This is a genomic window from Kribbella sp. NPDC002412 (assembly GCF_053592935.1).
Map to the genome: position 1 here is coordinate 1 of NZ_JBSFBL010000013.1, position 56,534 is coordinate 56,534.

General features: G+C 69.5%; 50 protein-coding genes (1 of these 50 running past the window's edge). 14 read left to right on the forward strand and 36 right to left on the reverse strand.

Features of this window, described 5'->3' with window-relative positions:
* Positions 1-74: 74 nt before the first annotated feature.
* Together groL and groES are read right to left on the reverse strand one after the other, a co-directional pair.
* Positions 75-1,694: a chaperonin GroEL gene (gene groL / locus ACWCOV_RS12985; RefSeq protein ID WP_449829445.1), complete on the reverse strand. Its 1,620-nt coding sequence runs from the start codon at positions 1,692-1,694 to the stop codon at positions 75-77.
* A gap of 126 nt (positions 1,695-1,820) precedes the next feature.
* The gene (gene groES, locus ACWCOV_RS12990) at positions 1,821-2,117 is read right to left on the reverse strand and encodes a co-chaperone GroES (RefSeq protein WP_130384566.1); all 297 of its coding nucleotides are present in this window, start codon (positions 2,115-2,117) and stop codon (positions 1,821-1,823) included.
* A 325-nt stretch (positions 2,118-2,442) separates the two neighbouring features.
* Between groES and ACWCOV_RS12995 the strand changes: the two genes are divergently transcribed.
* The 3 genes from ACWCOV_RS12995 to ACWCOV_RS13005 are packed head-to-tail and all read left to right on the forward strand — an operon-like array spanning position 2,443 to position 5,000.
* Entirely contained in the window at positions 2,443-3,036 is a 594-nt protein-coding gene (locus tag ACWCOV_RS12995) for a peptidoglycan-binding domain-containing protein (RefSeq protein WP_449829446.1), read from the forward strand.
* 9 nt (positions 3,037-3,045) lie between these two features.
* Positions 3,046-4,215, forward strand: coding sequence for a class I SAM-dependent methyltransferase (locus ACWCOV_RS13000; RefSeq protein WP_449829447.1), 1,170 nt, complete (start codon positions 3,046-3,048; stop codon positions 4,213-4,215).
* A gap of 29 nt (positions 4,216-4,244) precedes the next feature.
* The gene (locus ACWCOV_RS13005; protein ID WP_449829448.1) at positions 4,245-5,000 is read left to right on the forward strand and encodes an alpha/beta hydrolase; all 756 of its coding nucleotides are present in this window, start codon (positions 4,245-4,247) and stop codon (positions 4,998-5,000) included.
* 225 nt (positions 5,001-5,225) lie between these two features.
* Here ACWCOV_RS13005 and ACWCOV_RS13010 read toward each other — a convergent pair whose 3' ends face one another.
* The 10 genes from ACWCOV_RS13010 to ACWCOV_RS13055 form a co-directional block, all read right to left on the reverse strand.
* On the reverse strand, positions 5,226-6,005 hold the full coding sequence (locus ACWCOV_RS13010) for an alpha/beta hydrolase (RefSeq protein ID WP_449829449.1): 780 nt from the start codon (positions 6,003-6,005) through the stop codon (positions 5,226-5,228).
* Positions 6,002-6,451 (reverse strand): GNAT family N-acetyltransferase, encoded by a 450-nt coding sequence (locus ACWCOV_RS13015; protein ID WP_449829450.1) that lies wholly within the window; start codon positions 6,449-6,451, stop codon positions 6,002-6,004. The genes ACWCOV_RS13010 and ACWCOV_RS13015 overlap by 4 nt, the downstream gene beginning before the upstream one ends.
* The gene (gene tsaD / locus ACWCOV_RS13020; RefSeq protein ID WP_449829451.1) at positions 6,448-7,500 is read right to left on the reverse strand and encodes a tRNA (adenosine(37)-N6)-threonylcarbamoyltransferase complex transferase subunit TsaD; all 1,053 of its coding nucleotides are present in this window, start codon (positions 7,498-7,500) and stop codon (positions 6,448-6,450) included. The genes ACWCOV_RS13015 and tsaD overlap by 4 nt, the downstream gene beginning before the upstream one ends.
* Positions 7,497-7,949, reverse strand: coding sequence for a GNAT family N-acetyltransferase (locus ACWCOV_RS13025; protein WP_449829452.1), 453 nt, complete (start codon positions 7,947-7,949; stop codon positions 7,497-7,499). The genes tsaD and ACWCOV_RS13025 overlap by 4 nt, the downstream gene beginning before the upstream one ends.
* Positions 7,946-8,614, reverse strand: a complete 669-nt coding sequence (tsaB, locus tag ACWCOV_RS13030; RefSeq protein WP_449829453.1) for a tRNA (adenosine(37)-N6)-threonylcarbamoyltransferase complex dimerization subunit type 1 TsaB — start codon at positions 8,612-8,614, stop codon at positions 7,946-7,948. Before tsaB ends, ACWCOV_RS13025 begins: the two co-directional genes overlap by 4 nt.
* Positions 8,614-9,540 (reverse strand): tRNA (adenosine(37)-N6)-threonylcarbamoyltransferase complex ATPase subunit type 1 TsaE, encoded by a 927-nt coding sequence (gene tsaE / locus ACWCOV_RS13035; protein ID WP_449829454.1) that lies wholly within the window; start codon positions 9,538-9,540, stop codon positions 8,614-8,616. Before tsaE ends, tsaB begins: the two co-directional genes overlap by 1 nt.
* Positions 9,537-10,655 (reverse strand): alpha/beta fold hydrolase, encoded by a 1,119-nt coding sequence (locus tag ACWCOV_RS13040; protein ID WP_449829455.1) that lies wholly within the window; start codon positions 10,653-10,655, stop codon positions 9,537-9,539. Before ACWCOV_RS13040 ends, tsaE begins: the two co-directional genes overlap by 4 nt.
* 6 nt (positions 10,656-10,661) lie before the next feature.
* Positions 10,662-11,834, reverse strand: a complete 1,173-nt coding sequence (gene alr, locus ACWCOV_RS13045) for an alanine racemase (RefSeq protein ID WP_449829456.1) — start codon at positions 11,832-11,834, stop codon at positions 10,662-10,664.
* 15 nt (positions 11,835-11,849) lie between these two features.
* Positions 11,850-12,491 (reverse strand): HAD family hydrolase, encoded by a 642-nt coding sequence (locus ACWCOV_RS13050; protein ID WP_449829457.1) that lies wholly within the window; start codon positions 12,489-12,491, stop codon positions 11,850-11,852.
* 75 nt (positions 12,492-12,566) lie between these two features.
* Complete coding sequence (locus ACWCOV_RS13055) at positions 12,567-13,784, reverse strand: GH12 family glycosyl hydrolase domain-containing protein (RefSeq protein WP_449829458.1); 1,218 nt, start codon at positions 13,782-13,784, stop codon at positions 12,567-12,569.
* Positions 13,785-14,088: 304 nt separating this feature from the next.
* On the opposite strand from ACWCOV_RS13055, the gene ACWCOV_RS13060 reads away from it, so the two are divergent.
* Positions 14,089-14,871 (forward strand): META domain-containing protein, encoded by a 783-nt coding sequence (locus tag ACWCOV_RS13060; protein WP_449829459.1) that lies wholly within the window; start codon positions 14,089-14,091, stop codon positions 14,869-14,871.
* A gap of 35 nt (positions 14,872-14,906) precedes the next feature.
* Here the strand turns inward: ACWCOV_RS13060 and ACWCOV_RS13065 are convergent, their stop codons facing one another.
* The 5 genes from ACWCOV_RS13065 to ACWCOV_RS13085 all read right to left on the reverse strand — a co-directional run bounded on the left by ACWCOV_RS13065 (position 14,907) and on the right by ACWCOV_RS13085 (position 21,696).
* Positions 14,907-17,840 (reverse strand): sugar-binding protein, encoded by a 2,934-nt coding sequence (locus tag ACWCOV_RS13065; protein ID WP_449829460.1) that lies wholly within the window; start codon positions 17,838-17,840, stop codon positions 14,907-14,909.
* A gap of 104 nt (positions 17,841-17,944) precedes the next feature.
* Entirely contained in the window at positions 17,945-18,658 is a 714-nt protein-coding gene (locus ACWCOV_RS13070; RefSeq protein ID WP_449829577.1) for a GAP family protein, read from the reverse strand.
* Between the two features lie 245 nt (positions 18,659-18,903).
* The gene (locus ACWCOV_RS13075; protein ID WP_449829461.1) at positions 18,904-20,301 is read right to left on the reverse strand and encodes an NAD(P)H-hydrate dehydratase; all 1,398 of its coding nucleotides are present in this window, start codon (positions 20,299-20,301) and stop codon (positions 18,904-18,906) included.
* Positions 20,301-20,651, reverse strand: coding sequence for a holo-ACP synthase (locus ACWCOV_RS13080; protein ID WP_449829462.1), 351 nt, complete (start codon positions 20,649-20,651; stop codon positions 20,301-20,303). The genes ACWCOV_RS13075 and ACWCOV_RS13080 overlap by 1 nt, the downstream gene beginning before the upstream one ends.
* A gap of 49 nt (positions 20,652-20,700) precedes the next feature.
* The gene (locus ACWCOV_RS13085) at positions 20,701-21,696 is read right to left on the reverse strand and encodes a LacI family DNA-binding transcriptional regulator (protein WP_449829463.1); all 996 of its coding nucleotides are present in this window, start codon (positions 21,694-21,696) and stop codon (positions 20,701-20,703) included.
* A 110-nt stretch (positions 21,697-21,806) separates the two neighbouring features.
* On the opposite strand from ACWCOV_RS13085, the gene ACWCOV_RS13090 reads away from it, so the two are divergent.
* Positions 21,807-24,095, forward strand: coding sequence for a beta-xylosidase/alpha-l-arabinosidase (locus ACWCOV_RS13090; RefSeq protein WP_449829464.1), 2,289 nt, complete (start codon positions 21,807-21,809; stop codon positions 24,093-24,095).
* On the opposite strand, the gene ACWCOV_RS13095 is transcribed toward ACWCOV_RS13090, so the two are convergent.
* Positions 24,086-26,026 (reverse strand): alpha-glucuronidase, encoded by a 1,941-nt coding sequence (locus ACWCOV_RS13095; RefSeq protein WP_449829465.1) that lies wholly within the window; start codon positions 26,024-26,026, stop codon positions 24,086-24,088. The genes ACWCOV_RS13090 and ACWCOV_RS13095 overlap by 10 nt on opposite strands.
* A 267-nt stretch (positions 26,027-26,293) precedes the next feature.
* On the opposite strand from ACWCOV_RS13095, the gene coaA reads away from it, so the two are divergent.
* Positions 26,294-27,247, forward strand: a complete 954-nt coding sequence (gene coaA / locus ACWCOV_RS13100) for a type I pantothenate kinase (RefSeq protein ID WP_449829466.1) — start codon at positions 26,294-26,296, stop codon at positions 27,245-27,247.
* On the opposite strand, the gene ACWCOV_RS13105 is transcribed toward coaA, so the two are convergent.
* On the reverse strand, positions 27,223-28,392 hold the full coding sequence (locus tag ACWCOV_RS13105; RefSeq protein WP_449829467.1) for an MFS transporter: 1,170 nt from the start codon (positions 28,390-28,392) through the stop codon (positions 27,223-27,225). The genes coaA and ACWCOV_RS13105 overlap by 25 nt on opposite strands.
* Positions 28,393-28,422: 30 nt before the next feature.
* Positions 28,423-28,716, reverse strand: a complete 294-nt coding sequence (locus ACWCOV_RS13110; protein ID WP_449829582.1) for a hypothetical protein — start codon at positions 28,714-28,716, stop codon at positions 28,423-28,425.
* Between the two features lie 9 nt (positions 28,717-28,725).
* Here ACWCOV_RS13110 and ACWCOV_RS13115 point away from each other — a divergent pair, with 9 nt between their 5' ends.
* The gene (locus ACWCOV_RS13115) at positions 28,726-29,112 is read left to right on the forward strand and encodes a 4'-phosphopantetheinyl transferase superfamily protein (protein WP_449829578.1); all 387 of its coding nucleotides are present in this window, start codon (positions 28,726-28,728) and stop codon (positions 29,110-29,112) included.
* Between the two features lie 225 nt (positions 29,113-29,337).
* Here the strand turns inward: ACWCOV_RS13115 and murQ are convergent, their stop codons facing one another.
* The 7 genes from murQ to ACWCOV_RS13150 all read right to left on the reverse strand — a co-directional run bounded on the left by murQ (position 29,338) and on the right by ACWCOV_RS13150 (position 40,223).
* The gene (gene murQ, locus ACWCOV_RS13120) at positions 29,338-30,231 is read right to left on the reverse strand and encodes an N-acetylmuramic acid 6-phosphate etherase (RefSeq protein WP_449829468.1); all 894 of its coding nucleotides are present in this window, start codon (positions 30,229-30,231) and stop codon (positions 29,338-29,340) included.
* A 70-nt stretch (positions 30,232-30,301) separates the two neighbouring features.
* Complete coding sequence (locus tag ACWCOV_RS13125; protein ID WP_449829469.1) at positions 30,302-31,189, reverse strand: MurR/RpiR family transcriptional regulator; 888 nt, start codon at positions 31,187-31,189, stop codon at positions 30,302-30,304.
* Positions 31,190-31,224: 35 nt separating this feature from the next.
* The gene (locus ACWCOV_RS13130; protein ID WP_449829470.1) at positions 31,225-32,949 is read right to left on the reverse strand and encodes a serine hydrolase; all 1,725 of its coding nucleotides are present in this window, start codon (positions 32,947-32,949) and stop codon (positions 31,225-31,227) included.
* Entirely contained in the window at positions 32,946-34,229 is a 1,284-nt protein-coding gene (locus ACWCOV_RS13135) for an exo-beta-N-acetylmuramidase NamZ family protein (RefSeq protein ID WP_449829471.1), read from the reverse strand. Before ACWCOV_RS13135 ends, ACWCOV_RS13130 begins: the two co-directional genes overlap by 4 nt.
* Positions 34,230-34,253: 24 nt before the next feature.
* Entirely contained in the window at positions 34,254-36,797 is a 2,544-nt protein-coding gene (locus ACWCOV_RS13140) for a glycoside hydrolase family 3 N-terminal domain-containing protein (protein ID WP_449829579.1), read from the reverse strand.
* Between the two features lie 2 nt (positions 36,798-36,799).
* A complete protein-coding gene (locus ACWCOV_RS13145; protein WP_449829472.1) occupies positions 36,800-38,602 on the reverse strand; it encodes a glycoside hydrolase family 3 protein in 1,803 nt (600 codons plus the stop codon).
* Between the two features lie 157 nt (positions 38,603-38,759).
* Positions 38,760-40,223 carry a ketol-acid reductoisomerase gene (locus tag ACWCOV_RS13150; RefSeq protein WP_449829473.1) on the reverse strand — a complete coding sequence of 488 codons (1,464 nt, stop codon included), beginning with the start codon at positions 40,221-40,223 and terminating at the stop codon, positions 38,760-38,762.
* A 75-nt stretch (positions 40,224-40,298) separates the two neighbouring features.
* On the opposite strand from ACWCOV_RS13150, the gene ilvY reads away from it, so the two are divergent.
* The gene (gene ilvY / locus ACWCOV_RS13155; protein ID WP_449829474.1) at positions 40,299-41,120 is read left to right on the forward strand and encodes an HTH-type transcriptional activator IlvY; all 822 of its coding nucleotides are present in this window, start codon (positions 40,299-40,301) and stop codon (positions 41,118-41,120) included.
* 41 nt (positions 41,121-41,161) lie between these two features.
* On the opposite strand, the gene ACWCOV_RS13160 is transcribed toward ilvY, so the two are convergent.
* The 5 genes from ACWCOV_RS13160 to ACWCOV_RS13180 are packed head-to-tail and all read right to left on the reverse strand — an operon-like array spanning position 41,162 to position 46,090.
* Complete coding sequence (locus ACWCOV_RS13160) at positions 41,162-42,253, reverse strand: Gfo/Idh/MocA family protein (RefSeq protein WP_449829475.1); 1,092 nt, start codon at positions 42,251-42,253, stop codon at positions 41,162-41,164.
* A complete protein-coding gene (locus ACWCOV_RS13165; RefSeq protein ID WP_449829476.1) occupies positions 42,246-43,037 on the reverse strand; it encodes a ThuA domain-containing protein in 792 nt (263 codons plus the stop codon). The genes ACWCOV_RS13160 and ACWCOV_RS13165 overlap by 8 nt, the downstream gene beginning before the upstream one ends.
* 25 nt (positions 43,038-43,062) lie before the next feature.
* Positions 43,063-43,878 carry a carbohydrate ABC transporter permease gene (locus ACWCOV_RS13170; RefSeq protein WP_449829477.1) on the reverse strand — a complete coding sequence of 272 codons (816 nt, stop codon included), beginning with the start codon at positions 43,876-43,878 and terminating at the stop codon, positions 43,063-43,065.
* A gap of 14 nt (positions 43,879-43,892) precedes the next feature.
* Entirely contained in the window at positions 43,893-44,852 is a 960-nt protein-coding gene (locus ACWCOV_RS13175; RefSeq protein WP_449829478.1) for a carbohydrate ABC transporter permease, read from the reverse strand.
* Between the two features lie 5 nt (positions 44,853-44,857).
* Positions 44,858-46,090: a sugar ABC transporter substrate-binding protein gene (locus tag ACWCOV_RS13180; protein WP_449829479.1), complete on the reverse strand. Its 1,233-nt coding sequence runs from the start codon at positions 46,088-46,090 to the stop codon at positions 44,858-44,860.
* Positions 46,091-46,275: 185 nt separating this feature from the next.
* Here ACWCOV_RS13180 and ACWCOV_RS13185 point away from each other — a divergent pair, with 185 nt between their 5' ends.
* Positions 46,276-47,289, forward strand: coding sequence for a LacI family DNA-binding transcriptional regulator (locus tag ACWCOV_RS13185; protein ID WP_449829480.1), 1,014 nt, complete (start codon positions 46,276-46,278; stop codon positions 47,287-47,289).
* A gap of 197 nt (positions 47,290-47,486) precedes the next feature.
* Here ACWCOV_RS13185 and glmM read toward each other — a convergent pair whose 3' ends face one another.
* Genes glmM through rplM form a run of 3 tightly spaced genes read right to left on the reverse strand, consistent with a single transcriptional unit; the run spans position 47,487 to position 49,841 of the window.
* Complete coding sequence (gene glmM, locus ACWCOV_RS13190; RefSeq protein ID WP_449829481.1) at positions 47,487-48,833, reverse strand: phosphoglucosamine mutase; 1,347 nt, start codon at positions 48,831-48,833, stop codon at positions 47,487-47,489.
* Between the two features lie 7 nt (positions 48,834-48,840).
* Positions 48,841-49,362, reverse strand: coding sequence for a 30S ribosomal protein S9 (gene rpsI / locus ACWCOV_RS13195; RefSeq protein ID WP_449829482.1), 522 nt, complete (start codon positions 49,360-49,362; stop codon positions 48,841-48,843).
* Between the two features lie 35 nt (positions 49,363-49,397).
* Complete coding sequence (rplM, locus tag ACWCOV_RS13200; RefSeq protein WP_360535734.1) at positions 49,398-49,841, reverse strand: 50S ribosomal protein L13; 444 nt, start codon at positions 49,839-49,841, stop codon at positions 49,398-49,400.
* Between the two features lie 274 nt (positions 49,842-50,115).
* Between rplM and ACWCOV_RS13205 the strand changes: the two genes are divergently transcribed.
* Together ACWCOV_RS13205 and ACWCOV_RS13210 are read left to right on the forward strand one after the other, a co-directional pair.
* Positions 50,116-51,402, forward strand: a complete 1,287-nt coding sequence (locus ACWCOV_RS13205; protein WP_449829483.1) for a citrate synthase — start codon at positions 50,116-50,118, stop codon at positions 51,400-51,402.
* Between the two features lie 313 nt (positions 51,403-51,715).
* A complete protein-coding gene (locus ACWCOV_RS13210; RefSeq protein ID WP_449829484.1) occupies positions 51,716-52,540 on the forward strand; it encodes an SDR family NAD(P)-dependent oxidoreductase in 825 nt (274 codons plus the stop codon).
* Here ACWCOV_RS13210 and ACWCOV_RS13215 read toward each other — a convergent pair.
* Positions 52,530-53,099, reverse strand: a complete 570-nt coding sequence (locus ACWCOV_RS13215) for a dihydrofolate reductase family protein (protein ID WP_449829485.1) — start codon at positions 53,097-53,099, stop codon at positions 52,530-52,532. The genes ACWCOV_RS13210 and ACWCOV_RS13215 overlap by 11 nt on opposite strands.
* A 414-nt stretch (positions 53,100-53,513) precedes the next feature.
* Here ACWCOV_RS13215 and ACWCOV_RS13220 point away from each other — a divergent pair, with 414 nt between their 5' ends.
* The 3 genes in view from ACWCOV_RS13220 to ACWCOV_RS13230 are tightly spaced (at most 37 nt apart) and all read left to right on the forward strand, a layout consistent with a single transcriptional unit that may run on beyond the window.
* Positions 53,514-54,515: a LacI family DNA-binding transcriptional regulator gene (locus ACWCOV_RS13220; RefSeq protein ID WP_449829486.1), complete on the forward strand. Its 1,002-nt coding sequence runs from the start codon at positions 53,514-53,516 to the stop codon at positions 54,513-54,515.
* 37 nt (positions 54,516-54,552) lie between these two features.
* Positions 54,553-55,809, forward strand: coding sequence for an ABC transporter substrate-binding protein (locus tag ACWCOV_RS13225; RefSeq protein ID WP_449829487.1), 1,257 nt, complete (start codon positions 54,553-54,555; stop codon positions 55,807-55,809).
* Positions 55,806-56,534: the 5' portion of a carbohydrate ABC transporter permease gene (locus tag ACWCOV_RS13230; RefSeq protein ID WP_449829488.1), read on the forward strand. The gene runs 123 nt beyond the window's last position; only the first 729 of its 852 coding nucleotides appear in the window; its start codon is at positions 55,806-55,808; the stop codon falls past the right edge of the window. The genes ACWCOV_RS13225 and ACWCOV_RS13230 overlap by 4 nt, the downstream gene beginning before the upstream one ends.

The window sequence follows — 56,534 nt, forward strand, 5'->3', positions numbered from 1 at the left end:
CCCGCTCCGCCGCCGCGCGACTGGCCTCGCTCGCCCCGACCCGGCTCTTCGCCAGGCTGTTGTTCGACCTGAGGTCAGTGACCGTGGCCGTGGCCGTGGCCCGCCGCGGCGGGCTCCTCTTCCTCGGGCTTGTCGACCACCAGGGTCTCGGTGGTCAGCAGCAGCGCGGCGATCGAGCCGGCGTTGGCGAGCGCGGACCGGGTCACCTTGACCGGGTCCAGCACGCCCTGGGCCAGCAGGTCGCCGTACTCACCGGTGGCGGCGTTGAAGCCGCTGCCGGACTCGAGCTCGGCCACCTTCGACGTCACCACGTAGCCCTCGTAACCGCCGTTCTCGGCGATCCAGCGCAGCGGCTCGACGATCGCCTTGCGGACGATCCGGACACCGGTGGCCTCGTCACCTTCGAGGTCCAGGCTGTTGTCCAGCACGGCAGCCGCGTGCACGAGAGCGGAGCCGCCACCGGCGACGATGCCCTCCTCGATCGCGGCCCGGGTCGCGGACACCGCGTCCTCGATCCGGTGCTTCTTCTCCTTCAGCTCGACCTCGGTGGCCGCGCCGACCTTGATCACGCAGACGCCACCGGCCAGCTTGGCCAGCCGCTCCTGCAGCTTCTCGCGGTCCCAGTCGGAGTCGGTGCGCTCGATCTCGGCCTTGATCTGGTTGACCCGGGCCTCGATCGCGTCGGCCGCGCCGGCGCCCTCGACGACGGTGGTGTTGTCCTTGGTGACGACGATCCGGCGAGCGGTGCCGAGCACCTCCAGCCCGACCTGGTCCAGCTTGAGGCCGACCTCGGGGGCGACCACCTGCGCGCCGGTCAGCGCGGCCAGGTCCTCCAGCATCGCCTTGCGGCGGTCACCGAAGCCCGGCGCCTTGACGGACACCGAGGTGAAGTTGCCGCGGATCTTGTTGACCACCAGGGTGGACAGCGCCTCGGCCTCGACGTCCTCGGCGATGATCAGCAGCGCCTTGCCGGACTGCACGACCTTCTCCAGCAGCGGCAGCAGGTCCGCGATCGCGGAGATCTTGCCCTGGTGGATCAGGATGTACGGGTCCTCCAGCACCGCTTCGCCGGCCTCGGCGTCGGTGATGAAGTACGGCGAGATGTAGCCCTTGTCGAACTGCATGCCCTCGGTGAACTCGAGCTCGGTGCCGAAGGTGTTCGACTCCTCGACGGTGATCACACCGTCCTTGCCGACCTTGTCGAAGGCGTCCGCGATCAGGGCGCCGATCTCGGCGTCCCGGGCGGAGATGGTGGCGACGTGCGCCATGTCGCCCTTGTCGTCCACCGCGCGGGCGGTGTCGACCAGCTTGGCGGAGATGGCCTCGACGGCCGCCTCGATACCGCGCTTCAGGCCCATCGGGTTGGCGCCGGCGGCGACCGCCCGCAGGCCCTCGTGCACCAGCGCCTGCGCCAGCACCGTCGCGGTGGTGGTGCCGTCACCGGCGATGTCGTTGGTCTTGGTGGCGACCTCCTTGGTCAGCTGCGCGCCAAGGTTCTCGAACGGGTCGTCCAGCTCGACCTCACGGGCGACGGTGACACCGTCGTTGGTGATGGTCGGAGCGCCCCACTTCTTGTCCAGCACGACGTAGCGGCCCTTCGGCCCCAGCGTCACCTTCACCGTGTTCGCGAGCTTGTCGACGCCGCGCTCCAGGGCGCGCCGCGCGTTCTCGTCGAACTCGAGGATCTTCGGCATGAAAAATCCAGTCCCTCTCTGAAATTCGCTCTTCGTGACAAGTACGAGCTCGCTGGCCCCAGACCGACTCCGCCCCGGCGCCGGTACGGCACCAGGGCGGTGTCAGTCAGGAACAGCGAGCAGTCGTCACTTGCTGACGACTGCGAGGATGTCGCGGGCGCCCAGGATCAGGTAGTCCTGGCCGTCGTACTTGACCTCGGTGCCGCCGTACTTGGAGTAGATGACCTTGTCGCCGACGGCGACGTCCAGCGGGACGCGGTTGCCGTTGTCGTCGATCCGGCCCGGACCGACGGCGAGGATCTCGCCCTCCTGCGGCTTCTCCTTGGCGGTGTCCGGGATCACCAGACCGGACTTCGTGGTCTGCTCGGCTTCGAGCGGCGCGACGAGGACGCGGTCCTCGAGCGGCTTGATCGTGACCGACACTTGCTGACCTCCACGGTCGATTCGCTTGTCTGTGGTTCTGCGATGGTCGCGCTCCCCTGCCGTCGCGGGGGTCAAGGGCCGGACCGCTGGCACCCTCCACCGGAGAGTGCCAACTCCGAATCTAGGCCGCCTTTAGCACTCGGTCAACTCGAGTGCCAGAATCTCGCCGACGGCGAACCCGGCCCGCCTTTCACAAGGTCAGCCGCAGCGTGATCAAGTCGCTGCGGAATGTGGTCAAGTGCTGGGCCAACCCGGGGTCGCCGTGGGACCGTTCTGTCTGTACGGCGTCCCGGCCGCTCCGGGACCGGGTGCCCGAGGAGAGACCATGGCCCTCAGCTTTCCCTCTCTGCCCAAACTGTCCGGCCGCACTGTCGCGGTCCTGGCCGCGGCCGGAGCGCTCGCGGTCGGCGCCGTCGCCGCAGGCGCCTCGAAGGACCAACCCACCGCAGCGCCCGGTGCGGACGCGCCGGCCGTCGCGCCACCCGAGCAGGCCCCGGCCGCGGACACTGCCAGCACTAGAGCCGCCGCTGCAGCCGCTGCACTGCCGCAGTGCCGGTCAGCCATGCTCGTGCCGGTCAACCGGACCTGGGGCATCCCGATGCCGTCCGTGTACGGCGCCTCCAGCACCTACTGCAACCTCATGTACGGCGACGACCCACACCGCGGCTCCACAGTGTTCGGCGACCCGGACACCGCGATCCGCGTCCTCCAGCGCAACCTGAACTTCTGCTACGGCACCAAGCTCGCCATCGACGGCGTCTACGGCACCAACACCCGCGCAGTGGTCCGGATGGTCCAGCGCAGGCACAAGCTCGTCGCGGACGGCATCTACGGCCCGAAGACCCGCTCGGCCATGAACTGGCGCCTCTACTCCATGTCCACCCGAAGCTGGAGCAGGAGCTGCTCGAGCCCCCTTTAAAGTGACGGGGTGACAGTCACTGGCTTGCTGGACGGCGCCGGCGCTGAGCTGCTTGCCGAGGCGTGCACGAGCTTCCAGCCAGGCCGAGAGCTCCAGCTCGTCGAGAAGCTTCGCCGGCAGTACGACGCCACGCTGGTGAGCGCTGCGGTCACACAGGCCTCGTTACGTCACCGGGCCGCCGCCAAGTTCGGTCCAGACGCGGCCCGGATGTACTTCACGCCAGATGGCCTGGAGCAGGCGACCCGCAGCACTGTCGGCTCGCACAGGGCGCAGCGCATCGCAGGGACACTGCCAGGCAGCAGCGTGGTCGACCTGGGCTGCGGCATCGGCGGCGACCTCATCAGTGCCGCACGCGCCGGCCTGCGGGTCACCGGAGTCGAGCGTGACCCCGCCACCGCTGACGCCGCCCGCGCCAACCTGGCTGCACTCGGGCTGCCGGGCGAGGTGGTCGTCGGAGACGCCGAGTCCTTCGACCTCACGCCGTACGACGTGGTGTTCGCGGACCCGGCGCGGCGGGCGGACGGGCGGCGCGTGTTCGACCACAACGCCTACTCGCCACCGTGGTCCTTCGTCACCGAGCTCCTGAACCGCACGGCGTGCGTGAAGGTCGCGCCGGGCATCCCGCACGACGCCGTACCGGAGGGCGTGGAGGCCGAGTGGATCAGTGACGCCGGTGAGGTGAAGGAGGCAGCACTGTGGTCCGGTCGCCTGTACGCCGGCACTGCGCGCCGGGCGACGCTGCTGCCTACCGGCGCGACCGTCACCGATGCGCCCGAAGCTGGTAGCGGTCCAGCGGGCCAGTACATCTACGAGCCGGACGGCGCTGTGGTGCGCGCCGGCCTGGTGACTGCAGTCGCCGCCGCTGTCGACGGCTGGTTGCTGGATTCGCGGATCGCCTATGTCACGGCTGACAAGCTCGTGCCGACTCCGCTCGCGTCGGCGTACGAGGTGCTGGAAGAGCTGCCGTACAAGGAGAAGGCCCTGCGCTCGTGGGTCCGTAGCCATGACGTCGGCACCCTCGAGATCAAGAAGCGCGGCGTCGACCTCGACCCCGCCCAGCTGCGGAAGAAGCTGGCGCCGAAGGGAACCGCGACCGCGACGCTGATCATCACGCGCATCGGCCGCGACGCGATTGCCTACTCCTGCCGTCGAGTCGCACCCAGCGCGTCGGCCGGTTGACCTGTATAACTGCCGTCTGGGAGGTGGCCATGCTGAACGTCGGTCGGTCCGCGGTCCTCTTCGTCATCCTCGCGTTCGGACTGGCCGGATGCGGGTCCGATCCAGCCGTACCGCCACCGAGCTCGCCGACGACTTCCGCCCCGATCGGGATGATGGCCGCATGCCCGTCCCAGGACGCGAAAGCGTTCACCGCGCCGGTTGCCGGCGGCACCACGGTCAGCGGCGTGCAGTTGGGTGACGCCGGTCGGGCCGTCGTGCTGTCCTACGAGTGGGGCGGATCGCCGTGCGACTGGTCCGGAGTCGCGACCGAGCTCGTCGCCCGCGGCTACCGGGTCGCGCTGTGGGAGTACGGCACCCTCACCGGCTTGGATCGGGTCAAGGAGCTGCAGGCCGTTGTGGACCAGGTCCGGGCCGCCGGCGCGACCGAGGTCGTGCTGGCCGGCGGCTCGATCGGCGGCTGCATCTCCATGATCGGCGGCTCCATGATCACCCCAGCGGTCTCCGGTGTCGCGGTGTTGAGCTGCGCTTCCTGGTACGACGTGGAGCATCGGTTGCCGACCACGCCGCTGGCCGCAAAGCTCCAGGTGCCGTCGCTGTACCTGGCCAGCGACGGCGACAGCCTGCCGGTCGCCGAGGTGCACAAGGACTTCGCCGCCGTCCCTGCCAAGGACAAGAAGCTGGTCGTGGTCAAGGGCTCCACCGCGCACGGCGTCGAGCTACTGGACGAGACCGAGACGGCCGCGAAACCGGCGCTGTTCGCCTTCCTGGACCGGATCACCCGATAGCGCCACGAACTTGCGTCGTGAGTACAGTCGAACATATGATCGATCTTACGTGCGGGCCTTCGGGAGGCTTCCGGTGGGCGAGGTGCTGCGTCTGCTGCTGCAGCCTCCCGGAGGCCCGCCACTAAGCCGTCACGTCGGGGAAGTGATCCGTTCACCTGGGTGGGGCAGGGTCAGGGGCAGAACCGGCCTGCCGCTGGCCGTTCACCTGGGGAGTAAGCGGCGCACTCACCCCAGGTCTCTGCCCGCTGCCGTGCCCTTCCCCGCACTGCAGCGCGCGACGATCGGCAGCCGGAGACGCGCCGCCGCGATCGACCACACCGCGGCCGGCAGTGGAGTCTTCCGACCGTGCTGTGCAAGCAACTCGTCGCCGGTAGCAGCTGGCTGTGCATCGTCGACCGTCGAAATACCAAGGGCCATGGCGGTGAAGTCGGCGACCAGGGTGTTCCAGTCGGCTGGACGACGCAGCATGGCGTGGGTTTCCCCGGCGACCGCGCAGACCCGCACCGGTGTCCCGGCGGCGCGCAGACGGTTGGCGTAGGCGGCCGTTGCCCGCGGGTCGGTGATCCTGTCCTCGGTGCCATGGGCGAGGGTGACCGGCGGCCGAAGCGCGGTGAGCGGCTCACCGGGCGGCAGCCAGGGAGCCAGCGCCAGAACCCCCGCGACGCGCGGGTGATCGCCGACCGCGAGCACCGCACGCCCACCCATCGAGTGCCCGATCAGCACCACCCGGCGAACTACCGGCGGCAGCTCGTCGAGCACAGCACGAAGGTCAGCGACGGGATCGGCGGCAGCGCCGTTCCACCCGCGATACCGGTAGCGCATCAACCCGACCGCGGCGTCGGGTGCGGCTGCCCGCGCGGACCAGGCGAACGGCCACATCCGGAGGATCGGCGGCCGCCAGGTGTGCGGGACCGCCTGCGAATTCTCCATCCCACCGTGCGCCAGCAACACCAGATCCGTCGCCTCCGCCGGATGCCGGACCAGGTCCACCCCCGGACGGGTCATCGGCGACCGTAGAGGTCCGCGGCGTCCCGGCGAACGACCATCGTGCCGCCCGGATCGGCGAGCTCAGCGAAGCCGTGCCGGCGGTAGAGCTCGTGGGCGTCCCGGGTCGACAACATGAATCGCCGCAGCCCCTTCAGCTCCGGGTGGTCCATGAGGGTGGCGACGACGAACTTGCCCAGCCCGTGACCCCGGAACTCCGGGACCACGAAAACGTCCGCGATCCACGCGAACGTCGCCCGGTCGGTCACCGCCCGCGCGAACGCCACCATCGCGCCGTCGGCCGCATAGACGCCGACGTTCAACGACCCCGCGATCGAGCGCTCCACGACCTCCCGCGGGATGCCCTGCGCCCAGTACGACGTACTGAGAAAGCCGTGCACCACGTCGACGTCGATGCGCTCGACCGCGTCATCGGCCTCGAAGCCGTCCGGCCCGGTCCACCTCACTTGTTCAGCACCTCGGTGATCGGCATCGACGAGTCGGCCGGCAACCCGAGCGGGGACGCCGCCTTCCCGGCCCGGACCAGCTCTGAGCCGAGCGCTGCCACCATCGCGCCGTTGTCGGTGCACAACCCCGGCCGCGGCACGCGTACGGCGATACCGGCTTCGGCGCAGCGTTCTTCGGCCATCGCCCGCAGCCGGGAGTTCGCCGCGACCCCGCCACCGATCAGCAGGTGCTCGAAACCACGGTCCTTGCACGCGTCGATCGCCTTCCGGGTGAGCACGTCGCACACCGCCTCCTGGAAGGCCGCGGCGACGTGGTTCACCGGCACGTCCTCGCCGTCCCGGCGCCGGGCCTCGACCCACCGGGCCACGGCCGTCTTCAGGCCGGAGAAGGAGAAGTCGAACCGGTGCCGCTCCAGATCCCGCTGCGACGTGAGTCCGCGCGGGAACGTGACGTACAGCCGGTCACCACCGTCACGGGCCGCTTTGTCGATATATGGACCGCCCGGGAACGGCAGCCCCAGCACCCGCGCGACCTTGTCGAAGGCCTCCCCCGCGGCGTCGTCGATGGTGCTGCCCATCGGCACCACGCCCTCGGTGATGTCCTCGACCGCGAGCAGCGACGAGTGCCCGCCGGACACCAGCATCGCGACACAGCCCTTCGGCAGGTCGCCGTGCTCCAACGTGTCGACGGCGACGTGCGCCGCGAGGTGGTTCACGCCGTACAAGGGCTTGTCGAGCGACAGCGCGAGGCCCTTGGCCGCGGCGACACCGACCAGCAGCGCGCCGGCCAGGCCGGGCCCGCTGGTGACGGCGACCGCGTCGACGTCGGTCGGCTTGATCCCGGCGGTCTCGCAGGCGCGCCGGATCGTCGGGACCATCGCCTCCAGGTGCGCGCGGCTGGCGACCTCCGGCACGACGCCGCCGAAGCGGGCGTGCTCCTCGACACTGGACGCGATCGCGTCGGCGAGCAGCGTCTGCCCGCGGACGATCCCGACCCCGGTCTCGTCACACGACGTCTCGATCCCCAGGATCAGGGGCTCGCTTTTCACTCTTCGTCCTCCCGCCACCGCATGATCACCGCATCCTCGCCGCCGGCGTAGTACCCGCGCCGCCGGCTGATCTCCTCGAACCCGAACCCGGCGTACAGCCCGACCGCCGACTCGTTGCTCGCAGCAACTTCCAGCAAAACCGTCCGGCCGGCGCACTTCGCCAGCGCCGCCGTCATCAACTGTCCGCCGATCCCGGTACGGCGCTCGGCCGGCGTCACCGCGATCCGCAGCAACTCGACCACGTCCAGCGCCACCGGCGGCACCAGCAGGACGACGTACCCGACGACGGCTCCTTCGTCCGCGACCAGGATGACCCGGTCCTCGGACAGCCGCTCGTACTCGCCCGTCCACGAGACCGTACTCCACGCCTCCGACCCGAAGCACACCTCGTCCAGCGCGACCAGAGCGGGCAGGTCGTCCGCGGTCGCCGGTCGAATGGCGGGTCTCACTTCGGCAGCACGCTCTTCGGGCCGCCCGACAGCGTCACGTCCGGGCGGCGCAGGTACAGCGGTTCCGGTCCGACGACCTCGAGCGTCCCGGTCGCGACGCCGGTCGCCAGCACCTCCGCCGAGGGGTACTCGACGACTGCGACATCCGCGACCCCGAGCGCCTCGGCGTACAGCACCGCGCCGCGTCCGATCACCGGCAGGCCGGACAGGACGTGTGCCACCTCGGCCGGCTTGTCCACAGCCGGTCCTTCCAGCCGGCGGCGGCTGCCGTCCGCGGCCGGACCGTCGTACAGGGCCCAATAGATCTCTTTGCGCCGCGCATCCGTCGCGACGGCCACGGGCAGCGCGAGGTCGGTCTGCCGGGCCAGGATGTCGAGGCTGCACACGCCGGCGACCTCGATCCCTAGTACGTCGGCCATCGTGCGAGCGGTCACCAAGCCGACCCGCAGCCCGGTGAACGGGCCCGGTCCCACACCGACCGCGATCTTGGTCAGGTCGCGCACGGAGCGGCCCGCGGTCTCCAGGCACGAGGCGATCGCAGGCGCGAGCAGCTCACCGTGCCGGAGCGCGTCGATGGTCGTGGAAGACGCCAGGATCTCCCCGCTGACCGGATCGGCCAGCGCAACCGTGACCGCAGCACTAGAGGTGTCGAAAGCAAGCAACATCAGTTCTTCTCCAGTACAGACACGCGGAGTCCGGACGCGGCCCAGCGGGGGCCGACCGGGGTGACGCGGATCTCCCGGGTCTCGTCGGTGTCGTCGTCGCCGCGAGTCACCACGATGTCCAAGCGGTCCGGCGCCAGCGATTCGGCCAGCCCGTGGCCCCACTCGACCACGGTGACCGCGTCGTCCAGGCTTGCGTCGAGGTCGAGGTCGTCCAGCTCGGCGAACCCAGCCAGCCGGTAGGCGTCCACATGCACCAACGCCGGCCCACCGGCCAGCGAGGGGTGCACCCGCGAGATCACGAACGTCGGCGACGTGATGTCGCCGCGCACCTTCAGCCCGGCGCCGAGGCCCTGGGTGAACGTCGTCTTGCCCGCGCCCAGGTCACCCGACAGCACGAGTACGTCGCCCGCGCGCAGCTGACCGGCGATCTCCTCGCCGATCGCCCGCATGTCGTCGGCCGTCGGCACGGTCAGCTCGGCCGGCATCGCCTTCGCGTAGATCAGGTTGTGGTCGTGCTGCTCGACGACCGAGTACCCGCGCCGGCGCCAGAACTCCACGGTGTCCGGCAGCTCGACCCGAGCGACCAGCTGCACCCGGCTCAACCCACGCCGTACGGCGACCTCCTCGGCGCAACCGACCATCGCCGAGGCGACGCCGCGCGCCTGGTGCCGCGGGTCGACCGAGACGCGGCGCAGGTTCAGGACGTCCCCGGTCTCCTCGAACAGCACCGCGCCGGCCGGGGCGCCGTTGACCCGGACCAGCAGGCCGCCGTGCTTGGTCACCGCGTCGGTGACGGTGGTCGCGTTCTCGGACAGGGCGGTCGACGGCGGGTCGAGCACCCGGCGGGCGGAGAACGCGTGGTGGATCACCCCGACGATCTCGTCCGCGTGCTCGGCGGTGGCGTCGACGACGTGCAGGTCGGTCATGTGTGTCCCAAGGATTGTTCGGCTCGCTCGATCATGCCAAGGAGCGCGGCCGTGAACTCACGGTGGTGCTCGATCAGGCCCAGGTGCCCGCAGTTCTTCACCTCGACCAGCTCCGCGCCGGGCACGTGCCGGACGATCTCCTCGGCGTGCTCGAATGGGGTCAGGTGGTCCTTGTCGCCGCCGATCACGACGCACTCCACCTTCTGCAGCGGCTCCAGGGCGTCGTACTTGTCGTGCAGCGCGAAGATCGGGTAGAACTCCGCGATCACCGAGATCGGCGTCGCCGCGATCATCTCGTTGACGAACTCGGTGAACGCCGGCGGCACCTCGGAGCCGAACGAGTACTTCCGGGTCAGCAGGTAGCTGATGTCGGTGCCCGCCTTCCGGCTGCGCTCGACCACATCCGGGATCCGGGCCAGCGCGGCGACCGTCGGGGTCGCCAGCGCGCGGGCGAGCATGCCGACCTTGCCCGGGAACACGATCGGGACCCGGTCCAGCGCGCCCGCGCTGGTCGAGCACAGGCCGACGCCGATGATCCGGTCGCCGAACAGCTCCGGGTGCTGCTCGGCCAGCGCCATGATCGACATGCCGCCCATCGAGTGGCCGATCAGGATCACCGGGCCGGTCGGCGCGAACTCCTGCAGGATCCCGTACAGGTCGCGGCCGAGCTGCTCGATGCTGACGTTCTCCTTCGGCGACCGCCCGGACCGGCCGTGCGACCGCTGGTCGTAGAACACCATCGTGCCGATACCGGCCAGTTCGCGGCGCTCGAAGTGCCAGCAGTCCATGTTCAGCCCGTAGCCGTGGGCGAAGATCACCGTCAGGTCTTCCGGCGGCAGCGGCAGTTTCTTGCCGAAGCGACGCTTCGGTGGCGCCGCAGGCCGGCGGGACCGCTTCAGCTCGTCGACCTCGACGTACAGCTCGACGCCGTCGTCGGCGGTGAACACGTACGGCGTGCCGCGCAGCGAACCGAACGGCTCGGCCTCGAGCTGCGCGCGCTGACTCGAACGGCGGCCGATGACCTGCCGCTCGACCGCGACCCCGGCCGCCGCTCCCGCGGCCAGCACCCCGACCGCGGCCCCGATCAGACCGGCGGTCCGCCCTGCCTTGGACACCACGGTCTACCTTTCGATCGGTGCGGTGGAGCTGTCGACGTACCGGCGCGGAATCCGGGCGCCCAGCCTGGTGACGATCTCGTAGTTGATGGTCCCGGCCGCGTCGGCCCAGTCGTCCGCGGTCGGCTCGCCGCCGGTCCCGGGGCCGAACAGCACCACCTCGTCACCCGCGTCCGCCGGGTCGTCCTCGAGGTTGACCACGCACTGGTCCATGCAGATCCGGCCGACGATCGTTCGGCGTTCGCCGCGCGCCTGGACCGGGCCGCCGTTCGACGCGTGCCGCGGCAGGCCGTCGCCGTACCCGAGCGGGATCAGGCCGAGGGTCGACGGCCGCGGCGCGGTCCAGGTCAGGCCGTAGGAGACGCCGGCGCCGGCCGGGACGCGTTTCACCATCGCGAGCCGGGCCTTCAGCGTCATCGCCGGGACCAGGCCCAGCTCGGCCGACGGCAGCGCGTGCCCGAACGGCGAGAGCCCGTACGTCGCGACGCCCGGGCGGACCAGGTTGAAATGGGTCTCGGGCAGCGCGAGCGTGGCGCCGGAGTTGGCCAGGTGCTTGAGCTCGGCGTCGACGCCGAACGACTCGGCCATCTCGACGGCCTCGGTGAACGTGGCCAGCTGCGCCTCGTTGGCGGCGCTCTTCGGCTCGTCCGACGACGACAGGTGCGACCAGATCCCGACGATCTCGATCCGGCCCGCCTTGGCCTCGGCGAGCGCGGCCCGGATCAGCGCCGGCCACTCCTCCGGTACGGCGCCGCCGCGGCTCATGCCGGTGTCGATCTTCAGGTGCACCCGGGCCGGCCGGTCCACGACGCCGGCGGCCAGCTCGTCGATCTCCCACGGCGCGCCCGCGGACAGGTCGATCCCGGCCGCGATCGCCTCGGACAGCGGCTCGCCCGGGGTGGTCAGCCAGCAGAAGATCGGGCCGGTGTCGCCGGCGTCACGCAGCGCGAGGGCCTCCTCGAGCACGGCCGCGCCGATCCAGGCGGCTCCGGCTTCGCGGGCGGCCTGGGCGACCTGGACCATGCCGTGGCCGTAGCCGTCGGCCTTGACCACGGTCATCAGCTGGGCGCCCTCGGCGCGGGCACGCAGGGTGGTGACATTGTGACGAATCGCGGCAAGGTCGACGACCGCCTCGGCGCGGACCGGGCGCTCGCCGCCAAGTGACTGGAGGGTAGACATAGCTCCTCCAGTGTCTCAGGCCCCGTCGATCAGTTCGGCGAGGGCGGCCATGTCGTGGAAAACCGCGTCCGCCGCGGACAGCTTCGCCGGGTCCGTCATCCCGGCGTACCCGAAGACCGTCATCCCGGCCGCGTTGGCCGCGGCGACGCCGAGCGGACTGTCCTCGATCACCACGCAGTCACCGGGCTTCACGCCCAGAAAGCTCGCGGCGTGCAGGAACAGGTCCGGGGCGGGCTTGCCGTGGGCAACGTCCTCCGCGCTGAAGATCCTGCCCTCGAAGCGGTCCAGGAAACCGACCGCGGTGAGCGCCGTGCGAATCCTGCGATGGGTGCCGGACGACGCGAGACAGTACCGGACCTCCTCGGCGTCCAGGTGGTCGAGCACCGCTTCGACACCGGCGATCGCCTGCAGGTTGGCGAACCCGTCGAACAGCCGCTGGTGGTAGCGGTCCTCCAGGTCGGCCGGCAACGGCCCACCCAGCTGCGCCTCGGCCTTCTGCCGCATCGAGGCCATGCTGCCGCCCATGAAGTCCCGGACCGCCTCCTCGAAGCTGTACGGCAGGCCCGCCTCGGTCAGCAGTTCGGCCAGGATCGTGTTGGCCAGCCGCTCGGAGTCCACCAGCACACCGTCGTTGTCGAAGATCACCAGTCCGGTCACGCGAGCAACCCTATGCAATGCGGCCGCCGCAACAGTTGTTGCGGCGGCCGCCGGGATGCGCGAGAGCGCGAGGGGTCAGTTCTCCTGGATGGAGAAGTCGGTGAAGCTGAAGCGCTGCTTGGTGTTGCCGGTGGACACCACCTCGACGCCGAAGTCGACCTGCCAGGTCGTGGCCTTCGGGGCCCAGCCGCGCTTGACCATGTCGTTGAAGAAGTCGGCCAGCGGCATGGTGCCGGACTTCTGCGTCACCTGGGACACGTACGCCGTGTAACCGTCCTGGTGCCAGACGTCGTAGGTGAAGCCGCCGAAGGTCACGGTGCCCACCTTGCGGCCGGCCGGGACCTGGCCCTTGTTGTCGGTCCAGATCATCAGCTCGTTGTTCAGGCCGTCACCGATCCACGCGTCGAACGCGACGTTGTAGATGCAGCTCGGACAGTTGGCCGGCGTGGTGGCGGCGAACTTGGCCGACTGGATCTTCGACAGCGGGACGTCGTCGTAGTCCTTGTGCACGTTCGGGTACGCCTGGACGCCCTTGTCACCGGGCAGCGGCTGGGTCACATCGACCCACCAGTTGTCCCAGCTGCAGGCGCCCAGCGTGTAGGTGCCGTTGTCGTTGTTCCACATGTTGTTGTGGACGTAGTACGCGCCGAAGGTCCGCCCGGCGCCCTGGTTGTTGGTCGCCGTGGTGGTCCACACCGGGTTGGTGCAGCTCTTCGCCGGGCTACTCGTCGACGTCGGGGTGGACGTCGCGGTGGGAGTCGACGTGGCCGTCGGTGTCGACGTCGCGGTCGGGGTCTTGGTCGGGGTGGAGGTGGTGGTCGGGCTCGACGTCGGCGTCGTGGTCGGCGTGGGGCTCGCGGTCGGGGTCGGAGTGGTCGGCTGCGGCGGCGCCTCGACGAAGTCGTAGTGCGCGGTGTACCGCAGCCGGGTGCCGGCCTGGTACCTGTCGCCGTTGCGGCTCAGCGCCCGGAGACGGTACGTCTTGTCGTTGGTCTGGGTCGGGTCGATCGACAGGATCGACGGTCCGGCCGCGGTCGCGGTGATGGCGACCGGCTTCGCGGCGAAGCCGTGCGCCACGGTGCAACCGGAGTTCGCGTCCAGGACACAGGTCTCGACGCGACCGACGCTTGGGAGGGTCGAAGCCGTGCTGTCCGTCGCGGCGCTCGTCGTGGTCGCGGCGACAGGGGAGTCCTTGGCCGCCTGAACGGCGATGGGCGCGGCGACAAGCGCACCCATGGCAAGGAACACCGCCGGGACGACGATGCGGCTACGGGCAGTTCGGGTGGGGGGCATGCGAAACATTCCTCGTCTGCTCGATGGGCCCCACTGACTGCCCCAGCACTCCAGCGCGGCCCTCAGCTTTTCGGTTGGTTTCCCCAGTGAGGCCAGGAGCAGCCGGCGTCCCCGTAGACACCGTACCGATCCGGGCAGACCGGGCACCGAGGGGGTGCCGGCCCTGTCCTTCACGTTCGCTCTCGCGCGTACGGCGCCTGACGTTATCCAACCGTGATGTGAAAGGCCAACCCCGGGGTACCGATTTTACGCAGAGTGCACAATGCAACGCTCGTTTGCCGGGCCGCGTCCTTAGGGTGTGAAGATGCGGATGATCGCGGTCGCCGGAGCGGGTCTGCTGCTCGGTCTGGCCGGCTGCGGAAACGAGGCCGGCACCGGTGGTGACAGCGGTGTATCGCTCCAGGGCAGGACCTATCTGTCCACCGCCGTGACCGAGGACGGGAAGCCGAAGCAGCTGGTTCCGAACTCCCGGATCCGGCTCACGTTCTCCGACGACGGCCGGTTGATCGCGGAGGCCGGATGTAACTCCATGCAGTCGGCGGTGGACACCGGCGACGGCAAACTGTCGCTCGACAAGCAGCTGGCCACGACCGCGATGGGCTGCGACGAACCCCGGCACCGGCAGGACGGCTGGCTGTCGAAGATCCTGACCTCCGATCCGGCCTGGAAGCTCGAAGGCGACCGGCTCATCCTCACCTCCGGCGGTACGACGATCTCGCTGACCGACCGCGAGACTGCCGAGCCCGATCTCGCCCTCGACGGCACCAAGTGGTCGCTGGAGACCGTGATCAGCAACGACACCGCCGCCCACCAGGCCGGGTCCGAGAAGGTCTGGATCACCATCAACGGCGAACGCGTCACCGGTTCCACCGGCTGCAACGAGCTCCAGGGCAAGGTTGCCCAGGCGACCGGCAAGCTGACGTTCGGCGAGCTCGCCACCACCCGCCGCGCCTGCCCCGGCGACGCGGGCAAGCTCGAGCAGACTCTCTTGAGCGGACTCAAGGGCGACGTCAGCTACGAGATCGACTCCAACCGGCTGAAGCTTCGTGCCGCCGGCAACGGACTCGACTTCACCGGCGCCCGGTGAGGTGGTCCACTCGCGACCACCTTCGTCCGCAAGGGTCAGCGCAGCCGGACGTCGAAGGCCTGGACCTTGTTCTGCGGGGTCTCGTAGGAGACCAGCAGGCGGCCGTCCTTGGCCAGCTTGGCCTGTTCGGCGGGGGTCAGCGGGATGGACCAGCGGCTCGTGCCGCGGGTGAGGTCCTTGCTCGCCTGCTTCACCACGTGGCCGCTCATGTCGGGTGACCACGACGGCGTGGCGCCGTCGGTGACCGCGCAGGGCGTCAGGCCGTAGTCGGGTGGCGGGTCGGCGGCCGGTGAACAGCTGGTCGTCCAGACCGGGATGGCGTCGATCGCGCCGGTGGTCAGGAACGCCCGGGCGGTCCCGGTGCCGGCGGACCGGGTGTAGATGTCCACGCCGGCTTTGCCGAGGTCGGCGTACAGGATCTTCAAATCTGTCGTCGGAACCCGGCCGGAGATCGGCACGCCGTTGCGCGCGGACTGGGCGATCGTCTGCGGGGAGAGCGCGCCGTTGAGGTTCGGGTTCGAGACGTTCGGCGGCGCCGGGGTCGTCGGGCGGTCCGCGGGTGGCGTGTAGCCGGGCAGGGTCGCGAGTCCCCAGCGGTACGGGTCGGACTGGACCGACCCGAGTGCGGACCAGCCGAGTCGCGTGCTCATGTCGATGTGCCGCAGAGTCGTCGTACCGGCCGCGGACGTGTCGTCGTTGTCGTACGGCGTGATGTTGAGCCCCAACCTGGACGGGTCGACGGCCGCGGGCAGCGTCGCCAGCGGGATCTTCACCTCGAGGTCGTAGCCGCCACCGGCGTACGCGTGCGGGACCGTGGTCTCGTTGCTGCCCACCCACTGGGCCGTCGAGGCGACCTGGACGCCGGGCGCGTTGCCGGCGTCGAGCTCGCCGCTGGAGTAGCCCTGATGGTTGTCCGCGTCCCGCGACCAGCACGGCCCGCCGCTCTGGCTGAACGGGAAGATGCCCAGCTTGAACGTGTTCGCGGTGTCCATCAGCGCCTGGGACGCGGTCCCGCGCGGGTCGAGCAGGATCTCGACCGAGTCGGCCTGCCAGTGACCGACACACTCGGCCGGAGTCACGGCGTACGACTGGTAGTCGTCACGGACGTGGATGAAGAAGTACAGCGCGTCATCCGACCAGCTCACCTTGGCCGTATTGCCTTCACCTGTTGACGAAACGCCGCAGTCGTCCACGCCGGTGCAGTTCGTCGCGCCCTGCCAGATCCGGCCGAGGTCGAGGGTCGGACCCGGGTACTCGCCTGGCTCGGCCTTGCCGTCCACGACCGGCTGCGCCCGCGGGATGGTTGTCGTCGGCACCAGAGTCAGCGTCAGCGTCTCGCTGCCGGTCGCGGTCCGGATCGGGATGGCGACGTTCTGGGTCGCGGGCAGGGCGGTGTCGGTGTTGGTCAGCTTGAAGGTGACTGTCGCCTCGCCGCCGGGTTGGAGGTCGTAGGGCTTCGACGGCGCGTCCACGGTGAAGTTCGCCGGGAGCTCCAGCGAGACGGCGCCGCTCTGCGGTTGCGCCGACCAGTTGTGAACCACGACCGGTACGTCGATCGTGCTGCCGATCGCCATCGACTGGATCGCCTGCGAGCGGCCGAGACGGCTGGCCTGTGGCGCGGTCGTTTCCAGCCACTCGTCGTACTCCTGCCAGTTGCCCCACCGCTGGAAGCGGCCCTCGGCGGCGGCCACGATGCGTACGACGTTGTCGGTGTAGCCGGTGGCCTTCGCGGTGGTGTAGGTCGCGGCGATCTTCGCGTTCTGGTCGACCGGGGCGTTGGCCGCGGGGGTGACTGTGAACGTGACGTCGGCTTGCGCGCGGGCTGGGACCGGTTTGGGGCCGTCGGTGGTCCAGCCGGGTGGAACGGTGAGGTTGATGTTGCCTGGGGCAAGCTCTCCGTTCGGCGCCTTGAGGTGCACGGTGGCCTGGAACGGTTCGCCGGCGACGTTGTAGAAACGGCTGAAGGTCAGGTACTGCAGTGTGCCCAGCGGCAGGCCGCCGGGGTCGGGTTTGGTCGCGCCGAAGAGGATCGCTTCGTCCAGCCCGGCCGACGGGCTGGTGTTCGGCTGGAACGGCACGAACGACTGGGTCATCGCGAAGCGCGGGCAGGCCGGGGTCGAGGTGCCCTTGAACATCACCCGGCTCTGGGTCGGGTACGCCGCGCGGCCTTCGTCCGCGACCTGCTGCCAGATCTTGGCGGAACCGGCCGGCTGTCCTTGCAGGTTCCCGGCCGGCCACTCGTACGGCGACTCGTAGCCGGTCCACACGCCCGCGACGGTGTCGAGGCCGCTCGGGGTGAAGCCGGTGGTGCAGTTGGCGGCGGCCGTCGTACCGCCGGTTCCCGCCGTACTGCCGCCGGAGAACACCTTCTTCACCTGCCAGGTGCTGAGCGCGTTCGGACCCTCGAGCTGCTCGGGGAACCTGGTCGGGTCGGCGGCCGCGAGCACGCCCTCCCAGATCAGCCGCCCCGCCTGCTGGTGGTTGCCGTGCCCGGCCGCGAGCGTCGGCGTGAACCCGATGTAGATCTCCGGCTGCGTCTCCCGGATCACCCGGGTGACGCGGCGCAGCGTCTCCTCCTCGTCCCAGAAGTACTGCGTCAGCGGCGCACTCTGGTTGTAGAAGAAGTCGATCCGGTCCAGGTTGAAGATGTCCACGGTCCCGGACCGGTAGTGCGCCACCCGGTCCTCGTTCTCCCGCCGTAACCCGAGATCCGGCCCGAGCTCGGACCCGACCGCGTTCCCTCCTCCCTCGCCGCGCGTCACCATGATCACGCCACACTTCACGCCGTACCGCTGATGCCACACCCCACAAGGCCCGATGATGCTCGTGTCGTCATCCGGATGGGCCCACTCCCCCATCACATGAATCTTCGTTTTCGCATCAGCCACATACCCCGTGCTCACAGCCTCAGCAGGCACCGGCAACGCGGCAACAAGCGCAAGTACGACGAACACCACGAACCGCTTCATGTGCAATCTCCCAGGGGCGACGGAGGCACCAGCCCTCCAGTCCTATCCGTGCCACCCCACCCCCGCAACCGCTCCCGTGGTGTCGCCCACCCGGTATCCCCCGGTCAGAAGCTCTCGATGCCTTTGCCGAGCATGACTACGCCGATGACCAGGAGGAGGACTGCCATCACCGTGGAGCTCTCGCGGATCAGCCACGCGTGGAGGGATTCCAAGGGTGCGGCTGCGCGGTCGGCGGCGGTGAGGTAGGCCAGGACTGGGATCGCGACCGTGGCTGCGGCGATGGCAGTGAAGATCGCGAGAGCGAGGATTGTCTGAGTGGTGCTGAGCTCACCGGCGCCGATGGCGACACCGGCACCGGCCGCGAGGATGAGGTTCTTCGGGTTGAGAGCCGAGAGCAGGAAGCCGAAGCCGAGGCCCTTGACCGGCGTGAACGTGTCGACGGCCGACATCCACTTCGGCAGGTCCGGTTCGGCGCCGGCTGCTGGCCGACCCCGCCACTGCTTCACCGCCAGCACGATGAGCAGCACACCGAGGGCCAGTTTGATCACACCCTGGACCGGCCTCGAGGCATCGGGATCGCCCTCAGGCAACAGCGACGACAGCAGCGTGAACGCAGTAGCGGCCACCACCACGCCAGCGACCCAGCCCCCAAGGAACGCGACACCGGTCACCTTCGCCCGCGGCGACAACAACATCAGAATCGCCGCCATCACCGGGACCGGACTGATAGCCACCCCCAATGCCAACGGAAGAATCTCCCCAACCACCTCACCCACCGCCGCGCCCCCTTTCAGTCCAAACGTCGAGAAGCAGGCCACGACCTGACGTCGTGGGGTCCATCTCACTCGCCGCGAGTGAAGCTCAGGCTAGCGGTGACCTGTCGAATCCGGCTGCTTCGTGCGCGAAACAACGACAACAGTCCAGCGACAGCGTCGACTGACGGACGGTCCGACCAAACCACCTCGCCGTCGAAGGCGCGGCGGCAGCCGCGCAGATGGGGGTGGGAGGGAGCAGCCGGCGAGGACGCGACCTAGGAGCGAGCGTAGCTGCTGCGGTGGGGGGATCAACCCTGCAGGAGTTGGCGGGTGGCTTCGGGGAGGGCGGCGGCTCCTGAGAGGGCGGTGATCGGGCCGGAGGCGGAGGTTAGGTTGGCGGCGGCGGCGTGGAGGTAGGCGCCCAGGCTGGCGGCGTCGAGGGTGGTGAGGCCGGCGGCCAGGAGGGCTCCGCAGAGGCCGGCCAGGACGTCGCCGGCGCCTGCGGTGGCTAGCCAGGGGGTGGCGTTGGTGTTGACGCGCACGTGGCCGTCGGGGGCGGCGATGACGGTAGTGGAGCCTTTGAGGAGGATGGTGGCGTCGTAGCGCTCGGCGGCCAGGCGGGCGTGTTTGAGGCGTTCGGCCTCGACGGTGGCGCGGTCAACGCCCAGCAGTCGGGCCAGTTCGCCGGCGTGTGGTGTCGCGAGTACGCCGGTGTGGTCGCCGGAATCCTCGAGGGCTCGGAGGCCGTCTGCGTCGAGGACGATCGGCTCCTCGGCGTCGAGGAGATCGCGGACCCGGCTGACGTCCAGCTCATCCCCCAGACCAGAGCCGACTGCCCACGCCTGCACGCGCCCCTCACCGGCAACGATCTCCGGATGGGCTGCCCGGACTTCCGCCGCCACTGCGTCGGGACCGACGTACCGGACCATGCCGAGCGGGCCGCCGAGCGCACCGGCCGTGGCGATGACGGCAGCTCCCGGGTACTGGGCGGATCCGGCCATCAACCCGAGTACGCCGCGGGAGTACTTGTCGGACTCGCCGTGCGGGACGGGGTACAACGCTCGTACGTCGGCGGCCTGAAGCGACTCGACGGGAGCGGGTGGGAGGTCCAGGCCGATGTCGACCAGGTGAACCGGGCCGCAGGCGGTGGCGGCAGGGTCGATGAAGTGGCAGATCTTGTGGGTGCCGAAGGTGACGGTCAGGGCTGCCCGGACGTGAGGTTCCGGGGTCTCGCCGGTGTCCACGTCGACCCCGGACGGGGTGTCGACGGCGACGATCGGGATGCCCTTCCGAGCGGCCAACTCGACGGCGGCTAGCGCGTCCGGACGCAGACCGGGACGACCGCCGATCCCGACGATGCCGTCCACGACCACCTCAGCGTCCGCGATGTCGTCAGTCGAACCGACCCGTCCGCCGACGGCCAGCAGCGCCTCCAGTCCAGCGGCGTGTGCTTTCTCCGACAGCAGTACGGCGGTGACGGAAGCACCGCGTCGAGCCAGCCGGACCCCGGCGTACAGGGCGTCGCCGCCGTTGTCGCCGGACCCGATCAGCAGCACGACGCGGGCGCCGTACGTGTGACCGAGGAAGTTGCTGATGGCAACCGCGAGGCCGGTGGCGGCGCGTTGCATCAGGGTGCCCTCGGGGAGGCGCGCCATCAGGTCGGCCTCGGCTGCGCGGACCTGCTCGACGGTGTGCGCGCGACGCATCAGCCCTCCAGGATGACGACGGCGGAGGCGATGCCGGCGTCGTGGCTCAGGGACAGGTGCAGGCTCTGGACGCCGAGCCGGCCGGCCTGGTCGGCGACGGTGCCCTTGATCTCCAGCCACGGGCGGCCGGTCTCGTCGGTCTGCACCTCGGCATCGTGCCAGTGCATGCCGGCCGGCGCACCGAGCGCTTTGGCCAGCGCTTCCTTGGCGGCGAATCGGGCGGCGAGCGAGGCCGGTGGTCTGGCTGCCTCGGAAGGAGTGAAGACGCGATCCCGAAGACCCGGTGTGCGTTCGAGGGTCTTCATGAACCGCTCGACGTCGACCACATCGATTCCCACGCCGACGATCATGTCCATCACCCTAGCCGTCGGCCTGGCAAGACCTGGAAGCAGTTGTGGGTCAGACGCTGGGCGGCGCCGAGGTGCTCTGGCGGATGCGCATGTCCACGGCGAGGTCCATGCGGAGGGCGGCCGGGGTGACGCCGCGGGCCAGGTCGAGGACCATCCGGGTGGCCAGCTCGGCCATCTGGCGCAGCGGCTGGTGGACCGTGGTCAGCGTCGGCGAGACCCATTGCGCCACCGGGAGGTCGTCGTACCCGACCACTGACAGGTCGCGTGGGACCTCCAGCCCGAGCTCCCGCGCGGCCTGGTACACCCCGAGCGCCTGCAGGTCGCTGCCGGCGAAGATCGCGGTCGGCCGCTCCGGCAGTTTCAGCAGCGCCAGCGCCTCGCGGTGCCCGCTGTCCACCTCGAACTCCGCCGCCCGGATCAGCGCCGGGTCGATCTCCACCCCGGTCGACCGGAGCGCGTCGGTGTACCCGTCGACCCGCATCCGCGAGCACAGCGTCTCCACCGGCCCGCCGATCATCCCGATCCGGGTGTGCCCGAGCTTGCGCAGGTGCAGGGTCGCCATCCGGCCGCCGTTCCAGTTGGCCGAGCCGATGGACGGTACGTCGTCGCCCTCGTCGCCGACCGGGTCGACGACCACGAACGGGATCCGCCGCGCCTCCAGCTGGGCCCGCTGGTCGGCGTCCAGGTCGGAGAACACCATGATCACGCCCAGCGGGCGGCGGAGCAGGACGGACTCGATCCACTCCTGCCGCGGCCGCCGGGCGCCGCCGCACTCGGACAGCACCAGCTCGACGCCCTCGGCGCGGACCACTTCCTCGACGCCGCGGATCAGCTCGACCGCCCAGGCACCGCCGATCTCGTGGAACACCAGGTCGATCATCGGGCTGCTCGCCGTACTGGTGGTCCGGCGCCGGTAGCCGTGCTCCTGGATGATGCTCTCGACCTTCGCCCGGGTCTCCTCGGCGACGTCGGAGCGGCCGTTCAGCACCTTGGACACGGTGGGCACCGAGACCCCGGCCTGCTCCGCAATTTTCGAGATGGTCATCCGCTGACCCACGACGTTCCTCCACCCGGTTCGAGGCTGTGCAGGCAGCAGAATACAAGCTAACCTCGTCTGAAGTATCGTAAATTTGTCCGAAACTTTCGAGGAGCTTGATGGGCGCCTGGCAGGACAAGACCGCACGTCCGGACGACCGGGTCGAGGCCTTGCTGGCCGAGCTGACCCCGCGGGAGAAGGTCTCCCAGCTGGCCGGCCTGTGGGTCGGCGCCGGAGACAGCGGCGAGGACGTCGCGCCGTACCAGCACGACATGAGCGCCGACCCGCCGGTCTGGGACGAGGTGATCCGGGACGGGCTCGGCCAGCTCACCCGCCCGTTCGGCACCCGGCCGGTCGACCCGACCACCGGCGCCCGGTCGCTGGCCGCGGCGCAGCGGCAGATCATGGCCGCCAACCGGTTCGGCATCCCGGCGATCGCCCACGACGAGTGTCTGACGGGCTTCGCGGCGTACGGCGCCACCATCTACCCGACCCCGCTCGCCTGGGGCGCGACCTTCGACCCGGAGCTCGTCGAGACCATGGCCCGCCACATCGGCGCAGACATGAAGTCGGCCGGCGCGCACCTCGGCCTCGCCCCGGTCCTCGACGTCACCCGCGACTACCGCTGGGGCCGCACCGAGGAGACGATCGGCGAAGACCCCCACCTGGTCGGCACGATCGGTACGGCGTACGTCCGCGGACTGCAGGACGGCGGCGTCCACGCCACGTTGAAGCACTTCGCCGGCTACTCCGCCTCCCGGGCCGGCCGCAACCTCGCACCGGTCTCCATGGGCCGGCACGAGCTCGCCGACGTGATCCTGCCGCCGTTCGAGCTGGCCGTGGTCGAGGGCGGTGTCCGGACGGTGATGAACTCGTACGCCGAGATCGACGGCGTCCCGGTCGCCGCCGACCCGGAACTCCTGACCACGCTGCTGCGCGACACCTGGGGCTTCGACGGGACGGTCGTCGCGGACTACTTCGCGATCGCGTTCCTGCGCACCCTGCACCAGGTCGCGGGCACCGACGGCGAGGCGGCCGCACTGGCGCTGAAGGCCGGTATCGACGTCGAGCTGCCGACCGTGCACACCTACGCCGACGCGCTGATCGCCGAGGTCGAGGAGGGACGGCTCGACGTCGAGTACGTCGACCAGGCCGTCCGCAGGGTGTTGCGGCAGAAGTGCGATCTCGGCCTGCTCGACCCCGACCTGGACCTCGAGCCGACGGGACCGGTCGAGCTGGACACGCCCGCCAACCGGGAGCTCGCGGCGCGGTTGGCCGACGAGTCGATCGTGCTGCTCGCGAACGATGGCGTGCTGCCGATTGCCCCCGGCAAGAAGGTCGCGCTGGTCGGCCCGCGCGGGATGGACGCGCACGCGATGCTCGGCTGCTACACGTTCCCGATCCACATCGCGCCCCGCTACCCAGGCACCGACGACGGCGTCCAGATCCGCACGCTCGCAGAGGCACTGGTTGCGCAGGGCATCGACCTGAAGACGGCCGAAGGATGCGGAGTCGACGACGACTCCGACGACGGTTTCGAGGAGGCGATCACCGCTGCCTCCGAGGCGGACGTCGCGATCGTCGCCCTCGGCGACCGGGCCGGCCTGTTCGGCCGCGGCACCTCGGGCGAAGGCTGCGACGTGGAGACCCTGGCCCTCCCCGGGCGCCAGGCCGACCTGCTCGACGCGGTCCTCGACACCGGTACGCCGGTCGTCGTCGTGGTGCTGTCCGGACGCCCGTACGCCCTCGGCCGATTCGCCGACCGTACGACGGCCATCGTGCAAGCGTTCTTCCCCGGCCAGGAGGGTGGACCGGCGCTGGCCCGGGTCCTCACCGGAGCCGTCAACCCGTCCGGCCGGCTCCCGGTCAGCCTGCCGCGGAGCGAAGGCGCACAGCCCGGGACGTACCTCCACCAACCGCTCGGCGGCCGCAACAAGGTCTCGTCGGTCGACCCGACACCGCTCTTCCCGTTCGGCCACGGAACGTCGTACACGACCTTCGAGTGGACCGACGCGACCGTGGACCGCGACAGCGTGCCGACCGACGGCACGGTCACCCTCCAGGTCACCGTCCACAACACCGGCGCGGCGGACGGCACCGAGATCGTCCAGCTCTACCTCGGCGACCCGGTCGCCAAGGTGACCCGCCCGGTCACCCGGCTGATCGGCTATCACCGCATCGACCTCGCCGCCGGCGAGTCCCGGACGGTCGAGTTCACCGTGCACGCCGACCTCACCTCGTTCGCCGACCGCACCGGCGCGCGCATCGTCGAGCCCGGCGAGATCAACCTCCGGCTGGCGAGGTCCAGCGCCGATGTCCAGTCCACCCACACCGTGACACTGACCGGACCCGAGCGCAGCGTCGATCACACCCGCACCCTGCGGTGCGCCTCGAAGGACTACCGGTAGATCGTGCGGCCCGCCGCGTCCGGGACGCCGCTGAGGCGGTAGAAGTACGTGTTCACCTGGTCCCGCCACTCGCGCGCGTTGCGCAACTGCAGCTCGAAGCGGGCTGAGATGTTCTCGCGGGTGGCGGGGTCGAAGCGGTCGGCAATGGCCTTCCAGCGGGCGACCATCGCTTCGACTTCGTCGTACCCCTGGAAGTGGGTGTCGTAGATGTGCTGCAGGACGGTGCGGCCGTTCTGCAGCACGTGGTCGTAGGGCACGTGGTGGAAGAACAGCAGCAGCTCATCCGGGCAGGTGTGGACGCTCTCGTAGCTGCCGGCGAGCGGCTCCGGGTACTGCGCGGTGAAGCCTGACCCGGTCGCGACGGTCCGGTCGACGCCGACGCCGTACCGGTCGGCGAAGTGGTACGCCCCCCGCTCGGAGTACTCGTAGCCGTTGACGTTCGGCCCGTAGTGCGTGTCCGGCGTGACCATGAAACCGACGCCCATCGGCGCGGTGTAGCGCTCGTACGTCCGCCACGAGTCGGCCATGATCTCGACCAGCTCGGCCCGGGTCCGGTCGTCCATCGCGAACGTCGCCGCGGCCCACTCGTGCAGCAGGCTGACCGGATCGGCAGCCGGATCCCAGGCCAGCCGCCCGTACGCATAGAGGTTGCTCTGGGCAAGCTTGTGGCCGGTCCAGTTCGGCTCGTCACCGACGTTGGCGACGCCCACAATCGCTTCGGCGCGCTCGGCGATCGTCGGCCCGCCGGACCCGGTGGTGCCGAACTGCAGGATCCCCCGCCACCACGGCCCCAGGTAGCAGAGATCCTTCTGCTGACCGGTGTACTCCTGCGTCACCTGCAACTCGACCGCGGACCGGGTCTCCTGCAACTCCCCCAGCAACGGCGACACGGGTTCGCGCGGCTGGAAGTCCAGCGGCCCATGCTTGATCTGCAGTACGACGTTGTCGTCGAACAACCCGTCCAGCGGCACGAAGTGGTCGTACGCCGCCCGGGCCCGATCCGTGCTCCGGTCCCGCCAGTCCTGATGGCAGTAGTAGACGAAGCACCGCCAGTAGACCGTCCCCTGATACGGCGCCAACGCGCGAGCCAGCATGTTCGCGCCGTCGGCATGGTGCCGCCCGTAGGAGTACGGACCGGGCCGGTTCTCCGAGTCCGCCTTGACCACGAAACCGCCGAGGTCCGGCACCGCGTCGTACACGCGGCTGACGGCCGCCGACCACCAGCGGATCACCCGTTCGTCCAGTGGATCGGCCGTCTCCAGCTCGTCGAGGACGATCGGTGCCGCGAAGTTCACCGACAGGTGGACGGCGATGCCGTACTCGCGGAACACCGCGGCGAGCCGGGCCAGGTCCGGGAGGTGGTCGCTGATCAGCCGGGTCTCGGCGGCGTGCACGTTACCGTTGTTGACCACCACGGCGTTGATCCCGACCGAGGCCAGCAGACGAGCGTACGCGCGCACCCGGGTCAGATCCTGGACAACCCGGCCGTCGCGGAAGAATATCGATCCACCCGAGTATCCGCGCTCGACGGAACCGTCGAGGTTGTCCCAGTGCGCCACCATCCGGACCGCGACCGCCGGCCGCTCGACCACGGTGAAGTCGCCGGTCATCCACTCGAAGTACCGCAGCAGGTAGAAGTACCCGTACAGCAGGCCGCGGCCGCCCTCGGCGGCGACGACCAGTTGGTTGCCTCGTCGCGTCACCACAAAGCCTTCGGCTCCGAGCCCGTGGGCCGGCAACGCCTGCTCGACCCACGGCGCCAGCGGCGTCTCCTCGAGCCGCCCAAGGGTGCACAGGGCAACCTCTACGTCATGACGGACCCGGCGGGTCTGCCGGAGCTCGGCCCGGATCGTCTGCGCCAACGCTCCGGAGGCGTGGATGGTGACCTCGGGCAACCGCTGGCCACCGAGCCAGCAGGGGTCAAACGTCATCCGAGCGCAACACCTCCCGGTCCCCGTGGTTCAGCAGGAAGACATACCGCTGACCGTCCTTGTACCGCCGCGTCGCCCCCGCGGGTGCCGAGCAGAACTTTCGCCGAGAACTTCGGTACTCGAACGTGGACACACCGTACGCACGCGCTCACATGCCGTCAATAGGTCGAGCAAGCGGTTTCCGGAGTCGGCCTGTTCAGGTGGTTGAGACGTAAGCCACCCCGCCCGGGGTGGGTCGTCGTACGTCGGGGTGGGAAGAATGGCCTCATGCTGCAGCCGACGCGGGAGGTGACTCCCTACACCGAGCTGGACCGGGCGGCCTGGGCGCAACTGGCCGAGACGACCGTGTCCCCGCTGACGGCCGAGGAGATCGAGCGGCTGCGCGGCCTCGGCGACGAGATCGACATGGACGAGGTGCGCGAGGTCTACCTGCCGCTGTCGCGGATCCTCTCGCTGTACGTCCGGCACGCCCGCGCGCTGCACGCCGACACCGAGAGCTTCCTCGGCAAGCCGGCCGCGACCCGGACGCCGTTCGTGATCGGCATCGGCGGGTCGGTTGCCGTCGGCAAGTCGACCACCGCCCGGTTGCTGCGCGAACTGCTGGCCCGCTGGCCCGAGCACCCGCGGGTCGCGCTCGTCACCACCGACGGGTTCCTCTGGCCGAACGCCGAGCTCGAGCGCCGGAGCCTGATGATGCGCAAGGGCTTCCCGGAATCGTACGACCGCAAGGCGCTGCTGCGGTTCGTGATCGAGGTGAAGTCCGGGATGGACAACGTCGAGGCGCCGGTCTACTCCCACCTGCACTACGACCGGATGCCCGGCGTCCGGACCACCGTCGAGCAGCCGGACATCCTGCTGCTCGAGGGCCTGAACGTCCTGCAGCCCGCGCCGCGGCACGCGGACGGCAAGAGCGGCCTGGCGGTCAGCGACTTCTTCGACTTCTCCGTGTACGTCGACGCGGCCGCCGACGACATCCGGTCCTGGTACGTGCACCGCTTCCTCAAGCTGTGGGAGACGGCCTTCCGCAACCCGGAGTCGTACTTCGTCCGGTACGGCGAGCTGAGCCGGGAGGAGGCGGTCAAGAAGGCCGAGTCGCTCTGGGACGGCATCAACGGCCCGAACCTGCGGGAGAACATCCTCCCCACCCGCTCCCGCGCCACCCTGGTGCTCCGCAAGGGCGCCGACCACACCGTCCGCTACGTCCGGCTGCGCAAGCTCTGAAGCGTCGGGAAGATCGCCACCGCGACGACGGCCGCGGTCAGTGCGAAGGCGACCGAGTAGCCGGTGCCCGCGACGATCGCGCCGAAGACGATGGCGCCGACACCCCAGCCGCCGTCGTAAGCCAGGTTCCACAGTGCGCTGACCTGGCCGTAGCGGGACTTCGGGACGCGGTTGTACATCAGTGACAGGGTGAGGTTCTGCGCGGCGCCGAAGCCGATGCCGAACAGGGTGGAGCCGACGACGATCGCGGTCGCGCTCCCGATCAGGACCAGTGCGCCGGCGCCGAGTGCGGCCAGGACCAACGCCACCGGCAGCAACTTGGCTGGGCCGACGCGGTCGCCGTACCGACCAGCCAGCCACCGGGCGCCGGGCGCCGTGATGGCCTGCATCAGCAGGGCGGTGGCCACCAGGGACTGGTTCTCCTCGGCAACGGCCAGGGGCAGGAAGGTGACGCTGATGCCGGCGGCGACGGTGACCGCGGCGAACACGAACGTCGGCATCAGCAGACCGCTGCCGCGCAGACCGCCGAGCACCTTGACGTGCTGCTCTTCCACGCTGGGCCGCCTGGGCATCCCGCCGAGGGTGATCAGACCGACCAGCGAGGCCGCCGCGGCGAGGACGAACAGGGCGTCGAAGCCGATCACGCCGGTCAGGTAGACGCCGAGCGGCAGCCCGATCGCGGCGGGCAGGCCGACGACCACGCCGTACACCCCGAACGCCTCACCGCGGCGGCGCGCCGGGGTCACCTCGGCGATCAGCGCGACCGCGCCGACGACCAGGATCGCCAGTCCGGCGCCGCGGACGACGCAGACCGCGAGGACGAGCGGAAGGGACGTGGTGGTCAGCAGGACCAGGGACGGCGCCCCCAGCAGGACCAGTCCGAGCCCGAGGACGACCTGGTAGCCCCAGCGAGCCAGCATCCTGGGCACCAGCAGCTCGACGCCGACCGCGGACAGCATCATCGCGCCGGTGGACAGCCCGGCGCCGATGCCACCCGAGCCGCTGGCGGCCAGGTACAGCGGGACCACCGAGGTGAGCAGGTACATGCTCAGCGAGGAGCCGAAGACGGTGAACAGCAGCCGGCCGAACTGACCGGTGAGCAGGCGCGGGGCCGCGGGGGCCAGGGAGATTTCGCAGGTGGTCATGTCTCAACGCTAAGAACAGACCGGTCTCCCCTACAGATCCAGTTTTACCCCGCTGCAGAGGACCAGTATCGGAGCGGTTACCTTCTTCCGGTGGGTGACGCGGTACACGTGCGGTTGGCGCCGGCCGGCGAGTCGTCGGCCGCCCAGACACTCCTGCTCGACCTTGCCGCCTCCTTGCTCGGAGGTACGCCGTCCCTGCACCACGAACCGACCGGCCGGCCCCACATCGACGGCCTCTCCGTAAGCATCAGCCGCAGCCCCAACCTGATCGCGGCCGCCGCCGCTTTCGGCGGACCCATCGGCGTAGACGTCGAAGACATCCACCCCCGCGAGGTGACTGGTCTAGCGCGCCGCTGGTTCGACCCTTTGGAGCTGCAGTGGATGGCAACCCAGCCCGACCACCTGACCGCCTTCCTCCACCTGTGGACAGCAAAGGAAGCCGTCGGCAAAGCCCTCGGCGTGGGCTTACAAAACCCCGGCCTCCGCCGGCGAATGCCCCTCCCAACCTCCCCCACCGACCTCCCACCACTCCGCGCCAGGGTGGTCCCATCCGAGCCGACCCTCACGGTCCTGCACCTACCTGTCGATGCTCCGGCCGTGCTAGCTCTGGCGTTACCCGCGACGACAGCCGAGGTGACTCTGGTCGAGCATCACGGGGCCGGCCTGCGAAGGACGGTGGGGTCGCGGACGAGCTTTCCGGTCGTTTCCGGGCCGACCTGATCGGCGTCGGCTCGATGCCCACGATCGGCTTCGCCGGGACTCGGGGCCTGCCCACCCCTCCGGCGGGCTCGAACAGCAAATAGCCTGTTCAAGCCCCCCAGTTCGTGTCCAACCCCGGTCCGGACCGACTGACTCGTCCACGCCCTCTCCGCGCCGTCCACAGCGCGCCTCACCTCGGTGAGCGGCTGCGCCAGAGGCGCCGAAAGCCGCCGCCACGGAGCGGTGTTACGCGGGGGCGCCGAGGGTGGTCAGGGCGGTGGCTACTCGGCCGTGGGCGGCGTCGAGGGCGGCCCGGGCGGCGGGGATGGGGGTGCCGGTGAGGAGGTGGACGAGGGCGGGTTTGAGTTCGCCGTCGGCTTCGGCCAGGGCGGCTTCGCAGGCTTCGGGGTCGGCGCCGGTGGCTTCGCCGAGGATGCGGAGCATGCGGCCGCGGAGCTTCTTGTTGGTCGCGACCAGGTCGACCATCAGGTTCGACCAGGTGCGGCCGAGCTTGATCATCAGGGTGGTGGAGAAGGCGTTCAGGATCATCTTCTGCGCGGTGCCGGCCTTGAGCCGGGTGGAGCCGGCGATCACCTCGGGGCCGGTGTCGGCGGCGATCACGATGTCGGCCAGCGGCGCCAGCGGGGCGGCGGGGTTGGAGGTGACCAGGACGGTGGTCGCCCCGGCCGCTCGCGCGGCTCTCAGAGCGCCGGCGACGTACGGCGTGCTCCCGGAAGCCGCGAGACCGATGACGAGGTCCGCGGCGGTGACGGTGCTCGCGTCGAGAGCGCCGCCTTCCTCGGAGTCCTCGACGTTCTCGACCGCGCGGAGCAGCGCGTCCATGCCGCCGGCGTGGTGGGCGACCACCAGGCCTTCCGGCGCGTGGAAGGTCGGGAGCAGCTCGGCGGCGTCCAGGACGGCCAGGCGGCCCGACGTGCCGGCGCCGAAGTAGTGGACCCGGCCGCCGCTGCGGACGGCCTCGACCCCGGCGTCCACGGCACGGGCCAGCTCGGGAATGACGACGCCGACGGCGCCGGCCACCCGGGCGTCCTCGGCGTTCACCATCCGGAGGATCTCGGTCGTGCCCACCGCATCGATGGCGAGCGTCCTGGGGTTGCGCTGCTCCGTCGGCGTGGTCACAGCTCCGATGTTAGTTTCCTACTGAAGGATTTTCAATTCTGTTGATCGTTGACGGAACTGATTGACGTGCTCACTCCGAGCCCTTCAGCCGGTGCCCGCGCACCGCGCTCGCGGTCTCCTCGAGCGCCTTGCGGGCGTCCGGCAGCACCTGCTGGGCAACGCCGATGAACAGGCAGTCGATCACCGTCAGCTGCGCGATCCGGCTCGACATGGCTCCGGAGCGGTACGTCGTCTCGCGGGCAGCCGTGGTCAGCACCAGGTCCGCCGTCCGGGCCAGCGGAGAGCGGGGGAAGTTGGTCACGGCGACCGTGGTGGCGCCGTGCTTGGCCGCCTCCTCGAGCGCCTCGACGACCTCGACCGTCGTACCGGTGTGCGAGATGCCGATCGCCACGTCGCCGTCGCCGAGCAGCGCCGCGCTGGGCAGCGCCACGTGCACGTCGGACCAGGCGAACGCGACCCGGCGGATCCGGTGCAGCTTCTGCTGCAGGTCGAGCGCCACGAAGGCGCTCGCCCCGAAGCCGTACAGGTCCACCCGTGGCGCGTTGACGACGGCCTCGACGACCTTCGCCAGGGCGTCGACGTCGACCTGCTGCGCGGTCTCGCGGACCGCCCGCTCGTCGGCGAACGCGACCTTGTTGATCACGTCCGCCAGCGAGTCACCGGGCTCGATGTCGCCACCGACCTCGGGCCGGACACTCTCCTGCGCCGACTGGGCCGCCAGCTGCAGGCGGAGCTGCGGGTAGCCGGGGACGCCGATCTGCTTGCAGAACCGGATGACCGTGGTCTCCGAGGTGGACGCCACCTCGGCCAGTTCGGAGATCGTCATCGCCGCCACTCCGCCCGGGTCCGCGAGGACCGCGTTCGCCACCCGCTGCTCGGCCGGCGCCAGCGCGGGCATCACCGCGCGGACCCGGACCAGCAGCGGCCCCGTGGGTTCTGGAGAGGAAACAGAGTTCATGACAGCACGGTACGGCGACTTACCACCCAGTGGTGTCACCGACGCGAAAGTCTCCAACCGTTGGCGGTAAATGACTCCGGCGTTCGCTCTCCGTCGAGAAGAACACCACTCTGGCTCGTGATCTTCACACCGTCGACGTACACGCCCCGGCCCTGGTACAGCGCGTCGGAGGTGTAACGCCACCGGACCGTCTGCTCACCGGCCGCGAGGTCGGCGAAGACCTGGTGCCAGTGCCGGTCGCCGGAGCCGCTGATCGTCCCGTCGTAGTCGACCACCGTTCCCCGGTCGAGCACGGTGAACGGCACCTTCGTCCAGGTGGTCCCGTCCGCCGAGGTCTCCAGGTACAGCCGGTCGGTCTCCTCGGTGTCCACGAACATGTCGAACGACAGCTTCGCCCCGCCGTCCGGTACGGCGACCTGCGCAGCCAGGGTCGTGGTCGCGCCGTCCGTCGTACCCGAGAACCAGGCGTCCTTGCCGTGCCGCGGCCCGACGCCGAGCGCGAGCGCCAGCCCCTGGGCGACGGCCCGCCGGGCCGGGTTGTTGCTGCCCCAGTTGCGGCTCGGGTGCACCCGGTTGGTCAGCAGGATCGCGAACGAACGCGAGTCGAAGTCGATCACCAGTGACGTCCCGGTGTACCCGGTGTGGCCGGCCGTCCGCGGTCCGGACAGGCCGTTCATGTACCAGCGCTGGTTCAGCTCGAACCCGAGCCCGTGGTCGTTGCCCGGGAAGGCGCCGTTGAAGTTGGTGATCATCGCGGTCACCGAGGACTCCTTGAGGATCCGGGCGCCGCGGTAGCTCCCGCCGTTCAAGAAGGTCTGGGCCAGAACCGCCAGGTCGTCCGCGGTGCTGAACACCCCGGCGTGGCCGGCGACGCCGTCCAGCGACCAGGCGTTCTCGTCGTGCACCGAACCCCAGACCATCCCGCGCGGCGGCGCGGACTGGAACTCGGTGGCCGCGATCCGCGGCTTCTTCTTGGCGTCCGGGTTGTAGCCGGTGTCGCGCATCTGCAGCGGCTTGGTGATGCCGTCGGCAACCAGCTTGTCCAGCGTCTTGCCGGTCACCCGGTGCGCGAGCTCGCCCAGCGCGATCAGGTTGAGGTCGCTGTAGAGGTACTTCGTCCCCGCCGGGCTGGTCGGGGTCGCGGTGAGCGCCATGTGCATCCGGGAGGCCGGATCCGGCTGGGCGCTCCACAACGGCAGCCAGGCCGGCAGCCCGGTGGTGTGGGTCAGCGCCTGCCGGACCGTGATCGCCTGCTTCCCGTTCTCGGCGAACTCGGGGACGTACGACGCGATCGGCGTGTCCAGCCCGACCTTGCCCTTCTCCACCTGCTGCATCACCACGATCGAGGTGAACAGCTTGGAGACCGACGCCAGGTCGAAGATGGTGTCGGTGCGCATCGGGATCTGCTGGTCCGCGGGCAGCTCGGTGCCGGCGCCGTCGGCGTACTTGAGCGCCATCCCGGTGGCCGTCTTGGTGACGATCTTGCCGTCGTGGCCGAGCAGCGTGACCGCGCCGGCGTACAGGGGTTTCGCCGTGCCGTTCGGCCTGGTCCAGGCGTCCACCTGGGCCAGGGCCGCGTCGATCGGCGCGGGGTCGAGACCGGCCTTGGCCGGGGTGGATTCGCGCAAGAGAGTCGTCTTCGGTGCGTAGCCGTCGTACGGTCGGTCGAACCGGCCTGATCTGTTGCCGTTGGCAACCGCCGGTGTGGTCAGGGCGAGCATCACGGTGGAGACTACCGCGATTCCGACAACACGTCTCACCGGTGCGCTCCCTTGTACAGCAGGTACTTCGCCCGGCGCGCGGTCCACGCGTCGGTCTCGGGCTTCCAGGCCGCCACGATCTCCTCGGCCGAGGCGCCCGCGGTCAGCATGGTCCGGAACCGGTCGGACCCGGTCAGCAGGTCGATCCAGCGGCCGGGCGGGTTCTCGGTCCGCCAGGCGAAGCCCGGGTACAGCCGGCGCGCCTCCACGATCATGTGGGTCGCGGCGGTGATCGCCTCCACCTTGTGCGGGTCGGTGATCAGCACCTGGACGCCGCCGCACAGCACGTTGGCGTTCTTGGAGATGAACGGCGTGAAGTAGGCCTCCCGGAAGTCGACGCCCGGGATGTTCTTCGCCTGCAGCGCCTCGGCCCACTTGTAGTCGATGTACGGCGCCCCGATCAGCTCGAACGGCCGCGTCGTACCGCGGCCCTCGGACATGTTGGTCGCCTCGAACAGGCACATGCCCGGGTAGAGCAGCGCGGTGTCCGGGGTCGGCATGTTCGGGCTCGGCATCACCCAGGTCAGGCCGGTGTCGTCGTACAACTGGTCGCGCTTCCAGTTCTTCACCTGGATGACCTGGAGCTCCTTCAGCCGCTTGCCGTCGGCGTCGAGCGGCAGGTACTCGGCGTCGAACAGCCGGGCCAGCTCGCCCACGGTCATGCCGTGCTGCTGGATGATCTCCTCCTTGCCCACGCCGGAGGTGTAACCGGGCTTGAGCATCGGGCCGCGCGCGTACCCGCCGACCGGGTTCGGCCGGTCCAGTACGACGAACTTCGCGCCGGTGCGGGTGGCCGCGATCATCGCCTCGTACATGGTCCAGATGTAGGTGTAGAACCGGGCGCCGACGTCCTGGATGTCGAAGACGACCGTCTCCACGCCGGACTTGGTGTAGAGGTCGGCGAGCTTGGTCGCGGTCGCGCCGTACGCGTCGTAGACCATGATCCCGGTGCGCGGGTCGATGTGGTCACCCTCGGACCCGCCGGCCTGGGCGGAGCCGCGGAAGCCGTGCTCGGGTCCGAAGACCGCGACCACGTTGACCTGCCCCGACGCGTGCATGGTGTCGACGATGTGGCTGAGGTCGGGCAGGATGCCGGTCGGGTTGCTGATCACGCCGACCTTCTGGCCGGCCAGCGCGCGCCAGCCGTCGGCGGCCAGCACCTCCGCACCCGTCATCGTCTTGCGCCTGCTGGGCGTCGGGCCGGCCTGGGCCGCCGGTACGTCGATCATGGGGGCGGCGGCCAGGGCACCGGCGCCCGCGAGCAAACTGCGGCGCTTCATCGGACTTCTCCTTCGGGCAAGGCGTTACGGGCGGAACAGCAGGTCGGCCACCACGGGGCGGTGGTCACTGGCCGCTTGTTCAGGGGGTACGACGGCGTGCCGGACGCGGAACCCCGCGCCGACGGTGACGAAGTCGATCCGCTTGACCGGATCGAACGCCGGGTAGGTGCTGGGACCGCCGGCCGTTGAGGCGGCCGCCGTCCAGCTGTCGGTGAGGCGGCTCCACAGCCCGGCGAGCTCCGGAGCGTTCGCCTCGGCGTTGAAGTCACCAGTGAGGATCTGCAGGTCCTTCCTCCGGTCCCGGGCCAGGATCCTCATCGTGTCGGCGACCTGAGCCTGCCGGACCGACGGGTCGACCCGGTAGTCCAGGTGCGTGGAATACACGTGCACCCGGCGGCCGCGCACGTCGAGCTCGGCCTCCAGGAAGCCGGGCGCCGGGGCCGGCACCGGGTTCGGGTCCTGGGTCGAGAGCCGGGTGATCGGGTGATTCTCGATCCGGACCAGCGGGAAGCGGGACAGTACGCCGACGCCGTACTGCCGGCGTGGTTGGCCGGCGGCGGGCGGGTCGAGGTCGTAGATCGGCGCGAACCCGGAGTACATCCCGAGCTTCGCCGCGAGCTCGGCCAGGGTGTCCAGCCACTCGCTGCGCGCACCCCAGTGCACGTCGACCTCCTGCAGCCCGATCACGTCGGCGTCCAGCGCCTTCAGGGCCTGCGCGGTCCGCTCCAGGTCGAACACGTTGTCCGACCCGGCGCCGGCATGAATGTTGTACGAGGCAACGGTCAGCCGGGTGTCGCGCGGGTCGAAGGTGAGCCCGTGCCCGAACGGGTGCAGGGTCTGCTCCGGGTCGGGTTGCGCCGGGATCGCGACCGGCAGCTTCCCAGTCGGCGCGAGCTCGCCGTACAGGACCTTGGCCAGCGCCTCCATCGACGCGGCCGCGTACCCGTAGGTGGCCAGCGTGGTCTTGGCCGAGGGGAAGTAGGCGACGTCGTACGGATCCCGTACGGCGACCACAATCACGGGCCGCCCGGTCGCGAGCAGCGTGTTGACGAGCTTCTGCTGCTTGGCCTGCTTGTCGGTGACGGTGGTGTCCCAGGCCTTCATTGTCAGTACGACGGTGAGGTCAGCGGCCGCGGACGCCGCCACCGCCTCGTCGATCCGGGCATCGGTCGGTGTGGCGCCGGTGTCCTTGACCGTCACCGTCGCGCCCCGGCCCTGCAGTGCGGTCCCGAGGGCGGCCGGGGTGTACCCGGCGACCAGGATCTTCCGCGGCGCCGGTGACAGCGGCAGCACGCCGGCGTCGTTCTTCAACAGGGTCGTACTGCGGTCGGCGATCCGCTGCGCGGCGGCGTAGTTCGACGGTGTGCCGACCACCATCGCGACCTGCGCCAGATCGACGTACGGGCGGTCGACAACGCCGGTCTTCAGCTTGAGCTTCAGGATTCGCTCGACACTCTGGTCGATCCGCTCCTCGCTGATCCGGCCGGCGTGGACCGCGCCGATCACCGAGTTGAACGCCAGCTCGGGGTTGACCGGCATCAGCAACTGGTCGACACCAGCCTCGAGCGCCCGCAGTGGGATCTCCGCGTCGCCGTACTTGTCCCGGACGCCCTTCATGCCGAGGGAGTCGGTGATCACGACCCCGTCGAAGCGCAACTGCTCGCGCAGGATGCCGGTCAGGATCGGCCGGCTCAGCGTGGCCGGGTCGCCGGACGCGTCCAGCGACGGGACCACGATGTGCGCGGTCATGATCGAGTCGATCCCGGCCCGGATCGCCGCCCGGAACGGCGGCGCGTCGATCGTGTTCCACTCCTCGACGGTGTGGTTGATCGTCGGCAGCGAGGTGTGGCTGTCGTCCCGGGTGTCACCGTGACCGGGGAAGTGCTTCGCGGTCGACACGATCCGGCCGTCGCGCTGGTAGCCCTTGACCTGTTCGGCGGTGAGCTCGGCGACCAGCCCGGGGTCGGACGAGAACGAGCGGACCCCGATCACCGGGTTCAGCGGGTTCACGTTGACGTCGGCCACCGGCGCGAAGTCCGTGGTGACACCGACCGCGCGCAGCTCCCGGCCGCCGATTCCGGCCGCGAGCCGGGCGAACTGCCCGGATCGCGTCGCGCCCAGCGCCATCGCGCCCGGGAACTGGGTTGCGGGCGGTCCGACGCGGAACACCACGCCGTACTCCTGGTCGGTGCTGATCTGCAGCGGGATCCCGGTCGCGCCGATCGACGCGCTCTGCAGCCCGTTGGAGAGCCGGGCGATCTGCTGCGGGTCCTTGGTCGAGTCGGTCCAGGCGAAGTAGATCACCCCGCCGAGGTGGTACTTGCGGACCACCTCGGCCGGCGTGGCGACGCCGTACAGGCTGGTGTTGCGCGGGTCGGCCGTGTCCGCTGTCGGCCCGTAGGCGTAGCAGACGAACAGCTGGCCGACCTTCTGCTCCAGCGTCATCCGTTGCAGCGTCTCGCGGACCCAGCGGTCGCCGGCTGCGTGCGCGGTCGCGGTGCCGGCAACGGTCGTGCCGGCCACCGCGGCCGCGGCGAGGCCGAGGGTCTGGCGGCGGGTGAACTCCATCGTCACCAGGTCAGTCCATGGCCGAAGGGGTAGAGCGGCGTCGCCGGGTCGCCGGCGACCGGGATGTCGACGGGGAGCTTGCCGGCCGGCTTGATCTCGCCGTAGAGCGCCTTGGCGAGCGACTCCATCGACACCGCGGCGTACCCGTAGGTGGCCAGGTACGTCGGCGCCGCGTCGAAGTACGCGATGTCGTACGGATCGCGTACGGCGACCACGATCACCGTCTTGCCGGTGGCGAGCAGGTTCTTCACCAGCTTCTGCTGCTTGGCCTGCTTGTCCGTGACAGTGGTGTCCCAGGCCTTCATCGTCAGTACGACGGTGACGTCGTTCTGCTGAGCCTTGGCCACGGCATCCGCGATCGCCGCGTCACTCGGCGCCGCCCCGGTCTGCGCGACCGTGGTCGTGGCGCCGCGGGTGGCAAGGCTGTTGGCCAGCGACTGCGTCGTGCTCACGCCCCACCCGGTGACCAGGATCTTCCGCGGGTCGGCGCTGAGCGGTACGGCGTTCGCGTCGTTCTTGACCAGCGTGACGCTCTTGTCGACGATCGCCTGCGCGGTCGCCAGGCTGGCCGGGGTGCCGACCGTGGACGGGATCTTCGCGGGGTCGACGTACGGGTTGAACAGGACGCCGTTCTTCAGCTTCATCAGCAGGATCCGCAGCAGGCTCTCGTCGATCCGCTTCTCGCTGATCCGGCCCGAGCGGACCGCGTCGACGACCGCGTTGAACTGCAGGTCCGGCGCCGGCGGCAGCAGCAGTTGGTCCGCGCCGGCCTCGATCGCCCGGATCGCGACCTCGGCGTCGCCGTACTGCTGGCGGACGGCGGCCATCTCGAGCGCGTCGGTGATGATCAGGCCCTTGAAGCCGAGCTGCTCGCGCAGGACGCCGGTCAGGATCGGCTTGCTGAGCGTCGCCGGGTCACCCGACGGGTCCAGGGCCGGGACCACGATGTGCGCGGTCATGATCGAGTCGATCCCGGCCTTGATCGCGGCCTGGAACGGCGGCGCGTCGATCGTGTTCCACTCCTGCAGGGTGTGGTTGATCGTCGGCAGCGAGTTGTGGCTGTCGTCGCGGGTGTCGCCGTGGCCCGGGAAGTGCTTCGCGGTCGCCATGATGCCGGCGTCGCGCTGGTAGCCCTGCACCTGCGCGACGGTCATGTCCGAGACCAGCTTCGGGTCGCTGGAGAACGAGCGGACGCCGATCACCGGGTTGAGCGCGTTCACGTTGACGTCGGCGACCGGGGCATAGTCCTGCCGGATGCCCATCGCCTTGAGCTCGCGGCCGGTGATGCCGGCGGCGGTCCGCGCGTCCGCGGTGTTCCGGGTCGCGCCGTGCGCCATGTTGCCGCCGAACTGGGTGGCCGGCGGGCCGATCCGGACCACGACGCCCTGCTCCTGGTCGGTCGCGATCGTCAGCGGGACCCGCAGGCCCACGCTGGTGGCGGTCTGCTGGAGCTGGTTCGAGTACGTCGCGAGCTGCGTCGGGTTCTCCACGTTGCCGCGGGCGTTGAAGTAGATCCAGCCGCCCGGCTTGTACTTCGCGACCACCTCGGCCGGCGTGGCGACGCCGTACAGGCTGGTGTTGCGGGCGTCGGGCTGGTTGGCGTTCGGCCCGTAGGCGAACAGCACGAACATCTGCCCGACCTTCTCCTCCAGCGACATCCGCTGGATGGTGCGGCCGAGCTGGGCGGCCTGCTCGTTCCCGATCGGGTCGGGTGGTGGAGCGCTGGCGGCGGTGGAGACTCCGACCCCGGCAATCGCGGTTGCGGTGGCGAGGCCGGCGAGGCTCAATCGGCGCAAGGCGGACATGACAGACCCCCTACAGGTTATTGAATTACAGGCGCTCCCCCGCGACGCGAAAGTTACCCACACCGCCACACCGGGTCAAGGGCAAACTACTAACTGACGCTGCGTAGCCACTGCCCGCGACCCGGTGCGTCCGGCACCTGAACTCGCCAACCCGGGGTCAGCTGACCGAGATGTCCACCGACGGGCGGAGTTTCGCGGCCTCCGCGAAGGCCGCGTGCGTGGGGTTGTCGAGGAAGCTCTCGAGCAGAGCGGCGTCGGCCGGGGACGTCAGGCCCGGGAGCGCGATCTGCTCGTAGGCGGCCTGGAAACGCGGCCCCCAGCGGCGGGTGCCGAGGCGGGCGGTGCGGGAGCAGTTGTCGACCATGTAGGCGACGTCGCGGGCGTGCATGTAGGGCAGCAGCGAGTCGACGGCCTCGATGATCGACTCGTTGACGATCTCCGACCACGGGTGGCCGCGGTCGGCGAACTCGTCGACCTGGGCGACCATGGTGGCCACGAACAGCCCGGCGGTCAGCGGGTCGATGGCGACGGTCGCCGTACCCCGCCGGGCGTGCACCTCGGCCGCGTGGGACCACATCGGGCTCGCGCCGATCCGGGTCATCGGCCGGGTGGCGAGCCGGCCCTCGGCCAGGATGACGCTGCGCAACTCGGTCCCGTCGGCGACCTCGTCGTAGATCTCGGCGACGAGCTCACGCGCCGGTCCGTAGGCCGCGGTGTAGGCCCGGTCGAACACGTCCCGGTCCGCCTCGGTCAGCGCATTCCGGACCGCGGGCAGACCGGCCTCGGAGATCGTGCGCGCGATCGGCCCGGTGATCGCCTCGGTGGACCGCTCGTACGCCGTCACCGGATCGGCTCCCTCGATCCGGAAGTGGCGGTAGAGAGCCTCGACCAGGCCGTGGACGGCGCCCAGCAGGATCGCGCGCTCGCCGACGATGTCCGACTTGTACTCGTTCTCCAGCGTGGTCAGGAAGGTGTACGGCGACCCCAGGCCGACCGACCACGCGAGCGCACGGTCCGTCGCGTGCCCGTCCGGGTCGGCGTGGACGGCGATGCTCGCGTTGATGCCGGCGCCGTTGACGGTCGCGCCCTGCTCGTAGAGCCGCCGTACCGAGTCGCCCATGCCCTTGGGGCAGACCGCGATCACCGGGTGCCCGGCGGGGAAGTCGCCGCCGGTCGCCTTCAGGTGACCGAGCAGGAAGCCGTGCGACAGGCCGATCGTGGCGCTGGGCTCCAGGACGGCGAAAATCGTCTCGTGGTGCGCGGCCAGCGCCGCGTCGGCGATCAGCAGGATCAGCAGGTCGGAGTCGGCGGCAACGGCCAGCCAGTCGCCGAGGGTGCCGTTCTCCTCGGTGAAGCCGTGCTTGCGGGCGTCGTCGGCCGACGACGAGCCCGGTCGCAGCCCGACGGACACGGTCACGTCGGTCCCTGCCAGCGAGTCGCGCAGGTTGAGCGCTTGCGCGCGGCCCTGCGGACCCCAGCCGAGGACGCCGATCCGCCGTACGCCGTGCAGCGCCTCGGGCAGCAGCGGGAACAGGTCCCGGCCGCCGCGCAGGATGGTCTCCGTTCCGCCGGGAACGGTCATGGTCTCGGTGCGAAAGACCGACGAGGTGAAGATGCTCATGCCTGTCAGTCAAGGCGGCCTGAGAGCATTGCGGCAAGCGCAACATCTGCACCGGGTCGTTGCAGGGAGTGAAAGATGGAGCACCGCGAACTCGAGCTGTTCCTGCATCTGGCGCGCACGTTGAACTACGGGCGCACCAGCCTGGAGTGTCACGTCAGCCCGGCCACGTTGACCCGGACGATCCAGCGGCTGGAGGCGCGGGCAGGTGCGCGACTGCTCGACCGCGGGCCGCGCAGCGTCGTACTGACCTCGGAAGGTCAGCGGTTCACGTCGTACGCCGAACAGGCTTTGGAGCTCTGGGACGACTACCGGGCGGGGGCCGACGAGCCGGCTGAGCTGGCCGGCGAGCTCCGCGTGTTCGCCACGGTGACGGCGTGCCAGGCGCTGCTGCCCGACCTGCTGGCGCCCTTGCGAGAAGCGCATCCGCAGATCCGGCTCGACATCCGCACCGGCGATGCGGCGGCCGCCTTGGCCCGACTCGACGAGGGCGAAGTCGACGCGGCCGTTGCGGGCATCCCGAAGCGGCTGCCGCAGACGATGGTGACGCGCACGGTCGCCGTCACGGACCTCGTCCTGGTCACCACAGATCCCACGGCGGACGGTCCCTTCGTAGTGCCCGCTCGTGGCCTCGTGCGCGAAGCCGCCTTCCGCTGGTTCCGCCGCCGAGGCATCAAGCCGGCGATCGCGGCCGAGCCGGATGGGCATGAAGCCCTGCTGGCGTTGGTGGCTTTGGGTTGTGGCACCGGAATCGTGCCCCGGCTGGTCCTGGAGTCCTCGCCTTGGGCCGACCGGCTGACCGAATTGCCCGCCGACCTCGAGCCGCTCACGATCGGCCTCTGCGCCCGCCGGGCCGACCTCCGCAAGCCGCTGATCGCGGCCCTCTGGGGATTGACCTGAAGTACGCGCGGAGAAGCCGGATCTCCTCCGCGCGTACTGCTTCAGGACTCCAGACCGACGGCCTTCAACGGATTGGGCCAGGCCTGGAGGGCGGCGAGCAACGTCGGGTCCTGGACGGTTTCCAGGGCTTCGGCGTACGCGTCGTTGATCACGTCGGCGATCTGCACCGGCGTACCCAGAGCTGCGGACCGTACGGCGGCCTCGACCATGGCGACGCTGACGACGTTGGAGTGCACCTCCGACTGCGGGACCGTCGACTCCCGGACGGCGTCGACGAACTCCGCCAGAGAGCCGGCGATCTGCTCGGGTTCATCCAGCAGAGCGGCCGGCAACGCCGCACCCGATTCCAGCTCGGCGACCGGTGGGTTGTCGCCGTCCCAGGTCGCCGTACCGCCGGCTGCGCTGGCCCGCCAGCGGCCGTTCCACGACGTCTCCAGCCCGGGGGCGCACCAGCTTCCGGTGAAGGCGAAACGGGTGCCGTCGGCGAACTTGAAGATCGCCGATGCCGCGGCGCTGCCGTCGAACCAGCTCCAGTCGGGGTTGTACGACTCGCAGTACACCGACACCGGTTCGGAGCCGATCAGCTTGCGGGACAGGTCGAACTGGTGGATCGCCATGTCGACGAGCAGCGGCTCGGCCATCCGCTCCCGGAAGCCACTGAAGTGCGGGGCCTTGAAGAACTCGCACGACAGCGAACCGATCCGGCCGAGCTCGGCGATCTGCCGGCCGAACGCGTTGCCGGCCCGGAAGTAGCGCCGGGACTGCGACACCATCAGCAGCTTGCCGCTCACCTCGGACGCGGCCACCATCCCCAGGCACTCGCGGACCGTCTCGGCCAGCGGCTTCTCGCACAGCACTGGAAGTCCACGCAGCAAGGCTTCCACGCTCACCTTGGGATGCGCGACCGGCACCGTGACGTCGATGACCGCATCCGCCGCGTCGGCCAGCTCGCCCAGCGACGCGGCCACCGGCACGTCGCCGTACCCGTGCTCGTCGGCCGCCGTCCGGGCCACCTCGACGTCGAGGTCGACCAGGCCGACGAGGTCGACATCCGGATTGTCGGCAATCGTCCGCAGCCAGGCCCGGCCCATGCCGCCGGCGCCGACCTGCAGGATTCTCAAGGGTTCAGGCATCGGCACGCTCTTGATCGGACTCGGCCTCGATCGGGCCGGTGTAGCCGTGACCGTTGAAGAAGTCCTCGGTCTCGTAGCGAAGGAGCGTCGGCACCGCCCGCTCCGGCCGGTCGCTGTTCACCCAGGCGACGCCGTTCGCGATCACCTTGCGGACGTCCTTGTGGTGGTAGACCGGGTAGTCCTGGTCGCCCGGCGAGAAGTAGAAGATCTTGCCGTGGCCGCGGCGGAACGTGCAGCCGGACCGGAACACCTCGCCACCGGAGAACGACGAGACGAAGACCAGCTCGTCCGGCACCGGGATGTCGAAGAACTCGCCGTACATCTCCTGCTGCTCGATGATGATCGGGTGCGGCACGCCCTGCGCGATCGGGTGCGTCGGGTTCACCGTCCAGACCAGCTCGCGGTCCCGCTCGCTGCGCCAGCGCAGCGTGCACGACGTCCCCATCAGCTTGCCGAAGATCTTCGACCAGTGGCCGGAGTGCAGCACGACCAGGCCCATACCCGACAGCACGTGCTGGTAGACACGCTCGACCACGGCGTCGTCGACCTCGCCGTGCGCCGCGTGCCCCCACCACACCAGTACGTCGGTCCGCGCCAGCACCTCCTCGGTCAGGCCGTGCTCGGGCTCGTCGAGCGTCGTCGTGCTGACCGACACCTCGGCGCCGAGGTTGTCGCTGATCCCGGCGGCGATGGTCGAGTGCATGCCGTCGGGGTAGATCTCGGCGACGTGCGGCTCGACCTGCTCGTGCCGGTTCTCGCCCCAGACGAGTACGCGAATCGTCATAGTCACAATCCTTGAAAGAGTTGGGTTATTTGACGGCCCCGCCGATGGCGCCGGCGGCGATGTACTTCTGCGCGGCGACCAGCAGCACGATGGCCGGGATCGCCGAGAGGACCGCGGTCGCCATCACCGCGTTCCAGTTCTGCACCTGGGTGCCGAGGTACTGGTAGATCCCGAGCGTCACCGGCCGGACGCCGCCCTTGGTGGTCAGCGTGAGCGCGAACAGGAAGTCGCTCCAGGAGAAGAGGAAACTGAACAGTCCCGCGGTGATGAGGGAGTTCTTGCTGATCGGCAGCACGATCGAGACGAACGCCCGGAACAGCCCGGCGCCGTCCACGCGCGCGGCCTCCACCAGCGACGGCGGCAGCGAGAGCATGAACGAGCGCAGGATCAGGATCGCGAACGGGACACCGCTGCTGAGGTTGGCCACGATCAGGCCCGGGATCGAGTTCAGCAGCCCGAGCCGCTCGTACGCCGTGTAGAGCGCGTTGGCGATCACGATGCCCGGAATCATCTGCGAGATCAGGATCGCCAGCAGCCCGATCGACACCCAGCGGGACCGGAACTGCGAGAGCGCATAGGCGCACGGGGTGGCGATGGCCAGGCTGAGCACCACGGTGCCGGCCGCGATGATCAGGCTGGTGACCAGGTTGCCGCCCTGCTCGCTGAGCGCCCGCCGGTAGCCGGCGAACGTCGGGTCGAGCGGCAGGAAGCCGGCCGTCAGGGTGTTGCCGGACGGTTGCAACGACGCGTTCACCATCCAGTAGACGGGGAACAGCATCATGCCCAGGATCAGTACGCCGATCACGGTGTAGACCCCGCGACGCACAGTCGAGTCGGTCATCGTCGTACCCCTTCCTACTCGTCGACCGCGCGCCGGGTGCTGCGCAGGTAGAAGATCGCGAACAGGAACGAGATCGCGATCAGGATGTTGCTGAGCGCCGCGCCCTCGCCGAACTTGAAGTCGATGAACGACCGCTCGTACGACTGGGTCGCCAGCGTCTGGGTGGCGTTGGCCGGACCGCCGCCGGTCAGGCCGAGGATGATGTCCAGCACCTTGATCGTGTAGACCACGCCGAGCATCAGCACCACACTCGCGACGGCCCGCAGGTTCGGCCAGGTGATGTACCAGAACGCGCGCCAGCCGGTGGCGCCGTCCAGCTGGCCGGCCTCGTACAGCTCGTCCGGTATCTCGGCCAGACCGGAGTACAGCAGCGTCACGTTGAACGGGATGCCGATCCAGATGTTCACCCCGATCACCGCGATCAGCGCGACCGACGGCGAGTTCAGCCACGGCACCGGATCGTTGATGATGCCGAGCCCGGTCAGCGTGCGGTTGAGGATGCCGCTGTCCTGCTCGAGGATGGACCGCCAGGTCGCGCTGGACACGATCAGCGGCAGCAGCCACGGCAGCAGGAGCAGCGACCGCAGTACGCCGCTGAGCGGGAACTTCCGGTGGAAGAACAGGGCCAGCGCGAGCCCGATGACGAACTGGAAGCTGATCGAGCCGATGGTGAACAGCGCCGTGTTCACCATCGCCTGCGAGAACAACTGGTCCGTCACCACCGCGGTGTAGTTCTTCAGCCCGACCCAGGGCGCCTCGCCGGTGAAGAACGTCCGCAGGCCGTAGTCCTGCAGGCTCATCATCAGGTTCTTGACCACCGGGTACCCGAACAGGGCAACCATCGCCAGCGCGGCCGGCAGCACGAACAGAACCTTGGCCAGGTCCTCACCCCGGTGGCGCCGGCCACGGGACCTGCGAGCAGGCTCCGGGCCGGACGCCGCGGCGTCATTGCGGGTCAACGTCGCATGGGCCATTGCGATCAGCCGCCGGAGGCCTGCTTGAAGGCGTCCTGGGCCGAAGCCTTACCGGTCAGCGCGAGAGCGATCGCCTGGTAGATCACCTTGGCGGCCTCCGGCCACTTCTCGCCCAGCTTGCCGGTCCGAGAGCGAGCGGTCTTGACCTGCTCGGTGAACGCCTTCATCGACGGCACTTCCTTGACGTACTGGTCGAGCAGCGCGGTCCGGGTCGGCACCGTGAACCGGGCCTTCGCCCAGGCCAGCTCGTTCTCGTCCGAGTTCAGGCACTTCACGAAGTCGGCGGCCTTCTGCTGCTTGGCCTGGTCCTTGTTCAGCGGCACCGTCCAGGCCTCACCACCGAGCGGCGCGACCGGCGTCTGGTCCGGCTTGTTCAGCGGGAACGTGACCACGTCCCACTTGATGTTCGGGACCTTCTCCAGCGCCGGGATCTGCCACGGGCCGTTCACCATCATCGCGGCCTTGCCGGCCGCGAACTGGTCCTTCGCGTCGCCCTGGGTCCAGTTGATGACGCTCTTCGACGCCGACCCCGACTGCACCAGGTCGACCCACAGCTGCAGCGCCTCGGCCACCTGCGGGCTGGTCAGGTCGGTCTCGTCACCACCGTTGGTCCACATCGCCGGCAGGAACTGCCAGGAGCCTTCGTACGTCGCGTTGGCGTTGAAGGCGATGCCGTACCGGCCGGGCTTGGTCAGCTTCTTGGCCGCGACCTTCAGCTCGTCCCAGGTCTTCGGCGGCTGGATGCCGGCCTCCTGCAGCATCTGCGTGTTGTAGAACAGCGCGATCGTGTTCGTCACCGGCGCCAGTCCGTAGAGCTTGCCGTCGTACGACGTCGCGTCGACCATGCCCTGGATGACGCCGTCCGCGTTCAGACCCATGTCGTTCAAGGGCGCCAGCGCACCGGTCGCGGCGATCTGCTGCACGTCCGGGTTGTCCAGCATCAGGACGTCCGGCAGCGTCTTCGACGAAGCCTGCTGCAGCACCTTCTGGATCAAGGTGTCACCAGGCACCGTCTCCCGCTGGATGGTGATGCCGAGCTGGCTCGCGCACGAGTCGAGGCCCTTCTGGACCAGCGACTTGTCCGGGTCGTTGTTGTAGTAGTCCAGAATCGTGAGGCTCTTGACGGTGTCGCCGGACGAGGCCGAGGACGAGTCGCCGCCGTTGTCACCACAGGCTGCCAGCACGAGCGACAGGGCCGTCGCACCCGCCAGCGCAGCGGTGATCCGCTGACTGATCATGACTTGCGCTCCTTCGGAGGGGATGGTCGGAGGCTGTTCGGGTGCGCTGATCAAAACGCTTAACCGCTGGCCGCCGAGATGGGCCGTTCACTTGTGGGTTGGTCGGTAAACCGCTTAACTGAGGTGTCCAAGGACTATGTTCCTTGGGTCACACCGGTGTCAATACCTCAGAGGGGGCCGAATCGATGGTGACCATGAAGGACGTCGCCCAGCGCGCCGGTGTGTCGATCGCGACCGTCTCGTTCCTGCTGAACGACACCAAGCCGGTGACGGCGGCCACCCGGGAGCGGATCGAGAAGGCGATGGCCGACCTCGGCTACCGCCGCAACGTGGTGGCCCGCGCCCTGGCCAGCCGGCGGACGCACATCATCGCGATGGCGTACCCGGCGCTGGACCACAAGTTCGGCTTCTCGGCCGCGGAGTTCTTCACCAGCGCCGCCGACGCCGCTCGCAATCAGGACTACCACCTGGTCCTCTGGCCGGTCGGCAACGACGGCACCGAGCTGACCGAACTGCTCGGCCAGGGTCTGGTCGACGGTGTCGTGCTGATGGAGGTCCAGCTGGACGATCCCCGCGTCACGATCCTGCAGGAGGCGGGTACGCCGTTCGCCTTGATCGGGCGGACGAGCACCCTCGAAGGGCTGTCCCACGTCGACATCGACTTCGACCGGACCGTCGAGGACGCGGTCGAGTACCTCTACGGCCTCGGGCACCGCCGGCTGACGCTGATCTCGGGCAACCTCAACGACCCGCTGTTCAGCACCTACGGCCCCTACGTCCGGTCCGAAGCCGCCTATCGCCGGGTCGCCGCGGAGTACGGCCTGGAGACCGTCGTACTGGAGAGCTCCGGCTCCACCATGGCCGGCCAGGAGGCGATGGCCCGCGTCGTGCGCGACCATCCCGACACGACCGCCGTCCTGATCGTCAACGAGTTCGCCGCTCTCGGCGCCGTCGCCGGCCTGCACCGGCTCGGCCGCCGGGTCCCCGAGGACATCTCGGTGCTGCCGTTGCTGATGGCCCCGGAGATGGCCGCCCTCACCAACCCCGAGCTCACCATCATGCGTACCCCCGGCCCCGAGCTCGGCCACCTCGGCACCGAAGCCCTCATCCGCCAACTGGAGGGCGCCGACCCCCTGCCACCCCAACTGGTCCCGGCCAAACTCCACCCAGGCGCCACCACTGCCCCACCTCGCAGTTGAGTCGTGCATCGGCCGGGCGGCCCATGGTGTGATCGCCCTTGGCTGGAAGGCAGCCCGCGCAGGACGTGACCCTTCCCGATGACGACCGGCATCAGGCTGCCGGCCGCTGCTTGAGGGCCGGCTCCAGCTCGTCGGAAGGCTCTGGAAATGCAAGTACGCCGGGACAGTGCGTCCCGGCGTACTTGCGGTTGGAGCTTTCAGAGCTTCAGTGAAGAGGCGACCACTTCGGCCAGCGAGTGGGCGATCTCGTGGGCGGTGTCGGACGACTCCGCCTCGACCATCACCCGGACCAAGGGCTCCGTGCCCGACGGGCGGAGGAGGACTCGGCCGGAGTCACCCAGGCGCTTGGTGGCCTCGGCCACCGCGGCCTGGACCGCCGGGTCGGTGCCGGCGCGGGACTTGTCGACGTCCTTGACGTTGACCAGCACCTGCGGGAGCCGGGTCATCGCGCCGGCCAGGTCGCTCAGCGTCTTGCCGGTCTGGGCGACCCTGGCGAGCAGCATGACCGCGGTCAGCGTGCCGTCGCCGGTGGTGGCGTGGTCGGACAGGATCACGTGCCCGGACTGCTCACCGCCGAGCTTGTGCCCGCCGGCCTTCATTGCCTCCAGCACGTACCGGTCGCCGACCTTGGTCTGCTCGACCGCGATCCGCTCCCGGACCATCGCCTGCACGAAGCCGAGGTTGCTCATCACGGTCGCGACCACGGTGTCGTTGGACAGCCGGCCGCTGTCGCGCATCGCCAGCGCCAGGATGGCGAGGATCTGGTCGCCGTCCACGAGCTCGCCGTTCGCGTCGACGGCCAGGCAGCGGTCCGCGTCACCGTCCAGGGCGATGCCGAGGTCGGCGCGGTGGCCGAGCACCTCGCGCTGCAGTCCCTCCAGGTGGGTGGAACCGCAGTCCAGGTTGATGTTCAGTCCGTCAGGCGCGGCGGCGTACGTGATCACCTCGGCGCCGAGCCGGCGCAGGGCCTCCGGCGCGGTCTGCGAGGCGGCGCCGTTGGCGCAGTCGATCACGACCTTGAGGCCGTCGAACCGGTTCGGGGCCGAGCGGACCAGGTGCGAGACGTACGTCTCGAAACCCTGCCCGTCGTCGGTGACGCGGCCGACGTCCGAACCGGTCGGGCGCTGCCACTCCTCGCCCATCCGGGCCTCGATCGCGTCCTCGATCGCGTCGTCCAGCTTGATCCCGCCGCGGGCCAGGAACTTGATGCCGTTGTCCGGCATCGGGTTGTGGCTGGCGGACAGCATCACGCCGAGGTCGGCGCCGGTCGAGCCGGTCAGGTACGCCACGGCCGGCGTCGGCAGCACGCCGAGCCGGACCACGTCGACGCCGGCGCTGGCCAGTCCGGCCACCACGGCGGCTTCCAGGAACTCACCACTGGCCCGTGGATCCCGCCCCACAACGGCGCGCGGCCGGTGCCCTTCGAAGGCACCGGCCTCGCCGAGTACGTGAGCTGCCGCGACCGAGAGGTCGAGCGCCAGCTCCGCGGTCAGGTCCACGTTCGCCAGGCCACGGACTCCGTCCGTGCCGAACAAACGACCCATCAGATGATCAGCGCTTGCTGTACTGCGGCGCCTTGCGGGCCTTCTTGAGACCAGCCTTCTTCCGCTCCTTGATCCGCGCGTCGCGGGTGAGCAGACCGGCCTTCTTCAGACCGGGGCGGTTCGCCTCCTGGTCGGCCTCGTTCAGGCACCGGGCCACACCCAGCTGCAGCGCACCGGCCTGGCCGGTGATGCCGCCGCCGTTGATCCGGGCGATCACGTCGTACGAGCCCTCCAGGCCCGCGACGACGAACGGCTCGTTCACGTGCTGCTGGTGCACCTTGTTCGGGAAGTACACGTCGAGCGGCTTGCCGTTGATCTTCCAGTTGCCGCTGCCCGGCACGATCCGCACGCGGGCGACAGCCTCCTTGCGGCGGCCGGTGGCGCCGGCCGGGTTGATCACCGCGACCCGACCCGTCTCGGCGCGCTGCTCCGGAGTCGGGTTCGTCTCGGAGGTGTAGGCGACCGGGCCCTCGCTGTCGATGGGGACCTCGGGGTCGAACTCTTCGGTCTCGGTGGTGATGTCGCTCACGCTGAAAATCCTCGTTTACCTGGCTCGTCGATCGCTTACTGGGCGATCTGGGTGATCTCGAACGGCTTCGGCTGCTGGGCAGAGTGCGGGTGCTCCGGACCGGCGTACACCTTCAGCTTGGTGAGCAGCTTCCGGCTCAGGCGGTTCTTCGGCAGCATGCCCCAGACAGCCTTCTCGACGGCCTTGCGAGGGTCCTTGTCGAGGATCTCGCCGATCGGCGTGGCCGTCAGACCACCCGGGTGACCCGAGTGGCGGTAGGCCAGCTTGTCCGTCCGCTTGGTGCCGGACAGGGCGACCTTGGAGGCGTTGACGACGACGACGAAGTCGCCGCCGTCCACGTGCGGCGCGAACGTCGGCTTGTGCTTGCCGCGCAGCAGGGTGGCGATCTGGACGGCGAGCCGACCGAGCGTGACGTCGGTGGCGTCGATCACGTGCCACTCGCGGGTGACGTCAGCAGGCTTCGGGCTGTACGTGCGCACGGTCGTTGACCTTCGTTTCTCAGAGGTTGACAAAACTGGTACGTCGGCGAGCGGTCCGCCGACGGGCTGGGACCTGGAACGCACAACAGCAGCCCAGAATACCGGCGCTGTCGGCTCCGGGTCAAAGCGAGCGCAAGCCGACCGGGGACCCCGGCTTGGAAGGAATCCCCGACCGCACTAGTTTAGCGGTGAAGATTGCAGTCCGACCCGCGTCCCGCCGGAAGACTTACCCTCACTCATCCAGGCGATGACGCCAGCTTCCGAAGAGGGCATTGTGACCGAACAGTCGCTCACCGTCCGGGACAACCGGACCGGCAAGGACTTCGACCTTGCCATCACCGATGGCACCATCCGTGCCGCGGATCTCAAGCAGATCAGCGCAACCGACGGCGACGGGGGCCTGGCCACCTACGACCCCGGCTTCGTCAACACCGCCTCCTGCCGCTCCTCCGTCACCTTCATCGACGGCGACAAGGGCATCCTGGAGTACCGCGGCTACCCGATCGAGCAGCTCGCCGAGCAGTCGAACTACCTCGAGGTGGCCTACCTCCTGGTGAACGGCAAGCTGCCGAACAAGGCGGAGTACGAGGCCTGGGCGCACGACGTGACGTATCACACGTTCGTCCACGAGAACCTGAAGACCTTCATGCAGGGCTTCCGGTACGACGCCCACCCGATGGGCATGCTGCTGGCCTCGGTCGGCGCGCTGTCCACCTTCTACCCCGAGTCGCGCAACATCTTCGACGAGGAGTCCCGGGCGCTGCAGATCCGGCGGCTGATCGCGAAGATGCCGACGCTCGGCGCGTTCGCCTTCCGGCACGCCCAGGGCAAGCCGTACGTGTACCCGGACAACGAGCTCAGCTACACGGCGAACTTCCTGTCGATGCTGTTCAAGATGAGCGAGCCCAAGTACGCCGCCGACGACCGGCTGGTGCGGGCGCTGGAGATCCTGTTCATCCTGCACGCCGACCACGAGCAGAACGCCTCCACCAACGCGGTCCGGGCGATCGGCTCCACCCAGGTCGACCCGTACACCGCCGTTGCCGGCGGCATCGGCGCGCTCTACGGCCCGCTGCACGGCGGCGCCAACGAGGCGGTGCTGAAGATGCTGCGCCGGATCGGCTCGAACGAGAACGTCCCGTCGTTCATCGAGGGTGTGAAGAACGGCGAAGAGCGGCTGATGGGCTTCGGCCACCGGGTCTACAAGAACTACGACCCGCGGGCCAAGATCATCAAGAAGGCCGCCGACGACGTCTTCGAGGTGACCGGGATCAACCCGCTGCTGAAGATCGCCGTCGAGCTGGAGAAGATCGCGCTGGAGGACGAGTACTTCGTCTCCCGCAAGCTCTACCCGAACGTCGACTTCTACTCCGGCCTGATCTACGAGGCCCTGCAGTTCCCGCCGGAGATGTTCACCGTCCTGTTCGCCATCCCCCGCACCTCGGGCTGGCTGGCCCAGTGGCTGGAGATGCTGAACGACGGCGACCAGAAGATCGCCCGCCCCAAGCAGATCTACACCGGCGAACGCGGCACCCAGTACGTCCCCATGGGCGACCGCTGACCCACCGCTCGAACGGCCCCTCCACCCGGAGGGGCCGTTTTGTGTTTGAGGGACACCACCTCCGGCGGCGCCAGTCCTTCCGGAAGCCTCCGGCGGCGCGCCCACCGCGCATGCGCCGGCTCGTCCGCATCCCAGTCGTCGCCTACAACGGGCGCGGATATCCCTTCGCGTTGTGCCTTCTCCCCTCGCACACCAGAGGAGAAGGCACAACAGCACCGGATATCCCCCCGCGCGCCTTCGAGCGGAAACCGATGCGGGCTCCCTGTCAAGCCAGGGGGCGGCGTTAACTCCTGGGGTCGGTTAGCTTCGGTGGATGGGGACGTTGGAGGGGAAAGTTGCGCTGGTTACCGGGGCTAGTCGGGGTGTGGGGAAGGGGATCGCGCTCGGGCTTGGCGAGCAGGGTGCGACGGTCTATGTGACTGGGCGGACTGAGGTCGGCCAGGCGGCGGGGACCGGGTTGAGCGGCAACCTTCGGGAGACCGCGGCGGAAGTGACCGCGTTGGGTGGGCGCGGGGTGGCGATCGTTTGCGACCATCGCGACGACGAGCAGACGAGGCGGGCCGTCGCGCAGGTGGTGGCGGAGGCCGGGCGCCTCGACGTACTGGTGAACAACGTCTGGGGCGGCTACGAGTACTTCTGGGACGGCACGGAGTTCTGGCTCGAGTCCGGCTTCTGGACCGCGCCGGTCGAGCGCTGGGACGCGATGTTCCAGGTCGGCGTACGCGCCCATTACGTCACCACCGTGGCCGCCGTACCAACCATGGTCGCCCAGCGCTCAGGCCTGATCGTCAACGTCTCGTCCGACGCCGCCGAGAAGACCGACGCCGGCGTCGCGTACGGCGCCGCCAAGGCCGCGACCGACCACATGATCGCCTGCATGGCCCACGACCTGACCGACCATGGCGTGACGGCGGTGTCCCTCCACCCAGGCCTGGTGCGCACCGAGTCGGTCCTCCGAGCCGCCGAACACTTCGACCTGTCCGACTCGGAGTCGCCACAATTCGTCGGCCGCGCCGTAGCCGCCCTGGCCACCGACCCCGACGTGATCCGCCTGACCGGCCAGGTAGTCCGGCCAGCCGAGCTCGCCCGGCACTACAACTTCACCGACCCCGACGACCGCCCCCCACCTACTTCTTGATCTCGTAACGCAGGAGTACGACGTCGTTGTCGAACGCGGTGGCCTCGACCACCTTCAGGTTCTGCCGATCCTCGAAAACGCGCGTCCCCTTGCCACGTGTCGCCGGGCAGACCAGCATCCGGACTTCGTCGACCAGGCCGGCGTCCAGCAGGGAGCGCATGAGTTTCAAGCTCCCCCACAACCAGATGTCCTTGCCGCTCTGCTCCTTGAGCTCCCGGACGGTGGCGGCCGGGTCACGCGTCACGGTCGCGGCCGGAAAGTCGCCCCACGGCGCGTCCTCCAGTGTCGACGAGGCGACGAACTTGGTGAGGTTGTTGAGCTTCCTGCCGTACTCACCCTGGTCGTCGGCGTACGGCCAGTAGCCCTTGGACTGGTTGTACGTGTTGGCGCCGAGAATCATCGTGTCGACCGAGTCGATGAAGCCCATCATGCTGTTCTTGAAGGGATCGTCGGTGACCTCGTCGTCAAACGGCTCCCCCGACACAAAGCTGAGGCCCCCGTCCTCCTCCGCAGCGACGTTGTCGACGGTAACCCACTGCTGAACTATGAGTTTGCGCATGGCTGTCCTCCCAGGACGTACGACGAAGCGGCAACGCTGCCGCATTTACCCGAGAGACGAAGCCACCCCAAGACTCTCGACATCCGCCCGCGATCACAGTGGGCACGTCACCCCTGACCGGCCCACCGGCGCCGGGGCGGACCTGTTGGTCGGCCTCCAAAGCCCACCCGGGTGAGCCCGTCGGCCACGACCCGCCAGGACATCCCGCTGTCCACATCCGCCAGTGCACACATCGCCCGTCCGCCGGTCACAGGAGAGCGGATCACCAGTTGGCGGCGCCGCCGGAGGCGGCCGGAAGAACTGTCGCCGGCCGGAGGCGGTGTCATTTGGGGCGGTGTCCGGTTGGTTAATGTCTATAGAATTAACCAACTTAGGGGTATTGACCCTCTCTCTGGTCAGGTTAATGCTTTCACCATGGGTAGGGAAGAGCGGACGACGCTTCGGGATGTGGCGGAGGCTGCTGGGGTTTCGGTGGCTACCTGTTCGTATGTGTTGAGCGGGCGCGCGGACCGGACCACGCCGTTGCCGGAGGCGACTCGGACGCGGGTCGAGGAGGCGGCTCGGCGGCTGGGGTACAAGGGGAACACCGCGGCTCGGAGTCTCCGGCGGCAGCGGTCGGAGTTGATCGCGCTGGTGTACGCGCCGCCGGTCGGGCCGTGGCTGGATCGGTTGACGTTGCAGTGCGAGGACATCGCGGCCGCGCATGGCTACTCCGTCATCGGCGTCCCGGTACGGCGTCTGGACCGCGCGGCCCAGTCCCTCAGAGTCATCACCCGCGGGCACATCGACGGCGCGATCTTCACCCCAGGTCTGAGCGACGACCTGGACCTCACCGCGGCCCGCCGCTCCACTCGCGCGCTGATGGCGTTCAGCGACAACCTCCGGATGCCCGGGGTCGACGTCATCCGCAACAACGTCCGCAAGGCGCTGGCCGAAGCCACCACCTACCTCCTCGACGCCGGGCGGGAGCGCATCGCCTTCCTCTCCCACACCGGCGCACAGGACGACCGCTACCTCGGGTACGTCGACGCCCTGCACGCCCATGGCCTCGAGGTCGACCCGGCACTGGTCCGGGTCGGCGCGGCGTCCCGGGAGGACGCGGTGCTGGTGGTCCGCGAGCTGCTCGACTCACCGAAGCCGCCGGACGCCATCGTCTCCGAGTCCGACCGTGGTGGGTTCGCCGCCTTGCAGGCCGCCGTGGACCGCGGCGTGAAGGTGCCGGACGACCTGGCCGTGATCGGGACCGGCAACACCCGCGAGGCGACGTACTCGCTGCCGCCGCTGACCAGTGTCGGCATGTACCAGCTCGACTTCACCGAGATGGTCGAGGCGCTGTTCGCACGCATCGACGATCCCACTCTGCCCGCCCGGGAGCTCTCCATGCCCTGGGTCCTGAACCACCGCGAATCCGCGTAAGCAACCCCGCCGTACCAGCACCTTCGAAAGGTTCGTCATGCCCTCAATCGACCGCCGCTCGTTCCTCCAGCTCGGGCTCGGCGCCACCGTCCTCGGCGCGGTGGGCACGGCCTGCGCGCCGGCCACGCCGGGGGCGAAGACGCAGGACGCCCGGACGTTCACCATCTACTGGAACGCCGGGCACGGCTACCAGGCCTACAAGGAGGTGATCGACCAGTTCGGCAAGGACCACGACCTGCAGATGAACTGGCAGAAGTTCCAGTGGCCGGACCTGACCACCAAGCTGACCGCCGACTTCCGGTCCGGGAACGTGCCGGACCTGGTCGAAGAGGTGTCCGCCGGGACCGGGACGCAGTACGGGCTGGCCGGCAACGTGCTGGCGCTGGACGAGTTCGCCAAGGCGGACCAGGCGTTCGGCTTCCCCGGCGACTTCATCGACCAGGCCGTCGTCGCCCGGCAGTACGAAGGCAAGACGTACTCGATCCCGCTGCACCTGACCGCCAACGGCCTGGTTTTCTACAACAAGGCGATGGTCGACAAGGCGCCGACGACGTGGGACGAGTTCCTCGAGATCGCCAGGTCCACGACCAAGGACAAGCTCAGCGGTACGGCGCTCAATGCCGACGCCAGCTACGCGGGTCCGTTCTACAGCCAGCAGAAGGTGGACTTCAGCCAGGTCGCCGGCAAGCAGTTCATGATGCCCGCCGATGGCGCCCGGACCGCGCTGCAGTTCATGCAGGACCTGATCTACACCCACAAGGTCTCCCCCGCACCGGTGGCGACGACGGACTACTCCGGTCCGCAGAAGCTGTTCTCCGCGAAGCGGGCCGCGATGTTCGTGTCCGGGCCGTGGGACATCGGCCCGATCCGGCAGGGCAGCCCGGACATCGACCTCGGCCTCGCCGTACCGCTGACCGGCGCGGTCCAGGCCTCGTCGATGGCCGGCGCCGGCCTGATGATCCCGACCAAGGCGCGGGACCCGAAGCTGTCGTGGGAGCTGCTGACCAAGCTGACCGCGGTGAAGACCGAGCTGGCCGCCACCAAGGAGTCCGGCATGTCGATGCCGCGCAAGAGCTGGGCCGCCGACCCGGCCGTCGCCGCGGACCCGAACCTGGCGACGATCGCCAAGGCGCTCGCGGTGGTGGCGAAGCAGGACGTCCAGCTCTCCGCCAGTGGGAAGGCCGCGCAGATCACCGAGCTGTGGAAGAAGGCCTACCAGCAGATGATCATCCAGCACGCTCCGGTCGAGCAGACGCTGGCCGAGTTCCGCAAGCAGGCCGGGGCCGCCCTGTGACCCGTCGGCGGCAGGCGGCGACCGCATGGCTGTTCCTGACTCCGGCGGTGCTGTTCTTCACCCTGCTGTTCTTCCTCCCGATCGGCAACCAGTTGCTGACCGGCCTGTACGACGCCGACGGGGTGACGTTCGTCGGCCTGGGCAACTTCAGCCGGGCGCTGAGCGACCCCGAGGTGGTGCACTCGTTCCTGATCACCTTGCTGTACGCCGCAGGCACTCTGATCGTCGGTACGGCGGTGGGCCTCGGACTGGCCGTGATCCTCAACCAGGCGCTGCCGGGCCGCACGCTGTTCCGCTCGGTGCTCCTGATCCCGTACCTGACGTCCGTGTCGATCGTCGGCCTGCTGTGGCGCAACATCCTCGATCCGCAGGTCGGGATCCTCAACCGGCTGCTCGAGTCCGTCGGTCTGCCCGGGCAGACCTGGCTGAGCACCCACCCGCTGGCGACGATCGTCGGCATCACGGTCTGGTCCGGTGCGGGGTACACGATGGTGCTGTTCCTGGCCGGCCTGCAAGGGATCCCAGGTCTGTACTACGAGGCCGCGCGGATCGACGGGGCCGGGCCGTGGCGCCGGTTCTTCGCGATCACGCTGCCGCTGCTCGCGCCGACAACGTTATTTGTTTCGATCATCGGATTGATCAGTACGTTGCAGCAGTTTGCTCTGCCGTACATAGTCACCGGCGGCGGCCCCGGCAACGCGACCTCGCTCTACGCCCACCGGCTG

Excerpts from the sequence above, each read along its gene's own strand:
- groL (WP_449829445.1), bottom strand. The coding sequence starts at position 1,694 with ATGCCGAAGATCCTCGAGTTCGACGAGAACGCGCGGCGCGCCCTGGAG.
- ACWCOV_RS12995 (WP_449829446.1), top strand. The coding sequence starts at position 2,443 with ATGGCCCTCAGCTTTCCCTCTCTGCCCAAACTGTCCGGCCGCACTGTC.
- ACWCOV_RS13005 (WP_449829448.1), top strand. The coding sequence starts at position 4,245 with ATGCTGAACGTCGGTCGGTCCGCGGTCCTCTTCGTCATCCTCGCGTTC.
- ACWCOV_RS13010 (WP_449829449.1), bottom strand. The coding sequence starts at position 6,005 with ATGACCCGTCCGGGGGTGGACCTGGTCCGGCATCCGGCGGAGGCGACG.
- tsaB (WP_449829453.1), bottom strand. The coding sequence starts at position 8,614 with ATGTTGCTTGCTTTCGACACCTCTAGTGCTGCGGTCACGGTTGCGCTG.
- tsaE (WP_449829454.1), bottom strand. The coding sequence starts at position 9,540 with ATGACCGACCTGCACGTCGTCGACGCCACCGCCGAGCACGCGGACGAG.
- alr (WP_449829456.1), bottom strand. The coding sequence starts at position 11,834 with ATGTCTACCCTCCAGTCACTTGGCGGCGAGCGCCCGGTCCGCGCCGAG.
- ACWCOV_RS13055 (WP_449829458.1), bottom strand. The coding sequence starts at position 13,784 with ATGCCCCCCACCCGAACTGCCCGTAGCCGCATCGTCGTCCCGGCGGTG.
- ACWCOV_RS13060 (WP_449829459.1), top strand. The coding sequence starts at position 14,089 with ATGCGGATGATCGCGGTCGCCGGAGCGGGTCTGCTGCTCGGTCTGGCC.
- ACWCOV_RS13065 (WP_449829460.1), bottom strand. The coding sequence starts at position 17,840 with ATGAAGCGGTTCGTGGTGTTCGTCGTACTTGCGCTTGTTGCCGCGTTG.
- ACWCOV_RS13075 (WP_449829461.1), bottom strand. The coding sequence starts at position 20,301 with ATGCGTCGCGCGCACACCGTCGAGCAGGTCCGCGCAGCCGAGGCCGAC.
- ACWCOV_RS13080 (WP_449829462.1), bottom strand. The coding sequence starts at position 20,651 with ATGATCGTCGGCGTGGGAATCGATGTGGTCGACGTCGAGCGGTTCATG.
- ACWCOV_RS13085 (WP_449829463.1), bottom strand. The coding sequence starts at position 21,696 with ATGACCATCTCGAAAATTGCGGAGCAGGCCGGGGTCTCGGTGCCCACC.
- ACWCOV_RS13090 (WP_449829464.1), top strand. The coding sequence starts at position 21,807 with ATGGGCGCCTGGCAGGACAAGACCGCACGTCCGGACGACCGGGTCGAG.
- ACWCOV_RS13095 (WP_449829465.1), bottom strand. The coding sequence starts at position 26,026 with ATGACGTTTGACCCCTGCTGGCTCGGTGGCCAGCGGTTGCCCGAGGTC.
- coaA (WP_449829466.1), top strand. The coding sequence starts at position 26,294 with ATGCTGCAGCCGACGCGGGAGGTGACTCCCTACACCGAGCTGGACCGG.
- ACWCOV_RS13105 (WP_449829467.1), bottom strand. The coding sequence starts at position 28,392 with ATGACCACCTGCGAAATCTCCCTGGCCCCCGCGGCCCCGCGCCTGCTC.
- ACWCOV_RS13125 (WP_449829469.1), bottom strand. The coding sequence starts at position 31,189 with ATGAACTCTGTTTCCTCTCCAGAACCCACGGGGCCGCTGCTGGTCCGG.
- ACWCOV_RS13135 (WP_449829471.1), bottom strand. The coding sequence starts at position 34,229 with ATGAAGCGCCGCAGTTTGCTCGCGGGCGCCGGTGCCCTGGCCGCCGCC.
- ACWCOV_RS13140 (WP_449829579.1), bottom strand. The coding sequence starts at position 36,797 with ATGGAGTTCACCCGCCGCCAGACCCTCGGCCTCGCCGCGGCCGCGGTG.
- ACWCOV_RS13145 (WP_449829472.1), bottom strand. The coding sequence starts at position 38,602 with ATGTCCGCCTTGCGCCGATTGAGCCTCGCCGGCCTCGCCACCGCAACC.
- ACWCOV_RS13150 (WP_449829473.1), bottom strand. The coding sequence starts at position 40,223 with ATGAGCATCTTCACCTCGTCGGTCTTTCGCACCGAGACCATGACCGTT.
- ilvY (WP_449829474.1), top strand. The coding sequence starts at position 40,299 with ATGGAGCACCGCGAACTCGAGCTGTTCCTGCATCTGGCGCGCACGTTG.
- ACWCOV_RS13160 (WP_449829475.1), bottom strand. The coding sequence starts at position 42,253 with ATGCCTGAACCCTTGAGAATCCTGCAGGTCGGCGCCGGCGGCATGGGC.
- ACWCOV_RS13165 (WP_449829476.1), bottom strand. The coding sequence starts at position 43,037 with ATGACGATTCGCGTACTCGTCTGGGGCGAGAACCGGCACGAGCAGGTC.
- ACWCOV_RS13170 (WP_449829477.1), bottom strand. The coding sequence starts at position 43,878 with ATGACCGACTCGACTGTGCGTCGCGGGGTCTACACCGTGATCGGCGTA.
- ACWCOV_RS13175 (WP_449829478.1), bottom strand. The coding sequence starts at position 44,852 with ATGGCCCATGCGACGTTGACCCGCAATGACGCCGCGGCGTCCGGCCCG.
- ACWCOV_RS13180 (WP_449829479.1), bottom strand. The coding sequence starts at position 46,090 with ATGATCAGTCAGCGGATCACCGCTGCGCTGGCGGGTGCGACGGCCCTG.
- ACWCOV_RS13185 (WP_449829480.1), top strand. The coding sequence starts at position 46,276 with ATGGTGACCATGAAGGACGTCGCCCAGCGCGCCGGTGTGTCGATCGCG.
- glmM (WP_449829481.1), bottom strand. The coding sequence starts at position 48,833 with ATGGGTCGTTTGTTCGGCACGGACGGAGTCCGTGGCCTGGCGAACGTG.
- ACWCOV_RS13210 (WP_449829484.1), top strand. The coding sequence starts at position 51,716 with ATGGGGACGTTGGAGGGGAAAGTTGCGCTGGTTACCGGGGCTAGTCGG.
- ACWCOV_RS13215 (WP_449829485.1), bottom strand. The coding sequence starts at position 53,099 with ATGCGCAAACTCATAGTTCAGCAGTGGGTTACCGTCGACAACGTCGCT.
- ACWCOV_RS13220 (WP_449829486.1), top strand. The coding sequence starts at position 53,514 with ATGGGTAGGGAAGAGCGGACGACGCTTCGGGATGTGGCGGAGGCTGCT.
- ACWCOV_RS13225 (WP_449829487.1), top strand. The coding sequence starts at position 54,553 with ATGCCCTCAATCGACCGCCGCTCGTTCCTCCAGCTCGGGCTCGGCGCC.